This is a genomic window from Sporosarcina sp. P32b, assembly GCF_002743335.1.
GTDB lineage: Bacteria > Bacillota > Bacilli > Bacillales_A > Planococcaceae > Sporosarcina.
The window spans coordinates 57262-114932 of record NZ_PDZB01000006.1 but is presented as its reverse complement, the minus strand read 5'-3'; the positions used below and the strand labels follow the sequence as shown (position 1 = coordinate 114932).

Sequence of the window (57671 nt, the reverse complement as noted above, 5' to 3'; positions counted from 1 at the left end):
TGGCCGCCTTTTTCACTTCTTTATTACTGGATAGATTAAAGCGAACAATTTCCTTGTCTCCTACTACCACACGCTCTACTGTGTTTGGATGAACTGTATATAAGCTTAATGTCTGCTCTTCTGGCGAATCGTTTTCATCACTAGCTGCTTTGTCTCTCTTAACTGGTTTAATCAAAGCAGGTGTCTTCGTTTTTTTCTTGCCTTTATTAGGTTCTTTATTATTAGGTGGCAATGAGTCATCTTGAACTTTAACAACCGGTTTTTTCTTATCAATAACTACCGCACCCATTGCTTTAGAAACTTCTTTTTTTAATTGGATTTCAGATACATACAAAATATCTTTAGTATCCATTTTTCCATCTGTAGGATTCTGATCTGTAATAGCTTCGTCTAAAATGATAGTTATCTCTTTAGATAAATTATTAATAAATCGTTTTGCTCGTCTCTGGAGATCTGGATCTTTCATATGATCAACCGATAATTCAGTATGAGATTCATTTTCTAATGACTTTAAATAGGCATCTTCCTTCGCTCCACCTATTAGTACGGCATTAAACGGTTGATTCGCTTTATTTTTAACCTTTTTATCTTCAATCTTCATTCCAATCGTTCTAACTATCGCTACACGACCTTTAGGTATTTCCTCGTCATATCTAAAAAAGAGATTGAAATTGTAATCTTCTTTACCGTCTGACACACTAATTTTTTTCGGTTCTTCTTTTAAATATGTATTAACATAAAGTGGCGTAAACTCCGCTTTCATATCTGCAATATTTTGTGTATAGTACTCAGAGTCATTTACAAAGTCTTCTATATTAGATGCGTTAATTAATTTACCGTTTACATCTACTTCTAATTTATTAAGTATAATAGATATGAAAAAGCTATCACAAACGCTTCGAATAATCTCACGTTGATCACTATATTCTTTTCTTAAGAAAGGAATTATAATTTTCAAACCACGTGTCTTCTTTTCAAACACTTCATTGAAATCATTCTGAAACGGATAGAACTTTGTTTTATTCCTACCTGTTTCAAGATGCTCTAATTTAGCGAAGTAACCTGTTGAACGATAACTCTGATCTTGATACTCGTGTTCAATCAACTGTACTGTTCCACCTAAATGTTGTTCTCCAAATTCATCACAGTTGGCAAAATACATTACATTCAAATCAGAAGCAGCATTCGAAGCAATTTTACCTACACCATGCGATCCACCCCTAGACGTCTCAACTGCAGTATCCTCTTCTTCAGAATGGACACCTTTGTTGTATGCGTAAATAGCCCATGTATCTTTCGTGGAATCACTTTGACCATTTTTAGCGCCCGACAACCCCCGGGTGTTGATATCTTCAAAAGAGATATAGTGAACCTCTTCCTCTTCCGCCATTTTCACCATATGGTTTATCGCTTCAGTCGTATAACTATTTCGTCCTTTTAAGCTATGTATTCTATCAATTACCTCACTTATTCCAGGGACGTTCTTACTCTTTATCATTCCTGTTTTTATCATTACTTTTACGGGCTCTTTAGATTCCAATAGTCTTCCATCAAGAGAGTTTTGTAAGTTTTCACGAATAAGTCCAGAAATTTTAAGATTATAAAATCGTTCAAGTATTTTATTAAAGTTTGATTCTTCTATATTCGGTATCGGAGAAAAATTCCAGTATGTCATTGTTGCACCTCACGCATATTTACTAATTTAATAAATCATTAATTCAAGTAAGTAGAATAATTCATTATATTAGTAGTATAAAACAATAGTTGTGGCGGATCAATCTTGATAGAGAGTAGTAAAATTTAACCTTTCGATAATTCATACATTCTCTAAAGCCATTATGGAGTATTAAGTGAAAAGTATCACGGTGTTTTTCAAAACTATCCTGCCATCAACGTCAAATTATTCGTGTGGCCCTGACTTCATTTGTCATTCTATTGATTGAGATCTATCTCTATGGATTTTTAATAAACGTGGAAGATTTGTATCTCTACTATTTGTGGAAGGTCTGCCATATTCAGCGGTACTTCAGGACACGAATATGGCTTGGCCGGGCTTCCTCTACGAATACCCCTGTGAAGTTGCATTTACAAGTGATAGTCTAATAAAGAATATATAATCACACAGAAAAGAGTGACCAAATGACTCCCTACAAAATAGCCGTAATCCCCGGTGACGGAATCGGCCCAGAAGTAATCGACGAAGGCATCAAAGTAATGAAACGTGTAGCTGAACTCGACGGACGACTCTCTTTCGAATTCACCCACTTCCCATGGGGCTGCGAGTATTACTTAGAGCATGGACAGATGATGGCAAGTGACGGGATGGAGCAACTAGAGAAGTTCGACGCAATCTACTTAGGTGCTGTCGGTTTCCCTGGAGTGCCTGACCATATTTCATTATGGGACCTACTATTAATCATTCGTAAACAGTTCGATCAATATGTCAATATCCGACCGATTCAGTTATTGAACGGTGCGCCTTGTCCTATTGAAAACGGAACGAAAGAATCGATTGATATGTTGTTGATCCGTGAAAATAGTGAAGGTGAATATGCGGGTGCCGGTGATTGGTTGTTTAAAGGCAAGCCGGAAGAAGTGGTGTTGCAGACGGGGGTGTTCTCTCGTAAAGGGACGGAGCGAATCATTCGTTATGCATTTGAGACGGCTTCGGGTCTCGGAAAGACGCTAACCAGTATTAGTAAAGCCAATGCGTTGAACTACTCGATGGTCTTCTGGGATCAAGTGTTTGAAGAAGTAAGTCTAGAGTATCCACATGTAGAGACAGCGAGCTATTTGGTCGATGCGGCTGCGATGTTAATGATTAAAGATCCGGCACGATTCGAAGTGGTCGTTACGTCGAACCTATTCGGGGATATTTTGACGGATTTAGGCGCTGCACTCGCTGGAGGAATGGGACTGGCTGCCGGGGCGAATATTAATCCTGAAAAGACGTACCCTTCTATGTTCGAACCGATTCACGGATCCGCTCCTGATATAGCGGGTCAGCATATAGCCAATCCGTTAGCTGCGATTTGGTCAGCTAGTCAAATGTTCGATTTCTTTGGATTTGAAGATTTGGGCAAGTTGTTGTTGGATTCGATTGAAGAGTTGTTGGTGACGAAATCTGCATTGACACCGGATTTAGGTGGTAGTGCTTCGACTAGTGAGGTCGGGGATGCGATTGTGGAATTAATTGAATCGAAGTATGTGTCCTGACTACATACATATGATGGATTTACCTGAATATCAACTGAGTAAAAGTGCTATTCCGTTTCAGGAAAGCACTTTTTCCTTTTGGATTGGCAGACTGCTAGCTTGTTATTCATCACTCTAGAAGTTTTTATTCTTCGAACTTTCCAATACGCTGCCGATCCACTTTTTCTTTCTTAAGTAATAATATAAACTACACGTAGAGAGGGCGATGACGAGAATCGCACCCAAATAGCCGTATTTCCAATCGAGTTCCGGCATGAATTTGAAGTTCATTCCCCATAAGGCACCCCAAGCGGCTACTGGCGTGAAGAGCATGGTGATGACGGTCAACGTTTTGACGATTTCATTGCCTCGATAGGAGGAAATGATCGATTCAAGATCGATCAGCTGCCCTATTTCTTCGTTATATTCTCGGATTGTCTGGCGGCAACGTCGGATCCGTCGACAGGTTCGTTTGTAGAAATAGCCTTCCAAGATGTTTTCTCCGAATGCCTCTACTGTGGCTTCTTGAATTTCTGTGAACGGAATGATGAGGTTTTTCCAAACTAGAATTTCGTACCGGTTATCCATAATCTGTTCAAAGACTGGCTCATTATTCTTTGCTTTGACGCTCCACAGCAAATCATGCATGCGGTCTTCAAAACATTCAATTTCTTGTAAGAACACGCTCGTAACTTCTCCGATCAGAACCATAAATCCTTCGATCGCATCCTCTGCTCTGTCCATGTAATTCAGTACTTGCTGTTTGGAAGACCCCGTAAAAAATGTCGAATCCATGCCGGATGTCAGCAGGATATCTTTTGTAAGGTAATAATGAAGGATGGCTTTTTCGCTGCGAACATCCACGTTCTGGGAATAGACGACGGACCCCCACATCGATTCCTTTCCATCTTCACACCCGTCCATTTTGAGATTATTGTTTTGATGTTCAGATAACGACAACGCCCAGCGCTTGCCGTCAAATGGAATATCCGGGAGCTCGTTAATCTCGTTTTGAGTGGCTGCGTCAATACGAATCCACGTCCAATTTTTATACGCAAGTACAGGTTCCATCATCGGACTCCCCCCTTTTCTTTCTATTTTTCCTTTTCAAGAAACAAATTAAACATTTGAGAGCTCATACCAGGTCCATCATTTTCATAGCCAAATGATGGATTATTATTATAAAAGATTGCATCACTTCTAAATAATAGTGATTTTCTCTTTCACAAGAAAATATTAGCGTTCTTCACTGGGGACACTTCTCGCTGTATTAAAGAAGAATAAAGCCATCCCGAGAGTCAGTATATCTGCGAGCGGAATCGCAAAGAAGATAGAAAACGACGGGCTGATTGTGAAAATATCATATTTCTCGAAGATAGTCGGCAAGATCATCACAAGCGGTATGACGGAAACGACTTGTCTCGTTACTCCAATGATGACGGCTTTCATTTCGCTACCTGTCACTTGGAGCAGCGTCATGATCGTATACGTCACGCCAAGAATGGGAAACGTGATGAAGATCACTTGGATGATCGACATGACCGAGTCGATAATTGCTTGATCTCCTGTAAATAGCACGAGAATATACTTTCCAACTAAGAATACGATCGCTGTGATTCCGATTCCGTAGAAGAAGCAGTACTGTACGGTTTTCTTTACGACTACTAGCTTTTTATCTTCATCGCCTTTTCCGTTAAAGTACGCAATGATCGTTTGAACGGCTTGTGTGATCCCAATGATTGGCATCAACAGTAGCATGTACATTTTATTGGCAATATTCCACATCGCGATATGTGCATTGCCGCCTACTGTCAGTAATTGATAATTGACGATGAAAGCTGTTACGCCTGCCAATAGTTGAATCGTCGTTTGAGCGAAGCCGATTTTTAACATATTATACGACATTGCGATAAACGCTTTTGGCGAAATGGGGTTGGATGTAAACCAGTTATCGTTTTTCACGAGATATATGACAGCCAGCAGTGCGCACACTACTTCACTGAGGAGTGTACCGAGTGCGATCCCGACCATTCCGAGCTGTAAACCGAATGTCAGGATGGCGTTACCTACCACGTTGATGACGACAGACAGAACGATGATGACGGCTTCCGCTTTTGGATTTCCGAATGCGCGTATGACACTTGTTAGCGTATAACCGACCGCACTGAATATATTACTGATTAGGATAATGCGTAAATAATCTTGCGCCAGTTCGTATACTTCCACCTCGGCACCAAGCATCGACAATATGGAGTGCATGAATGAGTAGACGAGGAATGACGTACTGGCGCTGACGACGATCGTCATGATGAAGCCACTCTGGAAATAATTATTCAGTTTCGTTTTGTCGTTTCGACCTAAATATGTAGAAATCATAATAGCTGTAGAAATTGCAAACAGTGTTTGAAGTGCAACAAATACCGCCATCAGTGGGGATAATAACCCCATTGCGGTCAATGCACTTTCGCTTTGGCTACCTAAGTGTCCCGCAAAGGAAGTATCCACAACCGCTGTCATCATTTCTATGAGTAAAGAAAAGATTGCTGGAATAGAGAACGTCAGGATGAGTCTATTGATTGATTGGCTTTCATATACGTTAGTTTTCATTGGATATCCCTCCGAAAATAACTATACCAATCGTAATAGGACACCTAATGTCTTATTTGAAAATGAACTGTGTATTTTCTTTGTAAGGAATAAATGTTCTTTCAAATTCTATTCCGGTACACTGCGCTTTTTTAATTGCAGAGATTTCCACCAATAGATAGTCCTCGTCGTGAGCATATAGGTATAACCCTTCCGGCCGTAATACATAACTTATGGGCGCGACCAGGATCTGTTCACCGCCGCATGTGATTGCCAGTAACACTTCTTCATCCAAGCAATGATTGATTTTCTTATAAACGCTTTCGGTCATGTCTATTTTTTCTCCTGCAAAATCCACAACGAAATAATCATTTGTATCCGTCTCCAATAAATCAACCAACTCTGGTGAAATAAGAGCTAGTTTTTTCATGACCTGATCTTTATTGCGGTTTGAGGAGATACTATCATACATCGACAATGCAATGGTGATGGTTTGCAAGTCTTCATTCGTGAAGAAGCTTTCGGTTAACTTGTAGCTCTCTTCTATATAGATTCCACCTTGATTTCCTTGTTTACACGTTACGGGTACGCCCATCATAGATAACTTATCCACATCTCGTTGAATCGTTTTGACACTCACTTCAAACATCTCGGACAATTCTTTATGGGTTACTTTTTTCACTTTCAATAAATACAGCAATATTTCAAATTGACGATTTCGTATGCTACTCCCTCCAATCTTTTTCTAGATTTGTCCTCTATGTATCGTAGCTTTTCTTATTGTGTAATGAAAGTATTGTAGGGCATATTCTTAAAAGAGCGCACTTCCCCTCGTTCAACACACTCGATCTATTCGTCAATAAAAAAACGCCACGGCATCTATATACCACGACGTTGTATTTCTTCTTTAAGTAGCTCAATAAATGCTGGCTCTACACGTATTTCCTCTGTGCGCTCATAGGCTTCGAGCAATGCTTCGTTTGATAATTTTAGCATAAGGCACCTACTTTCTAGTTTATGGACTTATTTTGCTTACGATACCCCATATATCGTGCATGTAAACCATTTTATGAACTTAAGATAAAAGTTTTTTATAAACAGGTAATTGCTTGAATGAAAAGCACTACATTGGAACTATATATTTACATGTAAAGCGTGCTTCAGTACCCGTCCTTTCGCAAAATACACTAAATATACTAAAAGTTTACAAAATTATAGGTCGTTATAGTAAATAAGATGTTATAATTATATTTGTTATACAGAGAGGAGTTTTTTATATTACACATTCAATCGATGCTAATAGAAAAATGGAACTTACTAAAGGCATAGAGTCTTTACTAGTAGGCCATGTGGTGTATACGTACACAGATCGTAGCATGTATATAGAACATGCTACTTCCTATGTAGCTGAAGGATTGGATAAAAACCACATCATTTTATATGTCGATCAACCCACGAGTTTCGCTGCCGTTAAGGAGAATCTTCGAAATGCGGGTTATACGGAAGAGCAAATGGATCATATTTATTTTGTCGATACCGATATGGCATATGAAACGCATGATAACTTTAATGCAGAAGCTGTTTTAAAGAATTTAAATGACTTTTTTGATCCGCATATTATAGAAGGAAATGTTCTCCGCGGGTGGGGATTGGTGACATGGCGGCCTCAAAATATAAAAACATTGATTCCTTCTGTAGCTTTACATGAACAAAATTTTGATGACTTTTTCTCTAGAGTAGCGAAGATCACAAGGAATTACATCAATGTATGCGCGTATGATAGTTTATCTTTATCTGGTTCACTCTTAATTGAACTTTTGCAAACGCATGAATACCATATGACAGACACGAATTTCTTACCTTCGCATTTATATAAAAAAGAGCCTGTTCATTTTAAAGGAGTTTCAAAACAACTCAAGTTTGAAAATGAACTACGAAACCATGATACCCGTAGAGATAAATTAGACATCACTGGAAAATTGGCTTCCATCATTGCACACGAACTTCGCAACTCTCTTACTGTTGTTCAAGGGCGTTTACAATTGTTGGATCTCACTGCTAGTGATCGTAGTGCAGCTAGTCAAGCACAATTTGATGGTATCAAAAATGGGTTAACAGAAATAGAACAAACAGCATCTAAATTTTTATCCTTAGCTGAAACACATGTGGTCAATCAAAAGGTGATCAATATTTCAGAATTAATCGAAGTTGTTAAGGTTCAGATGGAATCGGATATGGACATGAAAGCGATTAATATGCACGTGACATCGGATAACGACCAGATGACGATTTTTGGCGATGAACTGAAAATAAGACAAGTGTTTATTAACTTAATCAAAAATGCGATTGAGGCTATGGAAACTGGAACCATCATGCTTATTGTGAAAGATGATCTTGATCACGTTACAATCGATGTTTCCGATAATGGTAATGGTATCCCAGACGAAATTCTAAGTCAAATAGGTGACCCCTTCGTGTCGTCAAAAGTAGATGGAACTGGGTTAGGGTTGTTGATCTGTGAAAAAATCATTAGAGATCATAGTGGAAACTTATTACTATATACTGAGATTGGCAAAGGGACAACCTTTACAATTAATTTGCCAAAGTCATAACTGAAGTTAATCTCAACGAAATAGAAGCTGAAGCCAGTTCCGGCTCCAACTTCTTTTTATTTTGGGATTTTATGAATCTATTGACCACTAGTTCGTTCAAATAATGACATTCAACAAAATACTTAACGTGATAATACTCAGTAGCGTAGAAATTAACGTGATCATGGAAACCAGTTCCGGCTCGGTATCAAATTCAATCGCATACATCGTCGTTGTGGCCGCTGTAGGCATTGCGGAAATAATGATGAGGACCGTCCCTACTAGGGGATCCATTCCTACGAACAGCACGAAAATAAACGCAAGTATTGGTGCAATGACCATTTTCAAGACAACGCCTGAAATGACTACTTGCCAATTTGGCTTCTTACGAATAACCGATCCTAGTTGCATACCTAGCATAATCATCATGACCGGAATCGCAGCGTCCCCGACCATGGACGTCGTAGACATAATGGATTCCGGCACCGTAATGTGGAAATACTGAAAAACGAAAGCGAAAATCGCAGCATACGTTGTCGGCATTTTGAAGACCATTTTGATGGATCGACCGATGCCACTCGTACTGCGTGACGCATAATAGACGCCAAAGAAATTATTTTGCAGTGATTGTATGACCATGATGAATATGGCATACGGTAGTGCTTTTTCTCCTAAACTAAATAACACGACTGGTAAACCGTAGTTTCCAGAATTCATAAAACCTGTAGCTAGGATCGAGGCACTTTCTACTTTTTTATTCCATTTAAAGATTTTCGCCATAATTTTATTGAGTAACACCATCGCATAAAAAAGTGCAAACATATAAATCAGGATCGTCATATAGCTCGCATTGAAATCGGCCTTATATAAAGACGAAAAGACAAGAGCTGGCGATAGTATGTAAATTGAAAGTGAAGAAATTGATTTAATATGTAAGCCTTTGACTCTTTGTAATATGAATCCTACTATGAATACTGAAATAATCGGTAAAATAACCGTGAAAAACAATCCCATTTATACACCTCTAACGATACAATCATTTACATGTACGTCGCTTTGATGAACGACAAAGCCACCTTACAGATACAATACTAATGGTAATCTTAAGAATTGTCTCTATATATGGGAAGTTACTTTTAATTGAAAGAGAAAACTACAGACAAAAGAAGTTACATCTCTTGTTTTCGAGTGTAACTTCTTTTATGTGCTGCTGTGGTGTTAATTTGCAAATGCATATTATGTTCTACGGATGGCAATGGCTTCGTCATGTGTTTCATGAATATAGTTAGCAATTTCTTCTTGCTCCCCTGCCAATTCCGTCAGCGTGGCATTTAATTCTTCCACTGCCGCCGTACTCTGCTCTACTACCGCAGCGAATTCTACTGTGCGTTCACGAATCGTCAATGTTCGTCCAGTAATGATATCAAATTCACGGATGAATGTAGCTAACTCGTTTTGCAAAGTGGACATGACGTGATGCAACATACCAAAGGATGCACTGGATTCATCCGCCACACTGTTTTGCATCGTCAGTTGCTTCAAGCCTTCGTGTAATTTTCCAACCGCAATCGTATTTGTACTATTTAACTCCACTAAATTCGTGTCGATTTTCTTAAGTGTCTCATCCGTTAATCTCGCCAGTTTACGAATTTCATCCGCCACAACCGCAAAGCCTTTACCGTGTTCGCCTGCACGTGCGGCTTCAATCGATGCATTTAAGGCCAATAAGTTCGTTTGCTCTGTAATTTGTTTAATCGAACTGGCAAATGCATTTGTCTCGTCAATTTTACTAGAAAGAATACCGAATGTATCATTCAAATCTGTAAAGAATTCGGCAAATGTATCCAGACTGTCTTTCAATCGATTCATTTGAGCAGTTCCTGCTTCCGCTTTACTCCCTGCGTCGTTCGTTTTGTCACCAAGTTCAACAAGTCCTGTCGAGATCTCTTGAATCGCTTCATGTGTTTGTTCTGCATTTTCCGCAATCTCCGCAATATGATCGGCTTGATGTTGACTGCCTGAACTTACTTCATTGACCGCCTCTAACATTTCACGCTGAGAAGTAGTGGATCTGGCCGCATTCGTTTGAATAAATGCTAGATTAGACGTGATTTTCGTCACCGCTGTATCCAGCTCCTCAAACAGCACTTGTTCCTCTTCGGCTTTCTGCGATGTCAGTGCTAATAGCTCTTCTACATGTTGAAAGACTCGATCATTCTGTCTAACCAATAAAAACAAACAAAGTGCTGTGAGAAATTGAAGAAGAAGCAAGTTGGAACCGCTTCCAATAATAATCTCAGGTGATATAAAATATTTATTGTTCACGAGTAATGCAAGTAAACTCAATACGTAGGCAAATCCAATAATACGCATTTTCCCATGCACGGCACCTAATACTAAGACCAAATAGATTACACCGATCGTCCCTAAGTTCGCACTCGAGAAGAGTATTAGACTCATGGAAATGCAAAATGTTAAAAAGACCAAAATGTACGGAAAGTATTTCGCGATGAAAGTGGATGTGTTCATAAATACGTAAAAAAGGATGGCGACGACGAACGGAATGGCAACCGATGTAATAATAATTATCGATGACTGAAGTAGAATTTGAGCAAGGAGTCCAAGTCCTGCCGCCAGTCCAAAGCTAAGCGCCATAATTTTGTTTTTGTTGATCCAATCGGTGTGCTTAAGTTCTTCTATTTTCATCTTATATTCTCCTTTGGTGGCGATAGCCTAGGAGGGTTATGGAATACCCTTATGTATAAGGTATCATTTTAAATTATCTAAATATATGGGTAATTAGATTCAATTATATTCATATAACTTTTACTTCCGCCTATGACGCAGCGGATTTCATTTACCACTCGGCTACAATCCTCTCGTACAACGCCGCCAACTCGTCGTCCCCCATCTGCTCTACATAACGCATCGAATAATTCGAGCGCAGGCAAATCACTAAGATCAGTACGCCCCGTTCTTCTTGCGTCATGCGCCCACCTCCGCCATATACAACACACGCTCTCCCGCTTTGGCGTGACCCACATACGCTGGGTACGTAATAATCTCTTTCCTATGCTCATACAGGCATTCTTCGACACCGGTTTCCGCAAAGGTCATGTAGGGGATCATCAGTCGGTCGGCTCGTGTGATATTGCGGTGCTTTTCTCGAAATAATTCTTCATGTAGTCGGAAGGCATCCAGTGAATGTTCTGCTAGATAAAAGGCGTACCAGTCATCACGACCGTCGATCACAAATAATTTAACTGTGCCGATATTCAATTCGTTTTTCTCCATCATTCGCTGAATTTCCACTTCATCGAATTCGATGGCTTGTAGTTTTTTACTGTCGTCGTAGAATGTCACATGATCTTTTTGTAAGGCCCAGTAAATGCTGTGGGCCAAGTGGGATAAATCCATTTCTAGTGCGTAGTCAAACATGTCTTGAACAGTGATCATCTGTTTTCTCTCCTTTGGTAGTGGTCTTGATCGAAATCGTATAGCTTGCCGGTTTCTTTGCTGTAGATGGTCGTGATCGTGCCGGTTGGTCCGTTGCGGTGTTTAGCAATTTCAATTTCCATTAAATTTGTCGGTGCTTTATCTCTGTCGTAATAATCTTCACGATGGAGAAGCGCGATGACGTCAGCGTCTTGTTCAATATTTCCTGAGTCACGCAAGTCACTCATGACGGGATGTTTATCATGCCGCATTTCAGATGCTCTTGATAGCTGCGATAAAACGACGACTGGACAGTTGAACTCTTTTGCCATTGCTTTTAAATCATTGCTGATCTGTCCGATTGCTACCGTTTGATTGCTTACATTGCCTTCAGAACGAATGATTTGTAAGTAATCAATGAATATAATCGGTCGTTTTGTCGGATTGGTTTTAATGATATTCCGTGCTTTTGCTTTAATTTTTCTAACGGTTAACGTGCTTTGGTCGTCAATATGGATCCCCCCACCATTCAAGCGATTCAACGTGGATGTCCATCGATCTTTTTGTGGTTCGGTGAAATATTTATACGGATTGCGCATTCGTAAGCGATTGTATTCACCTGTCGAAGCGATCATTCGATCAATCATCGATTTACGGCTCATTTCAAGTGAGAAGATGATCGGCATATGTCCATCTTTGCTGGCCTGTAGTGCGAAATGGTTAAGCAGGTCCGTTTTTCCCATCGATGGCCGAGCCGCGACGATGACATATTCACAGTTTTGGAAGCCGTTCAAGATTTTATCCAAATCGCTAAGTCCTGTTGAGATGCCAGGCTTGGTTTCATCCGGTCTGAATGGTCTTTCATATTGTGTGAGTAGATGTTCCGTTAAAGTTGTCGCTTCTCTACTGCTACGGAGTTCTTCTAGTTCACCTAAAGCACGCAGTACGTCATCCGTGCTCCACTCATGTTCAATCGCTTGCTGTAAAATTCGTGCCGTTTCTTGCTTTTTCCATTGGTTGATAAGCATTTCTTCGTATTCATCAAAACGTACGACATTCGCAAATCGTTTGAGCCCATATACGTAATTGACTCCTCCGAGCTCGCTTGGTTCTCTTCCAGTCATAACGGTAATATAGTCTACCGGTTTTCCTTTCTGCGCCAAATCCCTCATGACCATGTAGATCATTTGATGAACATGCCCCTGGAAAAATTTCGCTTGCATGTGACTATCGAGAATTAAATAATTTTCTTCAAACATGGCACCTAGTAAGCTCTTTTCAGCAAGTTCGTAGCTCATATGCATTCTCTCCTTTTTCAAAATCTAATGTGGGTGATAGATAGGCTTCCAATTCAATCGATCGAGCCATTTCAGCTGGGGCTTCATTCAAATAGTTTTCAAATTTCTCTGCTTTGAATAATGTGGATGGTTGTAAGTAGTGACGAAATTGTGGGTGATGGAGCCATTGCGCCGCCTTCGTATCAATCACTAATTTGAAATCGTCCAGTGTGTAGCCTTCTTCGATACGCTCATGGAGAAGGTTCATCGTCGTATGCGTATTGTGCTTGAATCGCTTGAACGCTTTTTGGTTTAAATAGTCAATGACAGAAGAAATAGTGGCGAGATTTTTCTCGCTAGCTCTTGTATTCTTTGTCGTTTGTTTAAGTTCTTTGGTTATTGCTGGGAGCAAAACGCTCTTCTCTGACAGACGGTTTTGCTCTTCTGAGTAGACTGATTCCGTCTGCTCGAAGGGTACAAAACCACCCCCTTGCTGTGACAGCTTTTCGTAATCAATTCGATACCACTTCGTTCTGTCCATCGGCATTTTGTTATACTCAGATGTAATGATCAATCCTTCTTTTTCAAGTTTGGTGATGAGTCGTTTAATCAGATGAATCGTCCAGCAAGGAAACTCATCCGTCCATTGCTTGTAGGTGTTATACACCCACTTATGGCCTTGATTGATATTGGTTGAGATCTGTAATCGATAATGCAGTTGTTGCAGAAATAATGCTTCGTTAATGCCGACCACTGCTGCGAATTTTGGCGAAAACGGTATTCTGACATCTTGGATTGGTCGTTTCAAATTCTCACGCCCCTGTCTGATTATTTTCTCTTTCATTAGTCATATAGAGAGTATTTTCAAAAAGGATACTGCTTTTTATTTTTATTTTTTATTTGTTTATATTTGCGCACAAAAAAAGAAGTTACAGCTCGTGTTTTGAGCTGTAACTTCTTTTTTATGACGTTTTATTACTTCAGATTCAGGATAGCGCTTTCATATAGCTCGTCATGTATTTGACAATCCTTCCAACTTATAAATCAAACTTGTTCGACTATTGACTTCGTACTTCTCATACATATTTCGTAGATGTTTCTTTACAGTATTGATCGTGATCCATAATTGATTCGCAATCTCTTGGTTACTATATCCTTTGGTGACTAACTCGAAGACTTCTAATTCTCTATTGGAGAGATTCGCTTGATGTGTAGCAACTGTATCGATCATAGTATTCTTCGTCTCAGCTTTCCGTGTGTTTAATGTATTCTTCACTACGTGCTGCAGGTGTACGGAAAGTGTTTGTAGTATAGCTTTATCCCTCCGTGTGAAAGGCTTATCCCCTTTAAACCTCACAAAGCCAATACCGCCATATATGGTAGTGGATGTCGCAAAGTACATGACCATTTGATCAATTATTTGATGGCTTTCGAAAAACTGATTGTACAATGACTTGTCCAGTTCTCCAGGAGTGGTTACTTCTTTTATTCTATACACTGTTTCTTGAGTATCCGCTAGTTTAGATAAGTGCTTTTGGGGATGCATAACGTCATTCGTGTAGTGAACTTCCGTATAGTCAAGCATCATCTGTTCATCGAAATTATAGAATTTCAGATTATGCATATTACCTTTTGTATCCGCATGCCACAATAATGAGTGATGTAACGCAAATGACTTGGAGAGTGATGATTGTATAACATTGGAATCATAGTGAGTTTGATTAATTATATTAATAATACTTTGATAATCCTTCTTCGCTAAATTCATATAATTTCCTCCAGTACTACGATAAATTGGTCACCAACTACATCATGACGTTCTTTGAAAATGAGTAGAAATGTTATCCTTTTGTGTAATATACACTAATCTAATAATTCGGCATAATTAGTACAACACCAATATTACAGAGGTTAAGAGGAGGAAGTCAAATGAAGAAAACAGGATTTATTTACGATGAAAGCTATTTCTGGCATGATAATGGATCGGGTGCATTACATTTAGCATCTGGTGGCTATGTACAAAGCCACACGTACGGTGAAGATCCAGAAACAAAGAGACGCTTCAAAAATCTGATGGATATTTGCGGTTTGACTCCCCAACTAGAATCCATTGCTCCAAAACGTGCAACTAGAGAAGATATTGAGTTATTCCACTTACCAAGTTATATTGATAAAGTTCAAGAGCTAAGTGCAGCAAACGGTGGCGATGCTGGTCAAATCGCTATTGTAGGTAGAGGCTCTTATGAAATTGCCCTCTTATCTGCTGGTGGGGCCATGACGGCTGTGGATTCTGTTATGGATGGCGATGTACAAAATGTTTACGCATTAACTAGGCCCCCTGGTCACCACGCGGAAGCACAAGAAGGTATGGGGTTCTGCTTATTTAATAATGTGGCAATTGCTGCAAAACATGCTAAACGAAAGTATAATTTAGAACGCATACTCGTCCTTGATTGGGACGTACACCATGGTAACGGAACCGAACAAGCATTCTATGAAGATGACAATACATTGTTCATTTCGCTCCATCAAGATCGTTTATTCCCTGCTGGACGCGGATTTGTAGAGCATACTGGTGAAGGAAAAGGTGAAGGGTATAACGTGAATATTCCGTTGCCTGCCGGTACAGGAAATGCTGGTTATATGAACGCGTTTGAAAAGATTGTAAGGCCGATTGTTGATCAATTTAAGCCAGAGCTGATCATCGTATCTGCCGGCCAAGATCCAAACTTCTTTGATCCTTTGGCACGTATGATGGTGACATCGGATGGTTTCAGACGATTTGCTAATTTCATGAAAGACCTTGCAGATAAGCATTGTGACGGTCGTTTAGTATTATGTCACGAAGGTGGATATAGTGCAGCTTACGTTCCATTCTGTTCATTAGCAATTGTAGAAGCTTTAAGCGGAATAAAAACCGATGTAGAAGATCCGTTCATGGAAGGTTTTGATGTACCAGTAGAGACATTATTCCCTCATGAAGAAGAAGCTGTTCAAGCTGTTATCCGCCAGCACTCGAAGTATTGGAGTTTCGAGTAATCATAAGTAAACGCCTTCCCATCTTGACGATAGGAAGGCGCTTTTTTCATTCATTCCATAATACATAAACTTACTTCTTACCCGTAATCATGTCAAAAATGATATTCGCATGATCGGTATTATCTAACAAACCTGTAAAGCGCTCTTTAGACGGTCCATATGCATAAACAGGTACATCTTCACCAGTATGTCCACCGGTTGTCCACCCCGTATAGGAGCGTGTGTCGATGATGTGTTTGATAGCCGTTTCAATATCACCGGCCTCTGTACCTGCCGCTTGAACTGCTTCTATTTCTTTCTGTTCTAACGGAAAACTTTCTTGGTCAATGTAGCGTATCAATGTCTCTTCTACATCGTTGCCGTCTGCAATCTGTTGTGAAATGAATGCCGGTGTACGTTTCACTGCTTTGATCGCATCAGCTGACCAATTATATACGCCATCCGCCCCTATGGAGAATCCTCCAGTTGAATGATCCGCCGTAGCAATGACTATTGTATGCTCATCTTGTTCCGCAAATTCGATCGCTGTCTGGAATGCTTTCTCGAAGTCTTCCATTTCACTCATCGCACCGACAATATCATTGTCATGCCCCGCCCAGTCGATTTGGCTGCCTTCAACCATGAGGAAAAATCCTTCTTCGTTTTTCTTCAATCGCTCAATCGCCGCTTCTGTCATCTCTTCCAGCGAAGGTGTTTCTGCTGGACGGTCGATCATTTTGGGCATGCCGCCATCCGCGAACAATCCCAGTATTTTATCATTCTTATTTTCCACTAATTCTTCTTTCGTCGTGACATATCCATAGCCATCCAGTTCAAATGAGTGTGCATGACTCAAGTCTTCTCTGACAAAGTGTTTTTTCCCACCGCCGAGAAGGACATCGATTGTATGCTCGCCATTGATGCGTTCATTGTAATAATCATCGGCAATCTCATCCATATTCTTTCTACTTTCATTATGGGCACCGTAAGCGGCTGGGGTGGCATGTGTAATTTCAGAAGTAGCGACGAGCCCAGTCGATTTCCCTGCTTCTTTTGCCGCTTCAAGGACAGTTTGCACACGCTCTTTCTGTTTATCTACCGCAATTGCGTTATTGTATGTTTTGACACCAGACGACATAGCCGTGGCTGCAGACGCTGAATCTGTAATCGTTTCTTCGTCATCATCAGGATACGTCATTTGTTGTCCCACTAGATGTTGATCGAACGCTGTTAACTCTATCTCAGGGGTAGTCGGATCATCTTTGAAGTAACGATAAGCGGATGTATAGGAGCTCCCCATGCCATCTCCAATCAAGAATATGACGTTCTTGATCTCTGGCGCGTCATCTTGTTTCACTTCGTCAGCTGAACTCGCTGAATAATTCCCAGTCCAAACGGCTCCACCTATTAATGCTGCCGATAGTGCTACTACGGGTACGATGGTCTTACTCATCTTCTTCAACAATTAACAACCTCCTGTATTTGTAATCAACTTTACTCTACTAGAAGTTTATTAATATACGGAGAAGGCTGTGTAAATGTTTTGTAAGGAATGTGTTATTTATATAGTGTTTCTTCTCTAGATTTTCGGGTTATAAGGTAGGTTCGCATCACTTTTGAACAATGTGAATTATTCTTCTGTTAAGGAACCGTCTAGTGTCGTAGCCTGACGCTTGTCTTATGACTGTATAACTGTTCCAGTATAATTTCATCTAGTCTGTAAATGCCCAGTTCTCCTTTTCGAGCGTGCATTTTTTTGCATTTGTAAACTTATTATAGATTGCGACAAATGCATATCTAACACCGATCACAGATCGTTTAATCGACTATCATTATACAGATTTTGTGGTGGCACTTCATTTTGATGCATTGAAAAGGTTAAGACCAAAGCTTTGAATTATGAAATTCATTTGTATCTCTTTTGTTTATATTTCGATCATTCGAAACATTATTTTTCATAAAAAAAGACAGCTCACAATGAGTTTTCAAGATTAATACCTTGGTTTCATTGTGAGCCATCTTTTGAATAACTATAAATCAGCAAAACTGTTCCACACCATAAAAATATGTAAAAAATTATTATTAGAATGCCTAGTACTATTTTCTTAGAGGCGATCCTTTGTCATACGATTCTGTCGAAACCTTACTAACATCCATATCGGCAATCTTCCCTGCAAATGCAAATTCCTTATTCTCACTTATTGCACTATTTATTTGATGAACAGTTTCTTGATCTTCTAAAGCTATAGATTCACCTTCAACCTTTGTGTATTTCACTAATAATGCAAGTACAATCGGAATCAGAATTGCTGTTGTAACAGCCGAGGCTGCAACTTGAACAGTAGCCAGTGGTGCAACGCTCAAAAACGATGCATTGGCAGCAGCAATGACACCGGGTACCATGACTGCATTTCCCGCTGTAGTTCCTTCTGCGGCTCCGACGATGGGATTCCACCCCAACGCTTTAAATACCAGGTAAGCTGCTCCTCCAGTGAATACGACTGTAGCAACACCAAGAAGAATGCCGCTCGAGCCACCTTTTACAACATCCGTTAAGTTGATGCCCATACCCAATGCGAATGATAGGAAAGGGATGATGATATCTGATCCTTTCACCAACATATCCCTTAGTTCCATATCTGTATTACCGATGATGACTCCAATAACTAACGGAAGCAATACTGTAATGAAAGCAGTCGCGGAAAACATTCCTTCAACGAATCCCATAGCTCCGAATATTGATAAAGCTACCATAGTTAGAAGGGGCCCATCATTTAATACAAGTACAGAATAAGCAGCTTTATCTTCTTTATTACCATATTGTGAAGCTACTGCCATGTAGACAATTCCATTACTATTAGACATAGCTGCCATAACTGCAAGCGGAGCTAAACCGAGCCACAAACCGGTTGGACCAGCCAGGAAATATGCTAAGAAAGTAAAGACTCCGGCAACAAACCACTTTATCCCAAGAAGTGTAGCACCTTTTGCAACACTCACGCCAAAACTTCTAACATTTAATTGGGCCCCCGCGGTCAAAAGGTAGAGCGCTGCTAAAACTGGGACAGAATCTACGAACAACGCTTGAGTAAAGCCACCAATTCGCAGAAGTTCAGGGAAGAATGTGTTAATAACTGCTGCCAGAAGAAGAGGTACGACCATCATACCTCCAGGAATTCTCTCCAAGTTCTTTTTTATCATAAGTTTCCACACCCTCTAATATTTTACTTTAATTCTCTTCAGCTGCAATAAGGTTACTTATATACTTTCAGCTAGTCTCCAAATGGCAAATTCTTGATTTAGTTCATTCTCGGCTGCAGTCTTTTCCCCATTGGATACAGTAATGACTTTGTCAAAAATCTCTTTACCAATATCATTTATGCTTTTGTTTTGGTCTATGATTTTACCTGCATTAATATCGATATGTTCGGACATGATCTCATAAACTTTAGGGTTTGTACCGATTTTAATAACCGGAACTATTGGTGAGCCTGTCGGGGATCCTTTACCAGTAGAGAACAGCACTATCTGTGCACCACCTGCTGCTAATCCACATACCGACTCAACGTCATACCCAGGGGTGTCCATAAACACAAAACCTTTCTCAGTCGGTTTTCCTGCATATGAAATGACTTCTTTTAGAGGCGTGCCGCCCCCTTTCTTTATACAGCCAAGCGACTTTTCTTCAAGTGTAGTTAGTCCGCCCGCCATATTGCCCGGGGTTGGATTCGCGGAACGGATATCTTCCCCGGTCTGCTTTATTCGGTGCTCGTAAGTTCGAACAATATCCAAGAACTCTCTTCCCACTTCACGATTTATCGCGTTGCTTGCCAAAATATGCTCAGCTCCAATCGCTTCAGTAGTTTCTGCTAGGACGCTTGTACCACCCTCGCGGACAATCATATCGGAAAATGCTCCTATAGAAGGATTGGCTGTGATTCCGGACCATGCATCTGATCCTCCGCACTCTAATCCAACAATTAGTTCAGTAATATCACATTGCTCACGAACTTCTTTTTTACTATTTTCTAAAGCCGTCAACAACCAGGATCTGCCTTCATGCAGGATTTCCGGTATTTTCTGGTTCTTATTTAAACAAACTGTATGGACTGGCTTCCCCTTTTTCTTTAAAATTTTATAAATTTCTTGCGCTATTGGATCATTTTCTGTGCCTACTACCAGTGTGGCGCTTACATTAGAATGACCAGCAGTACCTACTAGCGTTCGTAATGTCTGTGTATGATCTTCCGGGAATTGAGCTACCCCTCCGTGATGAATAACTGGGATAACACCCGGAGTCAAATTGGCTATTTTCCTAGTAAGTGCACTTAATTCCCCAACTGTATTGATTACGATCACATGGTTTCTGACGCCAATGCTGCCGTCAGGTCTACGATATCCGTCGAATGTCTTCATGTTTGATTCCCCCGTATGCAGAAGATTATGATTCTAGGCTTCCATTACATGATTAATAATTTCCAGTCTTTCGTTTTCGTTTAGACCACGAACGTTATGTACATGAACATGAGAAGCTACAAGAATCTCATTTGTAGCCTTGCCCATACACTCTCCATATTTTTTAATTTCCTCGTTTTCGTTTATAACATGTAACGATATTTTATGACCGTAGGGAATTTCCTCCAAGGCAACTAGATTACTTTCGAAATTACTGATCAATACTATTTCACCTTCACTAATCCGCTTTAACGCAACGGCCACATTATCTTTTGGATGCAATTTTAAAGCGTTGTAACTAACTTCCATGCTTATCTCTCCCCTTCATCAGAACGTTGTACCAATATGCGGGATTGCAAATTCCCCTAATTCATATTCTTCTAATGCAGTTAGTTCCCCTGAGCTTACTTGAAGTAATTTTTCTAAAAGGGTAACTGTTTGTTTCTCTTCATTGCCTCGCGCTATATAAAAGTCTACATGATCACGATGAATCTGACTCTCATTACAGGGTGCTAGGCTAATACAAGGGATAACGTTGGAAGTTGTTAGGATTCCTTCTTTTGAAATAATGAGCGCCACATTGCATCCTACCGAAACGAAGTTGGAAATCGTTTCGACAATATTGTCAGATGATTTTAAAAGATATAATCCTCTATTGGACGGTTTTTCGTTGATATTTAAAAGTTCTACCAAATCCTTAGAGCCTAATAGTCTCGCTTCATGCGCAGCAAGGCTCTTCTCTTCATCAGAGAATACTGAAAGTGCATAGCCTTCATCATTTTCCCATCTACGGCGATTAAGACCTTCACTCAGTGTTTTCAGCATTTCCTTTGATCGCGTATCTTTAGTTTTTGTAGCAAGAATCTTGCCACTCGGTTCAAGTCTTCTGGTCAGACTGCAAATAACCGTCGAATCGTTTTCTAATAGTTCATCAATTAAAGCGCTTACAACTGGAGTAGTTATTGCTAATGTCTGTTCGTCCATATCCGTTGTAATGACCCCGATTTTCAGCTTAGAAATTGGTAGGTCCGTTCTTTGCTCATTAGTGATGTCTTTAGACCATTCGCTGGCAATCGCAACACCTTTAGCAACTGTATTAGTTCCACCCGCCATTTGCTGAATGCTAAATCCATCAATCGGCTTAACGTTAGGTATAGCCGCTAATAAACCAGTCACTTGATTGGTTTCACATCCTAAGCCTATTAATAGATTACTGTGGAAGTTTGGATTTTCTGCAACTCCCGATAACATACTTTTTGTGACACTGAAATCATCGCCTAATTGTGCACAACCATTAGAGTGAACAATCGGTACCGCATAATCAATCTTACTCGCAATTTCATTTGTCACAGTACTTGAGCAAATGACTGAGCTGATAATCCCTATATTATTTCTAGTTCCCGCTGAACCATCGCTTCTCATATAACCTTTAAAAGAATATCCCATAGCCACCTTCACCTTTCTTCCCGCTGTAATAGAAGGTATTAGTAAATGATCCTGGCGCAAATAGTTACCAGGATCATCTACCATATTTACTGTTTCATTCGCATCAATTATTCAGGTTGTTAATTAGAAACATTTGAAGTATTCACTTTGGCAATGCCAAGTCCCTCAGCACCTAGTTCTGAAGTTTTCGCTTCAGGGCAGTACCGCTCAATCATTTGAATGCCAATAGAGGCTCTTCTAACACGCTCTTTGACCAATGAATTATTCAGAGCCTCAAACTGCTGACCAGAAGGATAAACGTCTGGATGGTTACGTAGGCCAAACTTAATATATACAGGTGCAAGAACACGAATGATTTCTGGAATCTCGTAATAGCGAAGGAATCCTCCCAAATTATCCGGTGCTTCGATGTACAGATCAATCGGAATATCAATTGCCTGACGAATAGACGCTAACTTTGATAGAGTCAAAGCCGTTGGTACATTATACGTATCAGCTCCAATATCTTGCATTAATTTTACGGACACAGGATTTGCCGATCCAATTTGAACAGAAGCTTTTACAATGAAGTCCTCTGGCAGTTGTCCTGCCTTTTTCATTTCCTTCGTCAAAAGTACTAGTCCTTCATCTGCTACAAGTGCACCGCGCAGCCCTAAATTCGCACCACGCTTAAGATCTTCCATCGCATAAACGAGCTGATCCGCACCTTCATGGCGATTACCTATCGATTTCCCTCCCGAAGTGAAAGGTTGAGCACTGATATCCCATGTACCACGTGGACCTACAAACAAACTAAGTTCAATTCCACGCTCAGCAGTAAGTTCGCACATCTCTTTGATTTCTTCATCTGTTTGAAGCATTATACCGCTTCCTTGAGAAATTCTATGAACTGTAATCCCAAGACGGTCAAGTTCTTTTAAAGTCTCTTTTAAGGCAACAGGACCTTCAGTACTTGGTAGTTCGATTCTATACTGCGCCCCATCTGGGAACCGCTTCGTGGATGTCGGTAATTCCTTCGAGTCAGTGGACGGATAACCTAGACTTTCTAATAACTTCCGGGATTCATTCATCATAGTAAATACCTTCCTTTATGGATAATTTGGGTTCTATAACTTTTATGCCTTAATAAATACTGTCTTGATCTCCGTGTAAAACTCTTGTGCTGCTTCTCCTTGTTCACGTGACCCATAGCCTGAGCCTTTCATTCCGCCAAATGGTGCTTGTAGTTCCACACCAGCACTTTCAGCATTAATTCGAACTAGACCGACTTCAATTTCATCGATGAACTCCATCAATGAACCTATATTGGACGTGAAGATAGAAGCACTCAGTCCAAATTTTGTATCATTTGCAATCTTGATTGCATCTTCCACGTCGCTTGCCTCAATCAATGCGATAACTGGACCAAAAATTTCTTCTTGTGCAATTCGCATATCTGCTTTGACATTATCGAAAATTGCAGGTGTTAGATAGAATCCATTATCGAATTCATCACCGCTTAGAACTTCGCCGCCAGCAATCAATGTCGCACCTTCCGACTTACCGATTTCAATATAGTCTTTTACTGTATCGAATTGGCTCTGACTAGCACATGGTCCCATCCAGATTCCATCATTTAATCCGTTTCCTACTGTGATTTTTTCTGTTTCAGCGAGCAACTTCTTTTTGAATACATCATAGATAGCGCTTTCTACAATGACCTTACTAGTGGCAGTGCATTTTTGCCCTGTCGAACGAAAAGCCCCGCTTATTACTGCTTCTACCGCATTATCAAGATCCGCATCTTTGGAAACTATTACAGGGTTTTTTCCACCCATTTCAATTTGGTATTTTACGCCACTTTCTGCAGCCCCTTTAGCTACTGATTTCCCTACATTTTCTGATCCTGTGAAAGTAATTGCGTTCAAAGAGGAATGCTCAATCATCCCTTGTCCAATAACTGATCCAGAACCTACGATGAAGTTTAAGACACCTTTAGGTAGTCCGGCTTTTGCAAAACATTCGATAATCTTGGCAGCAGTAACTGAAGCTTCTGTCGCTGGTTTGAACACAACAGTATTTCCGTACACAAGAGCAGGTGCCAGTTTCCAAATCGGAATCGCTACTGGAAAATTCCAAGGAGTAATGATTCCCACTACGCCAGCTGGTACGCGCCTCGTGAACATCAAAGCATCTTTGTCAGAAGCAGGAATGACATCCCCATTCTTTCTCATGCCTTCTCCTGCATAGTATCTTAGGATTGCAACGCCACGAGCTGTTTCACCTTTTGCTTCTGGAAGCGTTTTTCCCATCTCCCTAGTAGCAGTTTCTGCGATATCATCAATATTCTGCTCGATGATATCTGCTACTTTAAACAAAAACTGCCCTCTTGCATGTTGACCAATCTTTCTCCATGCACTCTTAGCACCCTCGGCAGCTTTGAATGCCTTGTCCAGATCTTCTTGAGTTGATTTCTGTACGAAGCCTACAACCTCGTTCTTATTCATAGGGCTAATACTCTCTAGTACTTCATTCGACTGTGATGAAACCCATTCATTATTAATAAAGTTCTTAAACGTTGCACTATTATTTTTAGTAACCATTTCTATTCCTCCCAGTAGTTGTATAATTATAGTGTTGTAGCTTCCTTTGACACTTCTTGATATCCGGCTAGTTTCGATAAATTGGCTGCAAGTTTGATAATCTCTTCTTTTGCTGCCTCAAATTTATCTTCCCAGCTATTCGTTGGCATCGTAAAGCTGATACCTGCAATAATTTGTTTTTCAAAATTATAGATAGGCGCAGCAACACAGTGAAAACCTAAAGCAGACTCTTGATTCTCAACCGCATAACCTTTCATTTTTGCTAACGATACCTTGCTACAAAGTTCTTCAATATTAGAAGTTGTGAATTCAGTCTTTTTATCCCACGTTTTAATAGGAAATAGATCTTCTATTTCTTCTGCCGTGTGATTAATTAATTGAACTTTTCCTACAGCAGATGCATAAGCCGGGAAACGCATACCTGGCTCCGTAACAAGCTGAACCCTTGTCTTCGCCTCTACCTTTCCTAAGTACACAACATCATTACCTTCAAGCGTACCCAATTGAATGTGTTCTTGAATATTGGACACAGCCTCTTGTGCTTCTTTATAGAAGCTCTGTATCAAATTGAATTGACTCAAATACATTGAATTAAAAGTACCAAGGGTTGGACCTAGATTATAACTGTCTGTAGCAGTCTTGATAATCCACCCTAATGTTTCTAATGTGTTCAGTAAGGAATAAAGAGAACTTTTATTTATCTCTAGCCTTTTCGATAAATCTATTAACCGTAATTCATTTGGATGTTTACTAATTTCTCTAAGTAACAAATCTGCCCTTTCGATAGCAGGTACCCAGTACTTATTGCTCAATTCGATAACCGCCTTCCTGGTTTTATATAGAGAACCCAGTTCTTTATATAAAACCTTAAAACAACCTTATCACAAAAAAACTGAAGTTACAATAATTAATTTTGTTAAATTCAGAACATTTTGTCCGATTGGATATGTTGCTGTTATAATGGATGATCTTGAGAGACGAGATACTTCATACATCCACGCGAATCACGGTTATTTACACGCAGTATTTTTATTTGATCTTTTCTTTCCAGTCAAAATTTCGTACATATCTTCTTCAATTTCAATGCCTTCTAAATTTGCCCTCATCTGATTCTCAATCGATCTTTCTCCAGGAACGTATACTTTAGTGTGCCCAGGGGCTGGTTCACATGCATGCAGTTCTTCTACAAACCGCTTCATCATATCGAGGAAGTATTCTTGGCCAACAAAGAACTCCGGATTGATTGCCAGGAAAAACTGACCTAACCTTCTACTTTCCTTTAAATCCCCGTACATTGGTTTAATATGCTTACCAAATTGCCCTCCTGATAAAATACCAGAAAGAACGTCTACAAGGATAGCAAGTCCGTAGCCCTTCGCTCCACCCATAGGCTGCAAAGCTTTAACTTTGTCTGGATCATCTGTTGGAACACCGTGTTCATCAAGTCCCCAATCCATAGGAATCTTATTTCCTCGTTCCTTTTCAATCATGACTTTCCCGAATGCCACGTTACTCGTAGACATATCTAGTACAATCGGACGGTCTTCATGTGGGATTCCTACCGCCAGCGGGTTAGCCCCAAGAAATGCAGATCTAGCTCCATACGGTGCTACGAGAGCATCCGCCTGTGCGAAAGTGATACCAATCACTCCCTCCCTAGCTGCCTGATCTGCATAATAGCCGAGCGCTCCGGAATGACTCGAGTTAGAAGCTATAGATACACCAATGCCCTTTTCCCTAGAAATAGATATGGCTTCATTCATAGCAATTTTTGCCACGACATGTCCTAACCCATTATCACCGTCCACTTTAACGATTACATCATTCACTGCTTCTACAGTAATTTGGGCATCCTTATTAATGCCGCCTTCCTGTATTCTGTCAATATAATGCTGTAATCTCATAATTCCATGGGATTTCACACCACGTGTATCAGCGAAAGCCAACACATCGGCAACAATACTTGCATGCTCGAGTGATATGCCACTTTCAACTAAACGTTCAGTTATAAGTTGTTTCAATTGTTCCGACTCAATTTTAAAAGTTGCCATAAAAAGCTCCCCTATTCAAAAATAAAAGAGATATCTATGATAGAATAAATATCTCTTTTAATATTTTTCACACCACTTGGTATGTAAGTACTGATCCTTCCAAGGCTTCGACAATGTTCCTAGCAGTCTTAGTACGTAACTCCTCCACTGCCTCGACTGAGTAAAAGGCACTATGAGGCGTGATGTAGACATTGGAAAATTCCAATAATTCATGATCCTCTGGTACAGGCTCAATTTCTACAACGTCAAGCGCTGCTCCCGCAATTTTACCGCTACGCAAACCTTGGATTAATGCCTCTGTCTCAATAATTGGACCTCTCGCTGTATTTAGAATAAAGACACCATCTTTTAAATCATTAACATTACTGAGGTTAATCAAGTGATGTGTATCTTTTACAAGCGGAACATGAAGTGAAATAACATCAGATTGTGTTAACGCTTCATCAAGGTCTACTTTCTTTACATTGTATTTCGCCATTTCCTCTGCTGAAACAAACGGATCATATCCTACTAATGTGAAGCCTAAAGGTTGAACTTTCTCAATTACACGCCTTGGAATCTTGCCGAAACCGATCACTGCAAATACGCGATTTTTAAAACGATAAACAGGCGGACTAATACTGAAGTCCCAACTTCCGTTCTTTACCGCATTATTTAATTCCACGATCTTTCTTGACCAAGACATCAAGAGTGCCAACGCATGATTTGAAACCTCTTCTATTCCATAGTCCGGAACATTGCAAACTGCGATACCCTTCTGTTTAGCTACCTCAAGATCAATCGTATCCACTCCCACCCCGTACCTCGATATGACTTTACAATTCGTTAACTCATTCAGAACCTTAGCGTTTAGTGGAGCGTATTGGTTTATGATAGCATCTGCATCTTTAGCTGCTTCAATTACCTCTTGTTCTGTGCGGCACTGAGCTTTGACAAAATGTATATCAAGGCCGCTTTCCTTAAATACGTTTTCTTCATAATTCAATTTGTCAAATTCATAATCAGTGATAACTACTTTAAAAGCCATAATAATCTTCACTCCTTATTGGATATTTCTTCACAACATATAGTGAATATCTATCAGATCAGAAACCACTCCAGTCTATATTAATCTTCATTTCCAGCATACTCTGAAATAATAGACTTGATAGTATCAGATAAATGAGCTTCACTATTTATAAATGGTTTCCGATAACCAATCGCCTGATTCACAAACCAACGTTCATGTACAGCCAATTTCATCGTTAGGTAGAAGGAAGGATGCAAGCTATAAATCTCCATCAACTTGCAAATTAATATATGATGTCTCTTTACTTCAGTGAAGTCTTCGTTTTGTATAGCTTCATATAGATTCAATGAAATTTCGGGCAGAAAGACTGAAGATCCATTAATACTTCCTGAGGCTCCATACAGTTGAGCATCTAATAGATGCTCATCAAAAGCACTATACACATGGAAATTATTTACTTTGTTAGCTACTTCATCAATTACAGTCCGAATACGGGTCATGCTTGCTACGGTTTCCTTTATCCCTCGAATATTCTGTATATTCTCCGCGAGTTGTTTTACGACTTCCACCGGAATCTCTTGGCCAGTCAGTTGTGGAATATTGTATAAATACAGGTCTATGGACAATGAGCCTGCTACTTCATAGAAGTACGTGTACATTTGCTCATCCGACAGATTCCAATAGTACGGATTCACAACAAGCACTCCTTCAGCACCTAACTCTTGAACGAATTTTGACAATTCAATGGTTTCTTCCATTACTGTCCCGCCTGTCCCCACTAAAACAGGAATACGATTGTCAATATACGGAATAATCTGCTTCAGATATTGATGTTTTTCCTCCAGTGAGAAGTGAGGAAATTCCCCAGAGCTTCCTAACAACACTACACCATGCACTCCGTGGCTAATTAATTTATCTATCGCTCTTTTATTCTTCTCCATATCAATTTGACCTGATTCGTCCAGTAACGTCACAACGGGAGGAATGATTCCCTTCATAGGCTTACCACCTTTCCTATTAATGAATCGAAATCATTTTCTTTTGAGCTTTGACACCGTTCCGCAAGATACCAATCTTTTCACTCGAGATTTCAATCGTGTCCCCATCCTGTAAAGTAAAATCGTTTGGCGGTACAATACAAGTACCTGTCATCAACGCTGTTCCTTCCAAGATATCGTTGTCATAGACTAAATAGTGAACCAGTTCATCAAGCTTCCGCTTTAATTGATTGACATAAGCAGTACCCTCGAACTTCAATTCATTATCCCTGTAAATTTTACACGTGATATCGATCGAGTAAGGATCTTCGATTCCTTCAGGCATTAAAATCGCGGGACCTATTGAACCCGAATTCTTCCACACTTTAGCTTGTGGTAAATAGAGAGGGTTTTCCCCTTCAATATCTCGGCAACTCATATCATTACCCAATGTATAACCGATAATATCCTCTTCCTTGCCTACAATTAGAGTCAGTTCCGGCTCGGGGATCTGCCAATTCGAATCACTTCTGATATAAACATCACTATTTGGCCCAATGATTCTGCGCGCCGTGGACTTAAAAAAGATTTCGGGACGTTTGGCGTCATACACTAGATCATAGAACGTTAGATCCTCCTCATCTTCTTTCTTCGTTTCAAAATTTCTTGCTTCTCTGCTCTTTTGATAAGTTACACCTGCCGCCCATACTTCGTCAGGTATAGTCGGCAATGTCAGTTCTAAATCGTCGAATGACAAGTCAGTCTTTTGAATGTTTTCATCCTTTAGATATTGATTCGCCGTTCGATTCGATTCTTGTAATTTATAATAGAAATCCGTATAGTTTTCTTCTTCGATTATATATACCTCTTCTTGTAATGTAACTAATGCCGTATGGATCTCTCCATTTTGATGGAATTTAATGTATCTCATATTAACTCTCCTTAGTAGTTAAATTTGCACCTAATTCTTGTGAAATGCTATCCGCACATAATTTTAATAACTTTAAGTATTCATTCTCTTTCTCTTTTGTAAAGTTGCTTTTTGGTGAAGATACGCTAACCGCTGCTACTACATCATACTTATGATCATAAATCGGCATAGCAAAACAAATGATTCCATACTCATTTTCTTCATCATCCACCGCGTATCCTTGCTTCTTAACCTGGGCTAGCTCTGTCATATAATCTGTATGGTTTTTTATGGAGTTTTCAGTAGCTTGAATGAATTCATATCCTTCTAATAGCTCTGTAAGGCTGTCTTTCGGCAAATACGCAACCAATACCTTGCCTACCGCACTACAGTGTAGCGGAACTTTCTTTCCGATTCTTGAATAGATGACCAATGTATTGTTACCGTTGATTTTATCGATATAAATAGCCTCTTGATCCAACCGCTTCACCAAGTGGACCGTTTCATTTGTAGCTCTGTTTAACGTATATAAATGACGGGACGAAACTTGCTTTAGACTTAGTTGACTAAGCAATAGGTTTCCACGCTCATATAGTTTCCACCCTAACGAATAATCTGCAGTTTGTTCATTTTGTGTGATATACCCATGTTCCTTTAAGGTCTTCAATAAAGCATGTACTGTACTCTTATTAAGTTCCAGTTTCGCACTAATTTCCTTTATACTAAGTTCTTTATTCACTTCATCAAAGACTTCCAAAATTTTAATTGCCCTAACTACAGATTGAACAAGACTCATCTATCTCACCTTTTCATTGCTTATTAGCAATTATTTCACGTAGGTTTCATCTGCTTCTTCATAGACTTGGATTGGAACTACACCTTTAGAAGCATCTGTATGTCCTACCATTCGATTTACCGCTGCTACTAACTTCTGACGTCGTTTCATATTGGTTAATCGTTCTTCGAATAATTGCTTTCGAGTCTCATTATCTTTGATATTATCTTCATATACAACTTGAGTATCGAGTTCTTTCACTAAGTCAATATAGTGCTTTCGTAATTGAAGATGCAAGATATCTCCAGTTTGTAGATAACCAATTCCACCACCGTCCATCGCTTCAGGTGTCATATGTCCAATGGCAGCACCGTACGTCACCCCTGAATAACGTCCATCACTGATAACAGTACAGATTCTCTTTAACGTGCGACTTGCATTAATATGTTGCATCGGTGTAAACATTTCAGGCATACCAAATGCAAGAGGTCCTTGTCCCGCAATGACGAGCGCAATCTTTAATATGCTTCTTTTTGTCATCTCTTCGAATAGCGCATTATAATCAAGCTCTTTTAGCTCTTCATATTCATCTGAAGCATTGTATTTAACTACTGACAATAGTTTTTCATAACTGAACAGTTTATTGTCTTTCATATTATCAATCAATTTGGAGTCTAAGAGACTTTGATTTGCATGATCTTCATTATCGAAGAACAAAACGAAAGCCATCTTATCGTCAAACTGATTTAGTTGAGGAGTTGGCATTCCACTAATTTTCACAACTGCGCTCTCGAAGAAATTCCCACGGAGTACATCTACCCCACTAAAAAGTCTTTTAGGATTACTAACAATGACAGCATTTTCTTTAATATTATCGGCTGGTAAACTTTCACTATATTCTAGTCGGTCTCTCCACGATGTACCCGTTACAGTCAACGTATCCTGATCCATATCTACACCGTTATTCAATAGCTCATAAAATAACGTTTCCATGCCACGGCTCGTATCGTCACAGCACTGCATCGCTAATGAGAAAATATCTCTTCCCTCTGTTAATGAATAATTAAAGAGGTCAGGTATAGGTTGTTCCTTGAGGATCTTTTCGATATCAAAAAGTGTAAACTCATAACCTGCATAAATCATGGCAGCTACCATATGCATCATTAAGTTTGTAGAACCACCGGATGCACTATGAATGCGTGCAGCATTTCTAATATTGGATTTCACCAGTCGTGACACACCAAATTCAGGTTTATTGATCATGGTAGCCATCGCATCGATTGCTTCATTGACCTGTTGCTGATTCGGTGGTTGTGTCAATAGCTCCAATGCTGGATGTACAAGTCCCATACCTGCAACCAGGTGGCGCGAACTGTTTCCTGTACCATTGAATGCACAAACTCCACCTTTTGTATCGCAAGTGGCAGCAGCTAAACGAATTTCGAGATATTTATGCTCTTTTTCTGTAATGATTCCTCTTTCAACTGCTCTCTCGAATACTCCTTGGAAAGAAGTGTTGGAAGAACATTGAAGAATGTAATTCATGGTGTCCCGTAAGTCTTCGGCAATCTCCTCATGTTTCATTTCAATTGCCTTGTCATATACAGCATTCAACTTTTTAAGAACATCTTCAGGAATAGTACCACCTTGTAGAACGTGTGCAGGTGCAAATGTTGCAAAGAATGGCGCATCACCTCTAAATTGTCTGAGTCGATCTAAGTGGGCTAAGCCACTAACAACGCCGAGAGGCTGTTTATCGCATCCTTGGATGACGAATGCTGCATGATAACTATGCGCTTCGAGCTGATTAACGATCATCTGGGCAACAGCATTTCTACTTTGCAATGAGTAACTCATACCTTGATTGGATTGAGCAGTACCATCGCACATGACTGGAGTTGAAAAGTAAAATGGGACACCACCGTTTTGCCAGATCCTGATAGCCGCGCGTGAGGAGGTCATATAGTCCATAATATGAGCTGGATGATCAGCAGAGCCCCCTATAATTGCAATTCGAGGAGCATCTTGTTCCAATCGTAGTACGACATTCTCTAACGACCAATCCGGTGTACCACCTTCATAAAGAGGACCTAGGATTTTCTTGGCGTTGTCCAAAAGACCTGCCACTGTTATGGGTTCATTCGCTTTCCCTTGCACGTTATCTTTGTAAGGATTTATTCTGCTACGCATTTGAGGAAATAACATATTGTTCACTCCTATTTAATATTAATCTAGAAATAGTAACGATAAACCTGGAATAAATGATACAACCAGTAAAACAAATATCATTGAGATGATAAACGGTACGATTGCTTTTGATAATGACTCCATACTAACTCCTGAAATACTAGAACCGACAAATAAGTTTACTCCCACAGGAGGTGTAATGAAGCCAATTGCCAATGAAATAATCATGATGATGCCAAAGTGAATCGGATCGAAGCCGACAAGCGTTGCTATAGGTAACAAGATCGGTGTCAGAATGATGATTGCTGCAATCGTGTCCATAAAACATCCTACGATTAGCAAAAGTACAATGATTAATAAAATAATGATGAAGGGTTCTGAAGAAAGTGATAGCATATAATCCGCAATTTTTATTGGGATTTGCTCCATTGCCAACAGCTTCCCAAACCCTGTTGCACTACCCACAATAACTAAGATGGTAGCAGTCATTAGCGCAGAATCGACGAAGATATCTGAGATGTCCTTGAACTTTAATTCTCTATAAACGAATGCGCCAATTATGAACCCAATAAACACTGCTATTGCAGCAGCTTCTGTGGGTGTAAAGATCCCACCATAGATTCCGCCCAAAATAATAACAGGAATCAACAATGACCATTTGGCCAGCCAGACTTGTTTCAAAATACGGCTGAAGGAGATTTTATCCGTACTACCTTTATAACCTGCTTTTTTGGAATAGTAATATGCGTAAACCATTAATCCTAGACCCACCATGATGCCCGGTACGATACCTGCCATGAACATGTCGCCTATAGATACGCTTCCGGAAACTCCATACATGACCATTGGAATTGAAGGCGGTATTATGACACCTATCGAACCCGCTGATGCAATAACGGCCGTCGAGAATTTGATATCATACCCCTTTTTAACCATGGCCGGTATCATCAGACCACCAACAGCAGCTACAGTCGCAGGTCCCGAACCTGAAATAGCTGCGAAGAACATGGACGTGACAATGGCCGTCATAGCTAAACCACCTGTAACAGATCCAACTAAGGATTCCGCTACAGCAATCAGACGGATAGAAATACCGCCCTTCCCCATAATTTCACCCGCTAAAATAAAGAATGGGATTGCTAATAGAGGAAATGAGTTTGTAGATGTTGTCAATTCTTTTATTATGAATTCTACCGGAATAGATCCGTCAATGAGAAGGGCAATTACTGCAGACAGACCCAGGGCAATTCCAATAGGTACGGTAAGTATCAGTAGGATTGCAAAAGATACAAATATTAAGACACCCATTCTATCACCCTCCTTATAATCTCGGTATATCGTTATCAATTATTTCTTCATTGGATCGATATAGCTTGGTTTCTATATATATTCTTTGAATCAAACGAACTGAAGTTAATAGCATTCCTATGGGCATCCCTAAATACATGATCGACATGGAGATTCTGATTGATGGTGCTACCTGACCTGTACCTTTAATAGCCTGGTAAATTGTAAAGCCATAGTAGACTGCAATTAATGCAAAGAACAAGAACATAAGATGCGCTATCATGTTAATGACATATTTACCTCGCCTTTTAAATACAGATAATAGCGCTTCCACACGAATGTGTCTTGCTCGTTTTACCCCATAACTAATCCCTATGTAAATGAGCCAGACAAAGCAAAATCGTGCTAACTCTTCAGACCATGTCAAAGAGCTTTCAACAACGTATCTCATAAAGACTTGCAGTATAATTACAATTGTCATGACTGACAACAACAAGAACAATATCACTCGTTCCACGTTATGATCGATCCATCTTAAGACTGGCATATCATAGCTCCTCCCACCTGCTTTTGAAAAAAAGCAAGTTAATAGTGATTAACTTGCTTTTTTCTTTGTGGACTTTTCATTTATTCAGCGTTATTGACTTCATTTAAATACTTCTCTACGAAATCTTCTCCAATACTCTCTTTATACTTTTCTATGACAGGCTTCACAGCTTCACGGAACTTTTCCAATTCAGCATCACTAACTTTGCTATATTCCATTTGCACTTTTAGTTCTTCTAGTGCGGATGCTGCTGTTTCACGCGAAAGCTTTCGGTTGTGCTCTCCAGCTTCTAGCGCTGCACTTTCTACAATTTCCTGCTGTTCTTCTGTCAAGCCGTCCCAAGTCTTTTGGCTGATCAAGAAAATAAATGGCGAATAAATATGATTAGTTTCCGTCACATGCTTTTGGACTTCAGGATATTTTTCCAATAAAATTGTTGGATATGGGTTTTCTTGACCATCTACTGTTTTCTGTTGCATCGCCGTAAACAACTCTGTAAATGCCATTGGAGTCGGATTTGCCCCCATTGCTTTCCAAGCACCTAGATGGATATCGTTTTCCATAGTACGAACCTTTAACCCGTTCAAATCATCCAATGTCTTAACCGAAGTTTTACTGTTCGTTAATTGACGGAATCCATTTTCCCACCAAGCCAGTTGCTTAACACCTTGTTCACTAGCTTTTTCTGCAAGCTCATCACCTATTTTTCCTTGCAATACTTTATCTACTACATCTGTGTTCTTCAGTGTAAACGGTAAGTCGAACACACCATATTCAGGAACGAACGAAGTAAATGGAGCCGTAGAAGGAATTGTTATATCCAACGTACCAAATTGCAACATCTCAATCGCAGAACGGTCATCTGCAATTTGACCAGAATGATAAATTTCTACGTTCAGTGAATCTGTTTTTTCCTCTACAAGTTCCTTAAACTTTTCAGAACTGTTATATAGAGGTGTTTTATCATTTAAACCAAGGCTTATTCTTAATTTCTTTGTTTCGCCAGAGTCTGCTGATGCTTCCCCAGCTCCTTTAGTGCTGTCGCTCTCACCATTTCCACAAGCTGCTACTAATACGCTCATTAGCAATAAAGTAAATATCATTATTAAATTCTTTTTCAATATAACTCCTCCTCATTTTGTAATAATGAATGGCATTCCAAGCTATCGCTTAAAGCAAGCGCTTTCATTTGATTCGTAATATTTGGTATTAGGTTCGGTTTTTAGGTTTATACTCACTTGATTAGTTAGGTTTTTAATATATGATAATCTTCATTTAGGAATAAACCAATTTCCACGACACCCGATATTAGTTTTAGCTGCTCATAAATATCTGCTGGTGATACACTTTTTTGTTTCGATACATCTACAATCCAGTTTCCATTGTCGGTAATAAAATTGTTGTCCCCATCTTTTCTTAATGCAATTTTGTACCCCAAACTTTCAATTCTTTTAATTGTAAACGATGCATTAAACGGTACAATCTCTAGAGGGATGATTTGACCCAAAAGACTATTTGTGAATTTTGAGGAATCCGCTAAAATATACCGTTGCTCAGCTTTCAGCAATACTTGTCGTTCACGAAAAAGTGACCCTCCACCTCCTTTAATTAGATTGCTATTCAGATCTACTCTATCTGCACCATCAAATGCCTGATCAATAAAAGGTACATCCTCAATCTCAATAAGTTGAAGGTTCAGTTTTTTCGCTTGCTTTGCAATCTTATTAGAAGAAGCAATGAATTTCAGCTCCAATTTTTCTTCTTTCATTCGCAATGCTAAATGCTCTAGAAAAAAACCGATGGTTGAGCCAGATCCTAAACCTATTACAGTTTTATTTTCAACTAATGAAACCGCCAAATTTGCCAACGCATTTTTTTCTTCATTATTTATATTCTTTTCGTAAGGGCTTACCATTCCGCAACCGTCCCATCTTCATGCCGCCAAATTGGGTTTTTCCAGTTATGCCCTTCCTTTTGTTTCTCCCTTACATAGGACTCATTAATACTAATTCCCAGTCCTGGTGCTGTAAGATTCTTGGCATATCCATCCTCGAATTTGAAGACAGATTGATCATTCAGATAATCCAACACGTCATTCCCCTTATTGTAGTGAATGCCCAGGCTTTGTTCTTGAATAAAAACATTATAGCTTGTCGTATCAACTTGTAAACATGCCGCAAGAGCTATTGGGCCTAAGGGACAATGAGGAGCTACTGCTACATCATAGGCTTCCGCCATCGAAAATATCTTTTTACATTCGGTAATTCCACCCGCATGTGATAAGTCCGGCTGGATAATATCTACATATCCTTCCTGCAAGATTTTCTTAAAATCCCATCTAGAGTACATTCTCTCACCTGTTGCAATAGGGATGTTACTATGTCTAGCAACTTCCTTGAGCGCTTCATTATTTTCAGCTAAGACAGGTTCTTCTATGAACATTGGACGAAATTGTTCAAGCTCTTTCGCCAAAATTTTTGCCATCGGTTTATGCACACGTCCATGGAAATCTATTCCGATTCCAAAATCAGAACCTAACCCTTCCCTAATCAAAGCCACCCTTTCTAGAACATTGTCAATTTTCGAATAACTATCTATAATTTGAAGCTCTTCAGTTGCATTCATCTTAATTGCCTGGAAACCATTTTCTTTCGCCTTTTTTGCTTGTTCCAGTACATCTGAAGGACGATCTCCACCGATCCAAGAATATACTTTCACCTTGTCTCTACAAGCACCTCCCATAAGTTCGTATATAGGAGCATTATAGAATTTCCCTTTAATATCCCAAAGAGCCTGATCAATTCCCGCTATTGCACTCATCAGGATAGGACCACCACGATAAAATCCCGAACGATATAGCGTGTTCCAAATGTCTTCAATTCGCATTGGGTCATTCCCTATCAAATATTCACCTAGTTCATGAACGCATGCCTCTACGGTTGATGCACGGCCCTCTACTATTGGTTCACCCCAACCAACCAAGCCTTCATCAGTTGTAATCTTCAAGAAAAGCCATCTCGGGGGAACTCGGAACGTTTCTATTTCTTTGATTCGCATGCTTTCACCTCATTAAATCGGTTTACGAAGCTTTTTGCTTTCTCACTAAGCTCCTCGTAGTTTCCGGTGTCAATAAGCTTTTTGTTCAAAAGTGAGCTTCCTACCCCAATAGCTATAGCTCCATTCGCTAGGAATTCACCCATATTCTCCAACCCAATTCCACCTGTTGGCATCATAGGAATATGTGCTAGTGGACCTTGTAAATCTTTAAAGTAGCTCGGCCCTAATGTTGCAGCGGGGAAAACTTTAACTAAATCTGCCCCTGCCGTATATGCTGTTACGATTTCTGTAGGAGTATATACACCCGGGATGGAAATACAGCCATATCGATTCGCTGTCTGAATCACTTCTACGTCTAAATTTGGTGAAAAAATGAAGTCAGCTTGTGCATCGGCTGCCAATTTCGCCGTTTCTTTGTCTATCACAGTCCCGGCACCGATTAGCACTTGATCTCCATATCTCTTTTTCATGTCACGTATAGTATCGTAACTATTTTCACTATCAGCTGTGATTTCCAATACCTTGATTCCACTGTTAACCAACGTTTCAATCACTTTGTTAATACGTTCAGGATGAATTTTTCTTAACACCACCACTACACCGTTTTCTTCAATAACTTTAAGTTTATCCCATTTTCTCAATATAACGAACTACCTCCTTACGTCTGATGTGAAGCCGCCTTTAAGTCCTTCATTGAACTCTTCCAGTGTAGGTAAACCGTCTATATCACCAAACTGCTGGATAACTCTTGCGCCGAGGCTATTTCCATATCGTACACTTTCTTCATGATGACAGTTTAATAAAAGGCCGTGCACGAATCCCGCCGCAAATGCATCACCTGCACCTACCGGGTCAACTATATTAGCAACATTCAAAACAGGAATCTCACTATAATGTCCACTTTCATACAGCACTGTACTCTCTTTTCCACGCTTAATGACTATGATTTGCTGTGCATTTGTTTGTAAAGTTTGGCAAATCTCGCGGATTCCAGTTTGATTTGTCAGAAAAGCCGCTTCTTCCATACCCGCCAAAATATAATCTGCTTTTACAGCAATCGCATTTAAGACTTCAAATGCCTCTTCCTTGTCCCAAAGCTTAAATCGAATATTGGGATCAAAAATAATTTTAACGTCATGTTTGCGTGCTAATTCTATCGCTTTAAATACAAGTTCTTTACAAGAGCTGCTTAGAGCCGGAGTTACTCCTGTAACATGTAGATATTTCAGTCCTTCAAAGATGTCTTCAGGAAGTTCTTCCTTTTGCATGTGGCTTGCCGCAGAATCTTTTCGGTAATAGTATACGTTCATGACATCGCTGAATTTTTGTTCTTTAAATAAAAGACCCGTTTGGGCATTTTCTATCATCTTGAGATGAGTAGTATCAATCCCTTCTGATTTAATACTTTTTAGGATACGACGACCAAATGGATCATTTCCCAATTTGCTCATATACGAAACTCGATGACCTAGACGTGCTAGACCAGTAGCAAAGTTGGACTCTGCACCTCCGATCTTCTGATATATCTGTGGAAGATCTTCTAAGTTACCTATTGCTTGAGACTGAAATATCACCATCGTTTCGCCAATTGTAAATACATCTGTCACTATAAGTTCACTTCCCCTCTACCTCATGACCACCGAATTCTTTTCTTAATGCAGCCACGACCTTTCCACTGAAAGTATCTTCCTGCATTGATCGGTTCCGTACCATTAACGATAAGGCTGTAACTGGAACCGGCACCTTCAAATCCATTGCTTCTTCTACCATCCATTGTGCTTCTCCCGACGCATTCATCTTACCTACAATGGATTCCAATCTGGGATCCTTCCTGAATGATTCCTCTACAAGCTCCATCAGCCAACTTCTAATGACTGATCCATTATTCCAAAGTCGCGCTACTTCCTTATAATCAAATGGATATGGACTTTCATTCAATACTTCAAATCCTTCTGCAATTGCTTGCATCATTCCGTATTCAATACCGTTATGGATCATTTTTAAATAATGTCCACTACCTGTTTTACCGGTATACAAAAGTCCACCTTCACAGCAAATCTCGATTAAAAATGGTTCAATTCGTTTATAGCTATCATGGTTTCCGCCTATCATTGCGCAAAGTCCTTCTCTAGCACCGTCTATCCCACCACTTGTACCAACATCAAGTAGGTTCAGACCAGCTTTTAGATATACCTCATTCCATTTTTCAATTTCTTTATAATAAGAATTCCCGCATTCTAGTACTGTAGAACCTTTTGGAAGGGCTTTCAAAAGTTGTTCTAACATTAATTCGGTTTCTTCACCATGCGGAATGAGTATTAAGATTATGTCTTCAGGCTTAATTTCCTGTATAAATGATTCCCATTCACTAATAAACTTGAACTTTTCAGTCTGAAATATTTCTTCTCGTAACAATTGATCCTTTACTTGGGGAAGTATATCGTAACCGGTTATAGAATAGCCTTTTCGTAAAATATTAATCGCCAGATTTCTTCCCATCTTCCCTAAACCAATTAAAGCGATCTTCAAAGCTCTCACTCCCCGTTATTTCATCTTCATTATTACTAAACAACGTTCTTAAACCACACCGTTGTTCAGCATTGGTGAACGGCGTTTTGATAGAGAGTTAAAAAAACATCATTAATAAAACCTGAAGCAAGTATATTTCTTTTTCCAGTTAGTAGATACATAACTCAAGTTTTTATTTAGCATTGAGAGCTTTAATGTTTCTACCTCCCTATATTGATTAAAAGTATATTCAATCTTATCTGTTAAATCAAGGTTTATTTTTCTGTATTTTCTAACGCGTAATATAAAAATTCACTTTTTTGAAACTTTGACACTTTAATATTAACTCCAGTGCCTTTCAATTCTACTAAACGAATGGCTTCAAAGTTGATCTTTTAAGACATTGACCCTTTTCATTACCTGAGGAATTACAGTACTTTTCCATTCTTTATTTTATTAATAGCAATACAAAAAAATCCAGAGCTTTGTACTATAACTGCAATAAATATCAATTCAATAAAATGTGCTGGATAACTGCTTCCCTTAAGAATAAATTCTATCCCATCAGTAAGAAATAGTGTTTAAGTTTAACATGATGCAAGAACGCGCAGTACTTATTTATCAAATACTGAATTATATGCCATATAACCAACAGCTATTGCTAACAAACCTAAAATGAATATTGCTCAAACTGAGAGATTTCCTCTATATAAATCACTTAATTCCAATAGATACTATAAGAGCGTAATAACAAATGGAATAATTGAACCAATAAGGAATGTATATCCTGCGAGAAGCTCCGCATTCATAAAGTCAATACCTAATGGGATAGATAAATTCTCGCCATTACACGATGAATTTTTTTATGAGGTCGGCAAAGTATTGAATATAAATGACTCTATACTTTCCGTCTATGATTCTCTCATAGACAACTTTCTACACTCACTTTAATGTCACCACTTCCACATATTCCGCAATTCTATATAAATGCTACACGAATGTCCTCTATTATTTTTGTTCTCTATGCACGAAGTAGAAACAAGCTCCATAACCAAAATGCTGGTTAACAGATTATTAGTGTTCGTGTATTTAATTAATATCTATAGCTAGCCAACAGGCGGGACGTGTTTATTCCGGTTCCTAATAATCGCCTCCAATGACCCAGAGCCGAATAGCACACCCGCGATAATTAATGCTAGACCTATATAATGGGCCAGGTAGATTGTTTCACCGAGAAATAGACTAGCTGCGATTAAAGAGAAGAACGTATTCAAGTTTAAGAAAATCGACGAGCGTGCAGCACCAATTTTTTCAATGGCGGAGTTGTATAACATGTGCCCGACAGCTGTAGCTAATAGAGCTGAGAAAAAGAAAATTGCCCAGATGGATGGTGTTCCGCTATCCAGGCGCCCCAAGCCACCTGGTTCCTTTACGAGCGAAACTATAAAAAGAATCATGGAACCGAACAGAAACATATATCCTGTCAGCAACTTCGCGTCCATCGTTTGGGACGCTTTTTTAATCAGTATGAAGCTGAGTGCCTGGGACGCAATCGACAGAAATATTTCAATATCGCCAAACGAGATTTTGCCAATTGTCCCGCTACCCGCCAGGACGATGACACCGACTCCGATACCGCCAAATAGGAACCCGAGTGATCGTACGAATGTAACACGTTCCCTCAGAATCAGAACGGATAACGTAGCTGTCAGCAACGGTCCGAGGCCTAATATCAATCCTCCGTTGGCCGCGCTGGTCCTCGACAATCCCTCAGCTAGAAAGTAATGATGTAATACAACATTGGTCATCGCACCGCCAAGGATATAGAGCCACTCCTTATTTTTCGGCAAACGGATTTTCTTCAGTACGAACAAGATAATGAATACTGATAATGCGGCGACCATGATCCGCAATGAAGTAATAGTAATTGGATCGAAATAGGTCACAAGATATTTGAGTGCTGAAACGTTCATTCCCCATGTGAACATAACGAGCACTAATGTGATAATTACTTTTATGTCTTTCATAGTCCACTAGCCCTTCTTTGCAGAGTATTTTCGTATTGGCTAATTATAGAAGGTACACACATAAAGTCAATGTCACATAATTCTCACTTCCCTGCCGCACGCAATTATATGTATACTGAATAATAAAATTAGTTAACTACTATACAGTTCAGAAAAGGCGGGTTTCTATGATCAAACTACGTGGGCACCATATCTTTTGTTTGCTTGGGTACCGTGGCATGGGCTATTCAGAAGAGTACACAGCCAATATGACGCAGATCCATGACGTATTGCGAGAGCGGCCCGATACATTGATTCAGATCATGAAAGGGCCTGATTATTTATGCGCAAAGTTTCCTGAAGGGCAACCATACCATTGTCAGGATGATGGAATTTATGAACGTGATACGGTTATTTTACGTAAGCTCGGATTGAAGGTCAGTGATGTGCTCCCTTGGCGCGAAGTCGAGAGAAGGATTCGACTCCATGTCGTGCCCGATGATATTGTCGTTGTGTGCGAGACGTGCTCTTGGCGTTCGTATGGGTTTTGCCAGGAAGGTGTTGACGACGTGGTGGAGTCGAGAGGATTGCGGCAAGTTCTTCAGGAAAAATAAACTTTTTCGAACAATAGTCCAAATTGAAAGTGCATGCTATGATAAGTACATAGAAATGAAAGCGCATTCATATACTTTCACTATGTAACTTATTATGAGGAGGAGATTTCGTTGAATATGTCTCTCCAACAAAAACAAGAACTCAGTTTACGGATGACGACTGAACTCCGTCAAGCGATCGAGCTATTGCAATTATCGACTTATGATCTGGAGCTATATATACGGGAAAAAGAGTTAGAAAATCCTGTGATTGAGATACAAGAAGCCAAAAGAACAGATTCATTTCAAGAACGTCAGTCGCTAAACTACTCACGTCAGGAAACAGATTCAACAGAATGGGCGAAGCAGCAAGAAGTCAGTATGCGTGATCAAATGCTTCGACAAGTTGAGGTCGATTTCAAAGATCCGAAGACGAAGCAATTACTGAAGACGTTGATTCATAGTTTGGATGACAACGGGTATTTATGTGCCGAGATGCACGCTGTAGAAAATGTAGACAAAGGTATTGAATTACTACAGCAAATTGGGCCGCCTGGCATAGGTTCTCGGACATTGCAGGAGTGCTTGTTGCTGCAAGTTAGAAGTTGCGAAGCGTGTCCCGAGTTAATGGAAACGTTCATATCAGAGTATTTACCCTATGTCGCCGAACGTAAATGGCAACAGATCGCGAATGGTATGAATAGCACGCTGGCGCACGTAAACGAACTGCATGAATTTCTGCTGACGCTCCATCCGAGACCCTGTCCAGAACTCGGTCATAGTGAAACAGAATTCATGATGCCCGATGTGATCGTAGAGGAAAAGCACGGGAAGTTGTCATTTCATTTGAACGATCGGGACCTTCCGAAAATCGGACTACGCAAAGAGTATGTGTCTTCTCTAAAAGGGACATCCGATCTGTCTTCTTATTTGCGTGACTATCATAAACAAGCACAATGGTTACTAACGAGTATCGAACAGCGACGCAATACGATCATTCGCATTGTGACGGACCTTCTCGAAAAACAAGACGCGTTTTTTCGAGAAGGAAGAAAGGCTTTGCAACCGATGACGATGAAAGAAGTGGCGGATCGTATTGACATGCATGAGTCGACCATCAGCCGTACTGTATCCAACAAAGTAATCCAAACACCTGCTGGAACGTTCGAAATGCGCTCTTTATTCACATCCAAACTGGCTGCACAGGACGGCGACAGTGTATCGCAGTCCGCTGTGAAAGCATCGATCCAGTCACTGATTGCAAAAGAGGATAAACGTAAGCCTTTATCCGATCAAAAGATTGTCGATTTGCTATTAAAAGAACAAGGGATTACTATTTCGCGTAGGACGGTTAGCAAGTATAGAGAAGCACTTCATATTCTGTCGTCTAGTAAGCGGAAGTCGATTTTGTAAGCTGTACTTTTTCATCTTCAGTTTGCGAATGTTGACCTAACACTTATGTCGTTGCAGTAATTCAATGAAGCTTAGCCAGTCAAGCACAATAGGATGACCTTCCTAGAGTACCCGTCTTCAAGTAAAAACAGCTCATCCCCAGTTCAAGACAGGGATGAGCTGTTTTTATTTTCTCAGTACTTATTTCTGTGGTGCCCTCTCAAAAATCTTGATCACACGTTTGTATCTTTTTTGTGTTTCTTCAAATTCTTCACGATATACGTCCATTACGAGAACCGACTTGAGACCCAATTTCGTACGCACGAGAACGATATCTCCTTTTTGAATCGGTTCTTCCCTTAACTTTTTCGGTATATGCCAAGTAAAGAATTTCTCTGTGTTGAGTTTTAAAACCCCGTCTTCATTTCCAAGTATATGAAGGGCTTTAATCGTATTATTCATGTCCATGCAGTCATTCTACTCCTTTGTCAAATGTCATATATTGCAAGTCTAGCATAAATTCATACTATTTCATCAATAAATTCATAAGACTTTTCACAACTGCTTTTTGAAAGTGGGTCGGTTGAATAGTACGGTATCAACTCATATAAAAACGTGCAATTCATCCTTATTGACGGGTTGCACGTTTCTTTATTCAATTCACAAACGAGGTGAAGCCATCCGAAGAGTTGAATTTCACTTTGAAGCGTCCATAATCAGAATCCAAGTTAAATGTATATTGATCAAATGTGTATTTGGCGTCTGTTACCGGATCCAATTCGATTTGTTGAGTAGTGGTGACATATTTAGCTACAATATTTTTATGCCCATAGGTTATAAACTCGGCTTCCAATACTTTTTTGGCTTCATTAATCGTCAGCTGGAAGTTCTTCGTCCCAACCTTCGTATACTGTAACGAATTCATCTTCCATTTATTATCTTGTTTTTTAAATTGATAGGCAACAAATCCGCCAACCGAATAACCATTTTGGAATTCCACTGTGTTTACATTCAGCGTATTGGAATCGGGTTGTGTAAACTCGAATCGTACCAATGGCTCATTATTAATATACGGCAAGACGTTAACGTAGCAGTCTTCGCATTTAGGATTATAGTAACCTTTCAGATTGCCATCTACAAATGCTTTTGTCGCACTCATACGTAAAGTAGACGTAATATCCGAATATCCCCACTGATACATGCGTGCATCACGCATAGTCTTCTCCAGTTCAAATGTTCTGCGATTGACGAGATCCCATGCTTTGCCTTTTGTTACTTTATCAGTCGCTGGTCGAGCGTCCTTGACCTTGATGGATGCGTATAAGAACTGTGCATAGTGCGCGCGCGTAACGGGTTCATTCGGCTTAAATTCACCATCAGGATAACCGCTCGAAACACCACTTGCTTTTAACGCATTGGCGTGTGTGTAGCCCCAATGCTCAATATACACATCGTAAAATGAATTTTGTTTCGTCATATACAAATCAAATGCGATATCGAGTACTTTCGCCATCTGAATGCGTGTGATCGGTGCCTCCGGGTTGAAGTAGCCATCCATACCGCCACTAAAGATACCAGCTGCAGTCAATTTCATGATGGAGCTATAGTATGGATGATTCTTCGGTACATCATAATACGTCACTGCCGTTGTCGCTTGTGGTAGTTTCAGTGCTTGATCCAACAACTTCGCCACGTGTTTACGTGAGATCTGTTCCTGTGGCCGGAACGTGTCGTCTGGATAGCCCCCTATAAAGCCTTGATCCTGTAAATATTGGATTGCTTCATAGTTCGGGTGATTCTTCGACACATCCTTGAATTCCTTCGTTGCCGCTTGCGTGGAACCAAATGATACAAATGAAAGCATAACGAGCAGTACCGTCCAAACGAAAATCCGACTAGTCTTGTTCATAATCTTTCCTCCTCAGTGAGTTATTTTGTCGGCTGTGGGTTACTTGTTATTAATATTCTACCAAGTTTCAAATGATTCGTATATACTTATTTTCGCAATATTGCGAATAATTTAACTATATTTTTAATATTTTGTAGCTTTAGAATTTTTACGTTATAAAAGTCTTTGTATTCATCATCTCTAAGAAATAGACTTCTCACGAAAACACCATTTGACCTATTGTACGAAGTTTGGTAGCATGAAAAGATTGTTACACTTTCGACAAATTTCGATTTTGTTTAATGAAATTGTCGAAGGATTTATAATACTACAACGAATACGTTCATGGCCTCAAGCCTCCCAGTGTGACAATTAATAATTCCACTGGGGATAATTTCGACTATAGTGGTCTAGACTTCATTCAATGTGGAAAACTTATTTGTTGTGAGTGCAAGCAATTTCACTCATAATAGTGGTACAACCCTACTGCAACAGTCGGTGCACTTGCCTATCGTACTGCGGAAGGCATTCAGAAATACCGTAAACAAGGCGGATCACTCGTATAAATTAAATAGGAAAGGATGGATGGATGATGAATATAGCAGCAATCGGTGTACCTGGGCTCATTATTATCCTAGTAATTATCTTGATTCTTTTCGGACCTCGTAAATTGCCTGAAGTCGGCTCAGCAGTCGGTAAAACTTTAGCAGAGTTCAAAAAAGCTACAAAAGATATTATGGGCGATGATGAAGAGAAAGACAAGACAACTGTTACGCCTCCAAAGGCAATTGAAACAGACAAAAAAGATATGAATAAGTAGGTGACAAGATGGATCCGTATAGTGATCACAACCGTAAAATCCTTAGCCCGTTAGATAAAAAAGCAAAAGATGAAGAAGCTGCGCTACCCGATCACTCTGCGGAGACTTCTTCCACTGAACAGCAAGCTGTGCCTGAAAAGCTGAAACCCGAACCACAACCGGAAGAACCTAGAATGCCACCGCCAGAAGAACCAAAAGATGAGAAGGCTGATGCAGACCCTGCGTTAATCGAACATCTGACAGATCTTCGGAAGCAGCTTATCAAAAGTGCAGTGGTGTTCTTGATTTTCTTCATTGCTGTCTTCAGTACGATCAATCTGTGGTTCCCGTACGTTACACGGGGCTATACACTGATCGTCCTAAGTCCGCTTGAAGTCATTTCGTTCTATACAACAATTTCCGCTGCGATGGCGTTTGGTTTATCTGTCCCGTTCGTCTGTCATTTCCTCTGGCAGTTCGTCAAACCGGGTCTGACGCAGAAAGAAGGACGTTTCTTAAGTCTGTACTCCCCTGCGATTTTGCTCTTGTTCGTCGGCGGTCTCGCGTTCGGTTATTACGTAGTCAATCCACTGAGCTATAACTTCTTAGTGAAGCTCGGTAAGATGAATTTCGATGTCATGATTACGGCAAAGGAATATGCACGTTTTCTATTAATGACGACGATGCCAATCGGCTTGCTGTTTGAACTTCCGATCGTCGCACTATTCCTGTCCGCTATCGGTATTCTGACATCTGAAACTATGAAAAAAGTGAGAAAGTGGTCATACGTAACGCTCGGTGTAGTGTCTGCGTTAATCACCCCTCCTGATTTCTTGAGTCAGTTGATCATCCTCATTCCAATGATCGCTTTATATGAAGCAAGTATTTTCATTGTCATGAAAACGGAAAAACGACTAGTACCGGATGCAGATGCATCATAATAAATATGAAAAAGCGTCCCACTTTACAAAGTGGGACGCTTTTTTCGTGTCTCTAAGAGGTTTTATTTCATTATCCGCTCATTAAACACCCTGAAGCGCTCTATGACACTACGTATTCGCTCTATCTGGACGTGTTAACGCTCTATCACGCCTCACGACCGCTCTATGCATCCGTATCTCCGCTCTATCCACTTCTTCAACCGCTCATTAAAGCGCTCTGCCAAAACGGCAGAGCGCTTTAATGGTTATATTATGACTGCTTATTAGTAAGCATAGCCATCGTCTGAATTAACCCGAATCGTCTCACGGCCATTTTCGGAGTCTACATTAAATTTGTATTGCGTGAATGTGTACTTCTCTTTCGTAACAGGGTCTTCTCCTGTTTCTTTAGTTTGTGACACGTAGGTAATTCGAACTTTTGGCGAGTTAGGATAATTCAATTTCACCACACGCTCGGCTTCTTGTCTTGTCAGCTCAAAATTCTTTTTCCCGACAGCAGCGCCGGAAAAATCATCCATCTTCCAACTACCTGATTCTTTCTTAAACACGTAGTCAACAAAGCCGCCACCTACTAAAAGATTACTAAATGAAACGGTATGGATACGAAGTGTGTTGGCGTCTGGTTGTGTATAGTCAAAACGCATGGAAGGTTCGATTGTTAAACCAGGAAATAAAAACGAATCGCAATGTGTACAAACACTTGGGTAATCTTCTTTCAATAAGCCGTCCACAAATGCTTTAGTAGCGTACGGTAGTTGTTTTGAACGCAGTTGACTGTATGATTGTTTATCCATTTTCCCTTGGACGCGGATTCCCTCGATTACATTAGGAAGGCGCATAGTCAAATCGACCGCTTTTTCTTTGCTGACTACACTGCCGGAAGGAGTTTTCCCCACTTTCATTGCACGATACAAAAACTCTGCATAATGCGCACGTGTAACGGATTGATTGGGAAGAAACTTTCCGTGATCCCCTTTCGTTACGCCGTTAGAATACAACGCACTGGCATGTACGTATCCCCAATGCAAGAAGCTGAGATCTTCAAACTGGGCTGGTTCCTTCATATTGAACTCAAACGCCAAATCTAGCATCTTCGCCATCTGGATTCGTGTGATGGACGCATTCGGATTAAATTTCTTGTCGAGTCCCCCACTGACGATCCCCTTGTTGTATAACTTCATGATCGGTTTATAATACATATGGTTTTTCGGCACGTCGGAAAAGACCAATTTATCGGTAGGTGGTTGCGGAAACTTCAACACTTGATCGAGCAAAGACGCTACGTGCTTGCGACTCACTGGTTCACTTGGACGGAATGTTCCGTCTGGATAACCATTGATATAACCCGCTTTCTGCATTTCTTGAATCGCGGTGTAGTTCGGATGCTTCTTTGATACATCTTTAAAGTCTTTTGCTGAAGCTTCGTTTAAATCTGCAAAAACAAACGATAATACTAGCGCGAATGCCGTCCATAGTAGAACTCGTACGGATTTTTTCATACTCTTCCACTCCTCCTGTAGTTAGCAGACTATAAAACTATCTACACTTATATTACCAATAAATTACCTGAAAACATAGACACTTTTATTCAACAAAAAAACTATCCCATCTAGTCTATACTTTTTTAGATCTTTGTTGCCACTTTATACTTCCATCCGTTGAATAAACTTCCATTCATTATTGACTGATCTCAGATTGTATTTTCACGATTCCTAGCGAATAGGGGTTGCTATCTTTCACTCCTGATGACCACGAGCCATTGACAAAATGTCGCATTGTGGATAGTATTGTCAAATTACTAGCTAATCGTTTTAAAACTAGGGGGATGGAAAATGGCCGATGAAAAAGGGTTGAAGCCAGGCGAATCCAAAGCTTCACAAGCACCGGATACTAGTCGTCGTCGATTTATGAAAAATTCCGGTATGATCGTCGGAGGAGTTGCAGGTGGTTCTTTACTAGGTGGACTATTAACTAACCAATTTAAATCAGAAAATAGCACGCCCGTAAAAGAGGAGAAGAAAACAGCGGAGCCTACACAAGCGCGCATGTTCTTTGAAAGATACGAGGACTTTGTTGTTCTTGAACAAGCTACTGAACGCATACTACCTGAAGGCGCAAGTGGTCCAGGAGCAATTGAATTAGGTGTTCCGTATTTTATTGATAAACAAATGGCGGGCATTTGGGGGATAAATGGAACCGATTACAGACAAGGTCCATTTACAGTTGTAGATCCACCGGTTGATCAATCGAGTTTGAACAGAGGCCAGATTATGGTAACAGGACTTCGGAAAATGAATGACGAAAGTAAAAAACGTTTCGACGTTACATTTGATAAAGCTGAAGAAGATCAGCAAATTGAGATTATGCAAGACTTTGAGAGTTCTAAAGTGAAATTACGTGGCGTGAGTTCTGCTGGTTTCTTCGGATTGCTTCGTGAACTGACGATGGAAGGCGCTTATTCTGATCCACTTTACGGTGGTAATCGCAATATGGCTGGCTGGAAAATGCAAGAGTTCCCAGGGGCTGTACCTTCCTACGCTGATATCATTGAAAAAGATGAATTCGTTCAACGTGATCCAATGAGTCTAACAAGTTATCAACAAAAATCGTAATATAAGGGGTTACTTACATGGCTGAAAAATTAGATAAAGTGGACGTAGTCGTCATTGGAAGTGGTTGGGCTGGAGGAATAGCTTCTGCTGAACTGAGTAAAGCAGGCTATAAAGTCGTCTGTTTAGAGCGAGGTAAAGAGCGAAGCACGAAAGATTTCATTGGTTCAAAAGATGAACTTCGTTATACAAAGCGTCATGAATTAGCGCAAGACTTAACGAAACAAACGATGACTTTTAGAAATAATGTCGGAGATGACGCGATTCCGATGCGTAAACATAATGGCTACCCGATTTATGATGAAGGTACAGGCGGCACTTCGGTTCACTGGTCAGGCTGGTCATATCGTTGGCTTCCATTTGATTTTGAAATTCGCACTAAAATCATTGAAAAGTATGGTGAAGAGCGTATTCCAAAAGATATGATCGTACAAGACTGGGGTGTTACGTACGATGATATGGAACCCTACTATGATAAGTGGGAAAAAACGGCTGGAATTTCTGGTGAAGTGAATCCTTTAGGACCGCCACGTTCTGATGCCTATCCAAATCCGCCAATGAAAGAATCACCTGCTATTCGATTGTTTACAGAAGCTACGGAGAAACTAGGCTACCATCCATTCCGTATGCCCGCTGCAACGATCTCACAACAATATGTCAATCCAGATGGTGAAACGATTAATGCGTGTGTATTTTGTGCATTTTGTTCCATGTACGGCTGTGACTTTGCGGCGAAAGCCGACCCGATCGTAACGGTTCTGAAGACAGCACAAAAAACAGGGAACTTCGAATTACGTAACAACGCACACGTTAAACGAATTCTTCATGACGGCAAAAAAGCGACAGGTGTATTGTACGTAGATCCATTAACACTTGAAGAATTTGAACAACCGGCAGACTTGGTTGTATCGGCAGCCTTCTTCTCCGGAAACAATCGATTAATGATGTTATCTGGAATCGGTGAGCCCTACAATCCCGAAACTGGTAAAGGCGTAATCGGTAAAAGTTTCACTTCCCATTACACGGGAATCGGTGGAAATTCAGCCACTGCCTTTTTTGAAGAAAAGAAATTCAATACATTTGCAGGAGCTGGCGCACTAGGTTCTGTAATTGATGATTTCAATGGGGACCATATCGATAATACAGATACAGACTTCCTTCACGGATTTAATATTAGTATTTTCCAAGATGGTGCTGCAGCCATTGCCAATAACCGTGTTCCACAAGGCACACCATATTGGGGTAAAGAGTTTAAAGAAAAATCCGTTCATTATGCGCACCGTTATTTAAATATTGGTGGGATGCAAGGCACTATGCCGCATACTCATAACTATATGGACTTAGATCCAACGTATAAAGACATATATGGCGATCCTCTTCTTAGAATCACAGCGAAGTTTACGGATCAAGAACGCAATATGGCCAAGATGATTGCGGAAAAATGTGCAGACATCGCGGAAGCAATGGGTGCGGACATTGTTAACACTCCACCTGTAGCAGACGATGCAGAAATGACTTCTTCAAGCGTCAATACACACGCAGCAGGCGGTGTGATCATGGGTGAAGATCCAGAAACCTCAGCTGTTAACACGTATTCACAAGTATGGGATATGGAAAACGTATTTGTTGTCGGCGGCTCTTCATTCCCACACTTTGGTAACTCCAATCCAACTGAAACCATTGGTGCATTTGCTTACCGCGCTGCAGAAGGTATGATCGACTATCTTAAAGGCGACGGCGGTTTACTAGTTGAAAGTAAGACACGTAAAGAAACGGTTTAATAGAGAAAATCCACACAAAAAGCATCTGCGTAAACGTAGATGCTTTTTGTGTGGAATATATCTTGTATGAATGTACTGGTGTCTGGTTGGATATTGTTTAGCTAAACGTGTTTTTTACTTTTAAGTCCTTACTTGTTTTCACAGAACGTGTCGATGATGCCTTCGCTTCATCCGATTTCTTGAAGATGCCAAACGGCTTTCCTACCGGTATGAATTCTCTGCCGAAATGTTCGTTTAGAACTGCTGCCCCCGCTCCGTAGAACGATAGCAATGAAATAATCATTTCTGAGTAGGCCGCCAATTGCTGAGGGAATGCACCGAACAAGCCGAAACTATCGAGCGCCAAGCCAATAAACAGAAAGTTGATGAAGAAAAATATAGAAAATAAGACCTTATGTGTTTCCATGGCACCGATCGTCAAAAATAGCGTCAGAATTAGATAGCCGACGAATGCGAAGCCTAATTGATGCGGATCCACTCCTGCTGCCAGTGTTTCTCCGAAGATCCCTCGTTGCATCATCCAAGAAGCTGCAACTGCCAGCCAGAAAAGTCCGTATGCACCGAATGCCGTAGCACCGAATGTGTTATTACGCTTCGTATCGATCACGCAAGCAAATAATTGAGCGAAACCGCCTAGAAGTATCGCCCAAGGGATAACAAATGAAACATCTGTCGTAATGCCCAGTTTTTGTGACGACGCGACGAGTGTTACCATCGCCAAACCGAACAAGCCTATTGCAGAAGGGTCTGCGTTAACTATTTTTGTTTCTTGATTTTGATGTATACTCATGACAACCTCCTGAAAATCCAACCAAACCTCACTCATAATAGCACTAATTATTATTTCAGGAAATCATTTTCCACAATTCCTTTCAATAAAACTAGTGCTAGTTTCAATTTGTGCTAAATTTGTCAAAATTGGAAGTAAATTTCATCATTAGTAGACGATTACTTATCCTTCTATATCCCGTGCATTATAGCGATGAAAACCGAAAATAAGCAAAACACCTGCTACTGCCACCAATCCCCCCGCATGCAGCCAGTTCATATCTTCAATCGGCAACTTGGAAACAAAGCCAAACGGCGAAAGCTTTTCCATCCATTTCGGAAACTGAAACAAGCCACCTAAATACAGCGTTAGGAATCCGTAAAATAAATAGAGCCAAACGAAGCCCGTCGCCTTTTGTGCGATGCCGATCAAACATGTGCTAATCGCAATCATCACGACTACAGCAGGAAAATGAACGATACTAGCTTGCCATACAGTTACAAACGTAAAAGGTTCATCCATCGATGTAGTGCCGGCTAACCATAAACCGAGTGCCGAGAAGCTCAACATCATAAATCCAGTGCACAATGCCAACACCAAGTAAGAAGCTAGTAACTTATTTCTCGAAACTGCGCGACCTAGCACATTATCAACACGCGATTTCCGTTCCTCGCCCACTATTTTATGGATAGAAAGCAATGCAGGAATTGTACTGATAAACGCGAGTACCGCCATCAACATGGGCAAGAACTGGGCAGTCAATGAACTGTTTTCATCTGCTACAATCATTGCAGCAAGCATTTCATTATCTTTAAAAAATGAATCTAAATCGCCTAGGACGGAACCGTAAGACAACCCGAGCACTAGCATGCCAACCGACCAAGAAATGAACGCGGTTCTTTGCAGTCGCCAAGCAAGTCCGATCGGATGGCGCAATATAACCGAAGCATGCGCGCGTCCACTTCTTGACGGAAGATAGCCCGAGCCGATATCGCGTTTTCCCTGCAGTATGACGGCTAGTGCGAACGCTAAAAGACTTACGACCAGTAATCCAACTACTGGCACCCAGTTGTTGTCACTGTACGGCTGAACTTGCGTAAGCCAGCCAAACGGTGGAATCCACTCAGTAACTGATCGCAATACATAACAGCCGATCATCACGGTAAACGATAGACCTACCGCACCCCGCGAACTTTCCGAGAGTTGTGCGCAAACCGCTGTCACACCTGCAAAAAACAAGCCGATCGCACCAAGCGATGCACCGTAAATAAGTGATCCAGCTAATCCCATACTGTCGAATGAAAGACTATATAATCCGACACCGATTAGCAACGCGAGTAGCAAATTGACACCGCATAGCGTAAGCATCGAAGCCGTTAGTTGCGAATGTCGAGCAACGGGTAACGAACGCAGTAATTCCGCCTGCCCCTCTTCTTCCTCAGCTCGCGTATGGCGCACCATCAATAAAATATTCATGATGGCAACTGCGATGGCAGTCATTAACAACATCTGATGTGAAACCATAGCGCCCAGCGTGTAATTTGCTAGATCTCCAGGACCTACCATTGCCTCCATCGCGGGATTTTTCATCGTTTCCGCCAGTAGATTACGATCTTGCTCGGTCGGATACAATTCCTTGAAAGCAGGCGGTACAACAAGCGTCATGGCGGTGATACCAACGAGCCACCACATATAGCGCATGCGATCTTGCCGGATTATAAATCGGGATAGACGAAGAACACCTGCAAATGGGGCCCCCTTCATCACACGTCCCTACTTTCTACGTTTTCTTCATAATGCCGCATGAATAGATCTTCAAGCGTAGGCGGCGCACTTTCGATCTTCCGTATACCGTATGCGCTTAACTTGTGCATAATCGCTTCCATTTCATCTGCATCCGCGTGAAACGTCCAGCCGGCTTCTGTCGGTACTACATCATGGACACCTTGCCACGAAGCGAGCGACTCAATCGGAATTCTTGTTTCCACCGTTAGCTGCATCCGCGTCAAATGTCGTAGTTCATCCAACGTACCGCACTCAATCAGACGTCCTTGACGAATAATTCCCACGCGATCGCAAAGCCTCTCGACTTCCGACAAAATATGGCTCGACAGCAACACTGTCTTCCCTTCCGCTTTCACTTCCGCGACACATTGCTGAAATACTTTCTCCATTAGAGGATCGAGTCCAGACGTCGGTTCATCTAGCAAAAACAATTCCGCGTCGGAAGCAAACGCCGCCACTAAAGCAACTTTTTGTCGATTTCCTTTCGAGTATGTTCGGCACTTCTTCGTCGGATCCAACTGAAAACGCGCAAGTAACTCTTCACGCCGTTGTTGATGTACATTCCCTTGCAAACTCGCGAATAAATCAATCACCTCGCCACCCGTTAGTTGCGGCCACAAATTCACGTCTCCCGGCACATACGCAACACGTCGATGAATATCCACTGCGTCTTGCCATACATCCTTGCCGAAAATCGTTGCCGTTCCCTCAGTAGCACGAAGCATACCAAGTAGAACCCGAATTGCCGTCGACTTCCCTGCGCCATTCGGTCCGATGAAGCCAAACACTTCACCGTTCTTCACAGTTAAATCCAGTCCATCTAACGCCTGATGCTTACCGAAAGTTTTCGTCACTTGATTCATCTCAATCACATTCATCTGCATGCCCTCCCTTAGTTTGAGTTAGAGCTTGTTATTGATTGTAGTGTAGCATATGTCGAGCCTACTGAAGACATTTTTTTCGTGCCAAAAAGCAGACATGTACTGCATGCCTGCTCTTCGTATATCTATTCAATTAATCAAACACCATATCATCTTCTTCACTAACAACCGCATCTACATGTAGATAACTCCCCAATTTACTCACTCGGACCGTAATACCGTAGTAAACCCTATGGCTACCCGGTGCCACTTTACTATCCGGGAAATCCACAAAAAATTCTCCTGTTTTTTTCGGCGTTATGCGGAACACATTCGTTCCCGGATCTCGGGTGACGGTCGCAATTTCCTCACTCCCCTTAGGCAACACATGCTTGCCGAGAATAGCACCATCCCAAATCTGCAACACTTCATTCGGCTTGATCGGCGTGATATGCGTGTAATAATAAAATTGATCTTTGTGCTCAGTAGACGTTACGTAATAACGCATTACTTCGCCACCCTCATACTTGACTGTCGCAATGAATGTCCCTGGTTGATCAAAATAGATCACATGGCAATATTGAAGCGTGGAATTTTCGCATCGTTCAAATTCCACACGTTCATTCACCAGTTCACCTAGTTCTGTAGATAAAGAAATCGACTCTGCATCTATGAATGCCTCGTTGTTTTCTCTTCTTTCATAATGCTTCCATAGTTGTGCTGGCGTTGAATAGATATCAGTTGTCTCTTCCAATGAAATATCCCATGCACCATTGACCTTTTTAACATGCACATAGTATTTTCTGTAGTTTTGATCATCTGTATCGGATGAAGCTACTCCTGAAAATGTCAGTGTCGCCGTTCCTTCTTTCTTCGGCACAATATGAATCTTCGTTTTTAAATTGACTTGACTCGGTATTTCACTGTCTCCCACAATATCAACTATATCCGAGTTCGTTTTGCTGACGTCGTTGAATCTCTTCCATTTAAAATCTTTCGCACGGATCGTCAAAATCGCTGGCTTCACATCTTCTGCCGCTTTCAGTAATTTCGCTGCTTGACCTCTCGTAATGGAAGCATTCGGACTAAATGTGGTAGGTGAAGTTCCCGTTGTCAGCCCGAGTTGATACAAACTATAAATCCCATCCCTATGGCCGTTTTTATGCACAACGTCTTTAAATCCATAATCCGGATCGCGATACAACGGCAATTCGAACGCTTTGATGATGATCGAAGCCATTTGCGCGCGCGTAATCGAATCGTTCGGCCCGAATCGTCCGTCACCATAGCCGTTGATGACTCCTTTTTGCGCTAATGCCGCAATCGCCTTATAGTAACCATTTGCAGTCGAAACGTCTTTGAATTTTGGATCTTTTATATGCGTAGTGGGAAGTTTCGTCATCTTCACGATAATGGCAGCCGCCTGCCCTCTCGTAATGGACTCGCTAGGACGGAAAGTTCCGTCTGGATAGCCTCCAATTATATGACGTGACGCCAAGTCATTCACCGCTTTCGCGAAATGCTTCGAATCTGGAACATCCGGAAATTTCGCTTTGTCTGCTGCTGCACTTGATACAGGCAAACCGCATACTAGCAAAATCGCACCGAGTATCGCTATGATTTTATTCTTCATTCGACTTCATCCTCTCCGTAGTCTAGTCATGTGCCGTACAGACGAAGAATTATAGAAATAGTTTCAAATGCTCTTTAGATTATTACATTACTTATTAGGTGTTAAAATAATTTTGAATAACCAAACAGCCGATTGTATAGTAATACTAATACAAAGGAGGGTCTGCTATGGATAAAAAACGTTTTGAAATTATCGAGAAACAAGGGAAATTGATGCAATTCCAAGTGATACGTGACAATGAAACGGGCGTGCTTTATATGTCGCAAGCACAAGGCTACGGTCTTGGAATGACAGTCCTCGTCGACGCGGAAGGAAAACCACTCGTGGATGAAGAGTATTTGCGATCGGGTCGCTAAACTATGTAAACATCTACACTCTCTCAATGAATAAAATTCTTTCATACGGACATACTGGCTACTACTAGATTGCTAATATGGGAGTGTGAATAGGATGTTGATTTGCGAAGCTTGGACGAAATATGAAGCAGATAAACGCATTGAAGGATATTCTCCTCTGACACTAAAAATGTACAGTTATCAATGCGACATGTTGAAACGATTTATCGGTGAGGTATCCATGGAAGATATCACAACGGATGAACTAAAAACCTATCTGATCGAATGCGGCAGTCACTTAAAGCCTTCGAGTCTCGGGCACCGTGTTCGATTCATCCGATCATTATTCAAATGGACACATGAAGAAGGATTCATGGCGAAAAACCC

At 40.5% G+C, this 57671-nt stretch carries 53 protein-coding genes (2 of these 53 only partly in view); 11 read left to right on the top strand and 42 right to left on the bottom strand.

Annotated features, from left to right (window positions below; all coding sequences use genetic code 11):
* On the bottom strand, window positions 1-1675 hold the 5' portion of the coding sequence (locus tag CSV64_RS06905) for a hypothetical protein (protein ID WP_099634007.1). 233 nt of this gene lie to the left of the window's left edge; 1675 of the gene's 1908 nt are visible here — the first part of the coding sequence; it begins with the start codon at window positions 1673-1675; its stop codon lies beyond the left edge, outside the window.
* 464 nt (window positions 1676-2139) lie between these two features.
* Between CSV64_RS06905 and CSV64_RS06900 the strand changes: the two genes are divergently transcribed.
* On the top strand, window positions 2140-3216 hold the full coding sequence (locus tag CSV64_RS06900) for a tartrate dehydrogenase (RefSeq protein ID WP_099634006.1): 1077 nt from the start codon (window positions 2140-2142) through the stop codon (window positions 3214-3216).
* Window positions 3217-3330: 114 nt separating this feature from the next.
* Here CSV64_RS06900 and CSV64_RS06895 read toward each other — a convergent pair whose 3' ends face one another.
* The 4 genes from CSV64_RS06895 to sda form a co-directional block, all read right to left on the bottom strand.
* On the bottom strand, window positions 3331-4269 hold the full coding sequence (locus CSV64_RS06895; RefSeq protein WP_099634005.1) for a magnesium transporter CorA family protein: 939 nt from the start codon (window positions 4267-4269) through the stop codon (window positions 3331-3333).
* Between the two features lie 162 nt (window positions 4270-4431).
* Complete coding sequence (locus CSV64_RS06890) at window positions 4432-5802, bottom strand: MATE family efflux transporter (RefSeq protein ID WP_099634004.1); 1371 nt, start codon at window positions 5800-5802, stop codon at window positions 4432-4434.
* Window positions 5803-5854: 52 nt separating this feature from the next.
* Complete coding sequence (locus CSV64_RS06885) at window positions 5855-6484, bottom strand: helix-turn-helix transcriptional regulator (RefSeq protein WP_255397624.1); 630 nt, start codon at window positions 6482-6484, stop codon at window positions 5855-5857.
* Between the two features lie 176 nt (window positions 6485-6660).
* Window positions 6661-6777 (bottom strand): sporulation histidine kinase inhibitor Sda, encoded by a 117-nt coding sequence (gene sda, locus CSV64_RS06880; RefSeq protein ID WP_099634002.1) that lies wholly within the window; start codon window positions 6775-6777, stop codon window positions 6661-6663.
* 356 nt (window positions 6778-7133) lie between these two features.
* Between sda and CSV64_RS06875 the strand changes: the two genes are divergently transcribed.
* A complete protein-coding gene (locus tag CSV64_RS06875; protein WP_158233012.1) occupies window positions 7134-8393 on the top strand; it encodes an ATP-binding protein in 1260 nt (419 codons plus the stop codon).
* Between the two features lie 96 nt (window positions 8394-8489).
* Here the strand turns inward: CSV64_RS06875 and CSV64_RS06870 are convergent, their stop codons facing one another.
* The 7 genes from CSV64_RS06870 to CSV64_RS06845 form a co-directional block, all read right to left on the bottom strand.
* The gene (locus CSV64_RS06870; RefSeq protein ID WP_099634000.1) at window positions 8490-9386 is read right to left on the bottom strand and encodes an AEC family transporter; all 897 of its coding nucleotides are present in this window, start codon (window positions 9384-9386) and stop codon (window positions 8490-8492) included.
* A gap of 222 nt (window positions 9387-9608) precedes the next feature.
* Complete coding sequence (locus tag CSV64_RS06865) at window positions 9609-11078, bottom strand: methyl-accepting chemotaxis protein (RefSeq protein WP_099633999.1); 1470 nt, start codon at window positions 11076-11078, stop codon at window positions 9609-9611.
* 151 nt (window positions 11079-11229) lie between these two features.
* Window positions 11230-11361, bottom strand: a complete 132-nt coding sequence (locus tag CSV64_RS16955; RefSeq protein WP_255397623.1) for a hypothetical protein — start codon at window positions 11359-11361, stop codon at window positions 11230-11232.
* A complete protein-coding gene (locus tag CSV64_RS06860; protein ID WP_099633998.1) occupies window positions 11358-11828 on the bottom strand; it encodes a hypothetical protein in 471 nt (156 codons plus the stop codon). Before CSV64_RS06860 ends, CSV64_RS16955 begins: the two co-directional genes overlap by 4 nt.
* Window positions 11825-13105 carry a replicative DNA helicase gene (locus tag CSV64_RS06855; protein WP_158233011.1) on the bottom strand — a complete coding sequence of 427 codons (1281 nt, stop codon included), beginning with the start codon at window positions 13103-13105 and terminating at the stop codon, window positions 11825-11827. Before CSV64_RS06855 ends, CSV64_RS06860 begins: the two co-directional genes overlap by 4 nt.
* A complete protein-coding gene (locus CSV64_RS06850; RefSeq protein WP_158233010.1) occupies window positions 13086-13892 on the bottom strand; it encodes a conserved phage C-terminal domain-containing protein in 807 nt (268 codons plus the stop codon). The genes CSV64_RS06855 and CSV64_RS06850 overlap by 20 nt, the downstream gene beginning before the upstream one ends.
* 204 nt (window positions 13893-14096) lie before the next feature.
* Window positions 14097-14852, bottom strand: a complete 756-nt coding sequence (locus CSV64_RS06845; protein ID WP_099633995.1) for a helix-turn-helix domain-containing protein — start codon at window positions 14850-14852, stop codon at window positions 14097-14099.
* 161 nt (window positions 14853-15013) lie between these two features.
* On the opposite strand from CSV64_RS06845, the gene CSV64_RS06840 reads away from it, so the two are divergent.
* Window positions 15014-16123 carry a class II histone deacetylase gene (locus CSV64_RS06840; protein ID WP_099633994.1) on the top strand — a complete coding sequence of 370 codons (1110 nt, stop codon included), beginning with the start codon at window positions 15014-15016 and terminating at the stop codon, window positions 16121-16123.
* A gap of 70 nt (window positions 16124-16193) precedes the next feature.
* Here CSV64_RS06840 and CSV64_RS06835 read toward each other — a convergent pair whose 3' ends face one another.
* The 23 genes from CSV64_RS06835 to CSV64_RS06725 form a co-directional block, all read right to left on the bottom strand.
* Window positions 16194-17567 (bottom strand): alkaline phosphatase, encoded by a 1374-nt coding sequence (locus CSV64_RS06835; RefSeq protein WP_369823507.1) that lies wholly within the window; start codon window positions 17565-17567, stop codon window positions 16194-16196.
* A gap of 632 nt (window positions 17568-18199) precedes the next feature.
* Window positions 18200-19303, bottom strand: coding sequence for a 2-keto-3-deoxygluconate permease (locus tag CSV64_RS06830; RefSeq protein ID WP_099633993.1), 1104 nt, complete (start codon window positions 19301-19303; stop codon window positions 18200-18202).
* Window positions 19304-19360: 57 nt separating this feature from the next.
* A complete protein-coding gene (locus tag CSV64_RS06825) occupies window positions 19361-20518 on the bottom strand; it encodes a UxaA family hydrolase (protein WP_099633992.1) in 1158 nt (385 codons plus the stop codon).
* Between the two features lie 33 nt (window positions 20519-20551).
* Complete coding sequence (locus CSV64_RS06820) at window positions 20552-20866, bottom strand: UxaA family hydrolase (RefSeq protein ID WP_099633991.1); 315 nt, start codon at window positions 20864-20866, stop codon at window positions 20552-20554.
* An 18-nt stretch (window positions 20867-20884) separates the two neighbouring features.
* Window positions 20885-22087: a UxaA family hydrolase gene (locus CSV64_RS06815; protein WP_099633990.1), complete on the bottom strand. Its 1203-nt coding sequence runs from the start codon at window positions 22085-22087 to the stop codon at window positions 20885-20887.
* A gap of 35 nt (window positions 22088-22122) precedes the next feature.
* Window positions 22123-23073 (bottom strand): U32 family peptidase, encoded by a 951-nt coding sequence (locus tag CSV64_RS06810; RefSeq protein ID WP_085429064.1) that lies wholly within the window; start codon window positions 23071-23073, stop codon window positions 22123-22125.
* 45 nt (window positions 23074-23118) lie between these two features.
* On the bottom strand, window positions 23119-24591 hold the full coding sequence (gene gucD / locus CSV64_RS06805; protein WP_085427971.1) for an alpha-ketoglutaric semialdehyde dehydrogenase GucD: 1473 nt from the start codon (window positions 24589-24591) through the stop codon (window positions 23119-23121).
* A gap of 20 nt (window positions 24592-24611) precedes the next feature.
* Window positions 24612-25397, bottom strand: a complete 786-nt coding sequence (locus CSV64_RS06800) for an IclR family transcriptional regulator (protein WP_099633988.1) — start codon at window positions 25395-25397, stop codon at window positions 24612-24614.
* 198 nt (window positions 25398-25595) lie between these two features.
* On the bottom strand, window positions 25596-26636 hold the full coding sequence (gene allD / locus CSV64_RS06795) for an ureidoglycolate dehydrogenase (protein ID WP_099633987.1): 1041 nt from the start codon (window positions 26634-26636) through the stop codon (window positions 25596-25598).
* Window positions 26637-26703: 67 nt separating this feature from the next.
* Window positions 26704-27663, bottom strand: coding sequence for a C-terminal binding protein (locus tag CSV64_RS06790; RefSeq protein WP_199168459.1), 960 nt, complete (start codon window positions 27661-27663; stop codon window positions 26704-26706).
* 80 nt (window positions 27664-27743) lie between these two features.
* A complete protein-coding gene (locus tag CSV64_RS06785) occupies window positions 27744-28643 on the bottom strand; it encodes a dihydrodipicolinate synthase family protein (RefSeq protein WP_099633986.1) in 900 nt (299 codons plus the stop codon).
* Window positions 28644-28662: 19 nt separating this feature from the next.
* Complete coding sequence (locus tag CSV64_RS06780) at window positions 28663-29553, bottom strand: fumarylacetoacetate hydrolase family protein (RefSeq protein ID WP_085427966.1); 891 nt, start codon at window positions 29551-29553, stop codon at window positions 28663-28665.
* Window position 29554: 1 nt separating this feature from the next.
* Entirely contained in the window at window positions 29555-30328 is a 774-nt protein-coding gene (locus CSV64_RS06775; RefSeq protein ID WP_099633985.1) for an IclR family transcriptional regulator, read from the bottom strand.
* Window positions 30329-30358: 30 nt separating this feature from the next.
* Window positions 30359-32512 carry a dihydroxy-acid dehydratase domain-containing protein gene (locus CSV64_RS06770; protein ID WP_085427964.1) on the bottom strand — a complete coding sequence of 718 codons (2154 nt, stop codon included), beginning with the start codon at window positions 32510-32512 and terminating at the stop codon, window positions 30359-30361.
* Between the two features lie 21 nt (window positions 32513-32533).
* Complete coding sequence (locus CSV64_RS06765; RefSeq protein ID WP_085427963.1) at window positions 32534-33802, bottom strand: TRAP transporter large permease; 1269 nt, start codon at window positions 33800-33802, stop codon at window positions 32534-32536.
* A gap of 13 nt (window positions 33803-33815) precedes the next feature.
* A complete protein-coding gene (locus CSV64_RS06760) occupies window positions 33816-34328 on the bottom strand; it encodes a TRAP transporter small permease (protein WP_085427962.1) in 513 nt (170 codons plus the stop codon).
* A gap of 80 nt (window positions 34329-34408) precedes the next feature.
* The gene (locus CSV64_RS06755) at window positions 34409-35449 is read right to left on the bottom strand and encodes a TRAP transporter substrate-binding protein (protein WP_233190419.1); all 1041 of its coding nucleotides are present in this window, start codon (window positions 35447-35449) and stop codon (window positions 34409-34411) included.
* A 125-nt stretch (window positions 35450-35574) separates the two neighbouring features.
* On the bottom strand, window positions 35575-36243 hold the full coding sequence (gene rpiA, locus CSV64_RS06750) for a ribose 5-phosphate isomerase A (RefSeq protein ID WP_085427961.1): 669 nt from the start codon (window positions 36241-36243) through the stop codon (window positions 35575-35577).
* Window positions 36237-37385, bottom strand: coding sequence for a galactonate dehydratase (dgoD, locus tag CSV64_RS06745; protein ID WP_099633983.1), 1149 nt, complete (start codon window positions 37383-37385; stop codon window positions 36237-36239). The genes rpiA and dgoD overlap by 7 nt, the downstream gene beginning before the upstream one ends.
* Entirely contained in the window at window positions 37367-38026 is a 660-nt protein-coding gene (locus CSV64_RS06740) for a bifunctional 4-hydroxy-2-oxoglutarate aldolase/2-dehydro-3-deoxy-phosphogluconate aldolase (protein ID WP_099633982.1), read from the bottom strand. Before CSV64_RS06740 ends, dgoD begins: the two co-directional genes overlap by 19 nt.
* 9 nt (window positions 38027-38035) lie before the next feature.
* Window positions 38036-38992: a sugar kinase gene (locus CSV64_RS06735; RefSeq protein WP_099633981.1), complete on the bottom strand. Its 957-nt coding sequence runs from the start codon at window positions 38990-38992 to the stop codon at window positions 38036-38038.
* Window positions 38993-38999: 7 nt separating this feature from the next.
* On the bottom strand, window positions 39000-39923 hold the full coding sequence (gene gnd / locus CSV64_RS06730; RefSeq protein WP_368665183.1) for a phosphogluconate dehydrogenase (NAD(+)-dependent, decarboxylating): 924 nt from the start codon (window positions 39921-39923) through the stop codon (window positions 39000-39002).
* A 1076-nt stretch (window positions 39924-40999) separates the two neighbouring features.
* Window positions 41000-41920 carry a DMT family transporter gene (locus tag CSV64_RS06725; RefSeq protein WP_099633979.1) on the bottom strand — a complete coding sequence of 307 codons (921 nt, stop codon included), beginning with the start codon at window positions 41918-41920 and terminating at the stop codon, window positions 41000-41002.
* 167 nt (window positions 41921-42087) lie between these two features.
* Here CSV64_RS06725 and CSV64_RS06720 point away from each other — a divergent pair, with 167 nt between their 5' ends.
* The gene (locus CSV64_RS06720) at window positions 42088-42513 is read left to right on the top strand and encodes a DUF1284 domain-containing protein (protein ID WP_099633978.1); all 426 of its coding nucleotides are present in this window, start codon (window positions 42088-42090) and stop codon (window positions 42511-42513) included.
* Between the two features lie 117 nt (window positions 42514-42630).
* Window positions 42631-43905, top strand: a complete 1275-nt coding sequence (gene rpoN, locus CSV64_RS06715) for an RNA polymerase factor sigma-54 (protein WP_099634020.1) — start codon at window positions 42631-42633, stop codon at window positions 43903-43905.
* A gap of 180 nt (window positions 43906-44085) precedes the next feature.
* Here the strand turns inward: rpoN and CSV64_RS06710 are convergent, their stop codons facing one another.
* Both CSV64_RS06710 and CSV64_RS06705 read right to left on the bottom strand, forming a co-directional pair.
* Entirely contained in the window at window positions 44086-44352 is a 267-nt protein-coding gene (locus CSV64_RS06710; RefSeq protein ID WP_099633977.1) for a DUF5839 family protein, read from the bottom strand.
* Between the two features lie 187 nt (window positions 44353-44539).
* Window positions 44540-45793 (bottom strand): S-layer homology domain-containing protein, encoded by a 1254-nt coding sequence (locus tag CSV64_RS06705; protein WP_099633976.1) that lies wholly within the window; start codon window positions 45791-45793, stop codon window positions 44540-44542.
* Between the two features lie 568 nt (window positions 45794-46361).
* On the opposite strand from CSV64_RS06705, the gene tatA reads away from it, so the two are divergent.
* Together tatA and tatC are read left to right on the top strand one after the other, a co-directional pair.
* A complete protein-coding gene (gene tatA, locus CSV64_RS06700) occupies window positions 46362-46592 on the top strand; it encodes a twin-arginine translocase TatA/TatE family subunit (protein WP_099633975.1) in 231 nt (76 codons plus the stop codon).
* Window positions 46593-46600: 8 nt separating this feature from the next.
* Window positions 46601-47512, top strand: coding sequence for a twin-arginine translocase subunit TatC (gene tatC / locus CSV64_RS06695; protein WP_099633974.1), 912 nt, complete (start codon window positions 46601-46603; stop codon window positions 47510-47512).
* A 263-nt stretch (window positions 47513-47775) separates the two neighbouring features.
* On the opposite strand, the gene CSV64_RS06690 is transcribed toward tatC, so the two are convergent.
* Window positions 47776-49011 carry an S-layer homology domain-containing protein gene (locus CSV64_RS06690; protein ID WP_099633973.1) on the bottom strand — a complete coding sequence of 412 codons (1236 nt, stop codon included), beginning with the start codon at window positions 49009-49011 and terminating at the stop codon, window positions 47776-47778.
* 333 nt (window positions 49012-49344) lie between these two features.
* Here CSV64_RS06690 and CSV64_RS06685 point away from each other — a divergent pair, with 333 nt between their 5' ends.
* Together CSV64_RS06685 and CSV64_RS06680 are read left to right on the top strand one after the other, a co-directional pair.
* Complete coding sequence (locus CSV64_RS06685; protein WP_099633972.1) at window positions 49345-50124, top strand: gluconate 2-dehydrogenase subunit 3 family protein; 780 nt, start codon at window positions 49345-49347, stop codon at window positions 50122-50124.
* Window positions 50125-50141: 17 nt separating this feature from the next.
* A complete protein-coding gene (locus CSV64_RS06680) occupies window positions 50142-51902 on the top strand; it encodes a GMC family oxidoreductase (RefSeq protein WP_099633971.1) in 1761 nt (586 codons plus the stop codon).
* Between the two features lie 97 nt (window positions 51903-51999).
* On the opposite strand, the gene CSV64_RS06675 is transcribed toward CSV64_RS06680, so the two are convergent.
* The 4 genes from CSV64_RS06675 to CSV64_RS06660 form a co-directional block, all read right to left on the bottom strand.
* Window positions 52000-52692 carry an acetate uptake transporter gene (locus CSV64_RS06675; protein ID WP_099633970.1) on the bottom strand — a complete coding sequence of 231 codons (693 nt, stop codon included), beginning with the start codon at window positions 52690-52692 and terminating at the stop codon, window positions 52000-52002.
* 162 nt (window positions 52693-52854) lie between these two features.
* Window positions 52855-54435, bottom strand: a complete 1581-nt coding sequence (locus tag CSV64_RS06670) for an ABC transporter permease (RefSeq protein ID WP_099633969.1) — start codon at window positions 54433-54435, stop codon at window positions 52855-52857.
* Window positions 54435-55334, bottom strand: a complete 900-nt coding sequence (locus CSV64_RS06665; protein WP_099633968.1) for an ABC transporter ATP-binding protein — start codon at window positions 55332-55334, stop codon at window positions 54435-54437. Before CSV64_RS06665 ends, CSV64_RS06670 begins: the two co-directional genes overlap by 1 nt.
* A 136-nt stretch (window positions 55335-55470) precedes the next feature.
* Window positions 55471-56949 (bottom strand): S-layer homology domain-containing protein, encoded by a 1479-nt coding sequence (locus CSV64_RS06660; RefSeq protein WP_099633967.1) that lies wholly within the window; start codon window positions 56947-56949, stop codon window positions 55471-55473.
* A gap of 167 nt (window positions 56950-57116) precedes the next feature.
* On the opposite strand from CSV64_RS06660, the gene CSV64_RS06655 reads away from it, so the two are divergent.
* The gene (locus CSV64_RS06655; RefSeq protein ID WP_099633966.1) at window positions 57117-57305 is read left to right on the top strand and encodes a DUF6440 family protein; all 189 of its coding nucleotides are present in this window, start codon (window positions 57117-57119) and stop codon (window positions 57303-57305) included.
* Window positions 57306-57399: 94 nt separating this feature from the next.
* Window positions 57400-57671: the 5' portion of a tyrosine-type recombinase/integrase gene (locus tag CSV64_RS06650; RefSeq protein WP_099633965.1), read on the top strand. Its footprint extends 571 nt past the window's final position; only the first 272 of its 843 coding nucleotides appear in the window; its start codon is at window positions 57400-57402; its stop codon lies off the right edge, out of view.

Excerpts from the sequence above, each read along its gene's own strand:
- CSV64_RS06900 (WP_099634006.1), top strand. The coding sequence starts at position 2,140 with ATGACTCCCTACAAAATAGCCGTAATCCCCGGTGACGGAATCGGCCCA.
- CSV64_RS06895 (WP_099634005.1), bottom strand. The coding sequence starts at position 4,269 with ATGATGGAACCTGTACTTGCGTATAAAAATTGGACGTGGATTCGTATT.
- CSV64_RS06890 (WP_099634004.1), bottom strand. The coding sequence starts at position 5,802 with ATGAAAACTAACGTATATGAAAGCCAATCAATCAATAGACTCATCCTG.
- sda (WP_099634002.1), bottom strand. The coding sequence starts at position 6,777 with ATGCTAAAATTATCAAACGAAGCATTGCTCGAAGCCTATGAGCGCACA.
- CSV64_RS06870 (WP_099634000.1), bottom strand. The coding sequence starts at position 9,386 with ATGGGATTGTTTTTCACGGTTATTTTACCGATTATTTCAGTATTCATA.
- CSV64_RS06865 (WP_099633999.1), bottom strand. The coding sequence starts at position 11,078 with ATGAAAATAGAAGAACTTAAGCACACCGATTGGATCAACAAAAACAAA.
- CSV64_RS16955 (WP_255397623.1), bottom strand. The coding sequence starts at position 11,361 with ATGACGCAAGAAGAACGGGGCGTACTGATCTTAGTGATTTGCCTGCGC.
- CSV64_RS06860 (WP_099633998.1), bottom strand. The coding sequence starts at position 11,828 with ATGATCACTGTTCAAGACATGTTTGACTACGCACTAGAAATGGATTTA.
- CSV64_RS06855 (WP_158233011.1), bottom strand. The coding sequence starts at position 13,105 with ATGAGCTACGAACTTGCTGAAAAGAGCTTACTAGGTGCCATGTTTGAA.
- CSV64_RS06845 (WP_099633995.1), bottom strand. The coding sequence starts at position 14,852 with ATGAATTTAGCGAAGAAGGATTATCAAAGTATTATTAATATAATTAAT.
- CSV64_RS06840 (WP_099633994.1), top strand. The coding sequence starts at position 15,014 with ATGAAGAAAACAGGATTTATTTACGATGAAAGCTATTTCTGGCATGAT.
- CSV64_RS06830 (WP_099633993.1), bottom strand. The coding sequence starts at position 19,303 with ATGATAAAAAAGAACTTGGAGAGAATTCCTGGAGGTATGATGGTCGTA.
- CSV64_RS06825 (WP_099633992.1), bottom strand. The coding sequence starts at position 20,518 with ATGAAGACATTCGACGGATATCGTAGACCTGACGGCAGCATTGGCGTC.
- CSV64_RS06820 (WP_099633991.1), bottom strand. The coding sequence starts at position 20,866 with ATGGAAGTTAGTTACAACGCTTTAAAATTGCATCCAAAAGATAATGTG.
- CSV64_RS06815 (WP_099633990.1), bottom strand. The coding sequence starts at position 22,087 with ATGGTAGATGATCCTGGTAACTATTTGCGCCAGGATCATTTACTAATA.
- CSV64_RS06810 (WP_085429064.1), bottom strand. The coding sequence starts at position 23,073 with ATGAATGAATCCCGGAAGTTATTAGAAAGTCTAGGTTATCCGTCCACT.
- allD (WP_099633987.1), bottom strand. The coding sequence starts at position 26,636 with ATGGCAACTTTTAAAATTGAGTCGGAACAATTGAAACAACTTATAACT.
- CSV64_RS06790 (WP_199168459.1), bottom strand. The coding sequence starts at position 27,663 with ATGGCTTTTAAAGTAGTTATCACTGATTATGAATTTGACAAATTGAAT.
- CSV64_RS06785 (WP_099633986.1), bottom strand. The coding sequence starts at position 28,643 with ATGAAGGGAATCATTCCTCCCGTTGTGACGTTACTGGACGAATCAGGT.
- CSV64_RS06780 (WP_085427966.1), bottom strand. The coding sequence starts at position 29,553 with ATGAGATACATTAAATTCCATCAAAATGGAGAGATCCATACGGCATTA.
- CSV64_RS06775 (WP_099633985.1), bottom strand. The coding sequence starts at position 30,328 with ATGAGTCTTGTTCAATCTGTAGTTAGGGCAATTAAAATTTTGGAAGTC.
- CSV64_RS06770 (WP_085427964.1), bottom strand. The coding sequence starts at position 32,512 with ATGTTATTTCCTCAAATGCGTAGCAGAATAAATCCTTACAAAGATAAC.
- CSV64_RS06765 (WP_085427963.1), bottom strand. The coding sequence starts at position 33,802 with ATGGGTGTCTTAATATTTGTATCTTTTGCAATCCTACTGATACTTACC.
- CSV64_RS06760 (WP_085427962.1), bottom strand. The coding sequence starts at position 34,328 with ATGCCAGTCTTAAGATGGATCGATCATAACGTGGAACGAGTGATATTG.
- rpiA (WP_085427961.1), bottom strand. The coding sequence starts at position 36,243 with ATGGTAAGCCCTTACGAAAAGAATATAAATAATGAAGAAAAAAATGCG.
- dgoD (WP_099633983.1), bottom strand. The coding sequence starts at position 37,385 with ATGCGAATCAAAGAAATAGAAACGTTCCGAGTTCCCCCGAGATGGCTT.
- CSV64_RS06725 (WP_099633979.1), bottom strand. The coding sequence starts at position 41,920 with ATGAAAGACATAAAAGTAATTATCACATTAGTGCTCGTTATGTTCACA.
- CSV64_RS06720 (WP_099633978.1), top strand. The coding sequence starts at position 42,088 with ATGATCAAACTACGTGGGCACCATATCTTTTGTTTGCTTGGGTACCGT.
- rpoN (WP_099634020.1), top strand. The coding sequence starts at position 42,631 with ATGTCTCTCCAACAAAAACAAGAACTCAGTTTACGGATGACGACTGAA.
- CSV64_RS06710 (WP_099633977.1), bottom strand. The coding sequence starts at position 44,352 with ATGGACATGAATAATACGATTAAAGCCCTTCATATACTTGGAAATGAA.
- CSV64_RS06705 (WP_099633976.1), bottom strand. The coding sequence starts at position 45,793 with ATGAACAAGACTAGTCGGATTTTCGTTTGGACGGTACTGCTCGTTATG.
- tatA (WP_099633975.1), top strand. The coding sequence starts at position 46,362 with ATGATGAATATAGCAGCAATCGGTGTACCTGGGCTCATTATTATCCTA.
- tatC (WP_099633974.1), top strand. The coding sequence starts at position 46,601 with ATGGATCCGTATAGTGATCACAACCGTAAAATCCTTAGCCCGTTAGAT.
- CSV64_RS06690 (WP_099633973.1), bottom strand. The coding sequence starts at position 49,011 with ATGAAAAAATCCGTACGAGTTCTACTATGGACGGCATTCGCGCTAGTA.
- CSV64_RS06685 (WP_099633972.1), top strand. The coding sequence starts at position 49,345 with ATGGCCGATGAAAAAGGGTTGAAGCCAGGCGAATCCAAAGCTTCACAA.
- CSV64_RS06680 (WP_099633971.1), top strand. The coding sequence starts at position 50,142 with ATGGCTGAAAAATTAGATAAAGTGGACGTAGTCGTCATTGGAAGTGGT.
- CSV64_RS06675 (WP_099633970.1), bottom strand. The coding sequence starts at position 52,692 with ATGAGTATACATCAAAATCAAGAAACAAAAATAGTTAACGCAGACCCT.
- CSV64_RS06670 (WP_099633969.1), bottom strand. The coding sequence starts at position 54,435 with ATGAAGGGGGCCCCATTTGCAGGTGTTCTTCGTCTATCCCGATTTATA.
- CSV64_RS06665 (WP_099633968.1), bottom strand. The coding sequence starts at position 55,334 with ATGAATGTGATTGAGATGAATCAAGTGACGAAAACTTTCGGTAAGCAT.
- CSV64_RS06660 (WP_099633967.1), bottom strand. The coding sequence starts at position 56,949 with ATGAAGAATAAAATCATAGCGATACTCGGTGCGATTTTGCTAGTATGC.
- CSV64_RS06655 (WP_099633966.1), top strand. The coding sequence starts at position 57,117 with ATGGATAAAAAACGTTTTGAAATTATCGAGAAACAAGGGAAATTGATG.